We start from the raw sequence: 57353 nt of genomic DNA on the forward strand, positions 1-57353 counted from the left end.
ACGAAACGAAGCTCGCTGGAGCAATCCAGTCGTCAGGAAACGCCGGATACGTGATCCGTACGTCCGGTGTTGTGGGAGGACGGCGGGGGCAACCCCGCCTCCTACCCGATCCCGTCGTCCCGAAAAGAAAAAACACGCGTGGACCCGTGAGGACCCATGCGTGTGAAGTCGTCGTCGCGGCGCTGAACTACGCGCCGCCGCGCGGGAGGTGCGCTTAGTGTGTGATGCGCGTGACGCCGCCGCTCGACAGCAGCCTCACGCGATCGCCGGCGCGGAAGATTTCGCCGGTAGCAGTTTGGGTGACGGCGCGCATGTCGCCGTTGTCGAGGCGTACGGTGATTTCGATACCGTCGCGCATGGCGACGCGGTTTTCGATTGCATTGCCGGCGACCGCACCGCCGATGCCGCCGACGATACCCGTCGCGACCGAGCCACGTCCGCCGCCGATCGTGCTGCCGGCTAGCGCGCCGAGCGCCCCGCCACCGAGTGCGCCGATGCCGATCGGCTGACCGTCGTTCGTGCTGATCCGCACCGCGCGCACGCTCTCCACCGTGGCCATGCGAACCGTCTGTTCACGCTGCGCCTGCGAGGCGGTGAAAACGTCGGGAGAGCTGCTGTTGACCGCACACCCCGACATGGCCAGCGAACCGGCGAACAAGGTGACGACGATCAGGCGACTCGATGTTCTCATTCCCAAACTCCCATAGCACGCGATATCAGTGCAGGTCGTATCCGAAGGCCTGCTTGAACCGCTCGTTGATTTCCGCCCGGCTGGGCGCGTAGTTTTGCGGGCCTTGATGCTCGATCTTCAGTGCGCCCATCAGGCTGGCGAGACGGCCGGTCGTGGCCCACCCGAGACCCTTCTCGATACCGTAGAGCAAGCCGCCGCGAAACGCGTCGCCGCAGCCGGTGGGATCGAGCACCTGCCTGGCCGTGACCGCCGGAATCTCTTCGATACCGCCGCCGTGATGGATCTGCGCACCCTTCTCGCCGAGCGTGATGATCAGCGCGTCGACCTTGCCGGCGATCTGTTCGATCGACCAGCCGGTCTTGTTGCTCACCAGCGCGGCTTCGTAATCGTTGACCGCTACATAAGTAGCAAGTTCAATGATGCGCCGCAGCGTCTCGCCGTCGAACAGCGGCAAGCCCTGGCCCGGATCGAAGATGAACGGCACGCCTGCGGCGGCAAGCTGTTCGGAGTGCTGGACCATGCCGTCATAGCCGTCCGGCGCGACGATGCCGAGCGTCAGGCCCGCCACTTCGTCGGCGCGGTTCTGATGCGACTGCATCATCGCGCCCGGATGGAAAGCGGTGATCTGGTTGTTCTCGAGGTCGGTCGTGATCATCGCCTGCGCCGAGTAGGTGTCGGGCACGACGAGCACGTTTTCCGTCGACAGGCCGAGCTGCGCGAGCCGGTCCAGATAGAGCTGTGCGTCGACGGCGCCGATCGCGCCCATGATGCGAGCGTCGCCGCCGAGCAGATTCAGCGCATAGGCGATGTTGCCCGCGCAGCCGCCGAACTCGCGACGCATGGTCGGCACGAGAAAGCTCACGTTCAGGATGTGGACCTGCTCCGGCAGGATGTGCTCCCGAAAGCGGCCTTCGAAGGTCATGATGTTGTCGTACGCGAGCGAGCCGCAGATGAGCGTAGCCAAGGCGAGCGTTCCTGTATGAAAGCGGTGGGAAGAGACGCGCCGCGCTGACAGCGCCGCGCGCGAGGCGCGGCGCCGTGGATCGCGCGCGAGAGGGCTTACTTCAGCGCGGCGAGCGCTGCGTCGTAGTTCGGCTCGTTCTTGATCTCGCCGACCAGCTCGGCGTGCACGACCTTGTCGTTTTCGTCGAGCACGACGACCGCGCGCGCGGTCAGGCCGGTCAGCGGACCGCTCGTCACGTCGACGCCGTACGCTTGCGCGAACTCATGGCCGCGGAACGTCGACGCGGTCACCACGTTCTCGATGCCCTCGGTCGTACAGAAGCGCGACGCCGCGAACGGCAGGTCGCCCGACACGACGATGACGGCCGTGTTGCTGAGCTTCGCGGCGGCTTCGTTGAACTTGCGCGTCGACGTCGCGCAGGTCGGCGTGTCGAGACTCGGGACGATGTTGAGCACCTTGCGCTTGCCGGCGAAGTCGGCGAGCGTCAGCGGCTTCAGGTCTCGGCCGATCAGGGAGAATGCGGCGGCCTGCTGGCCGACCGACGGGAACGTGCCGCTTACTTCGATCGGGTTGCCGCCCAGCGTGACTTGACTCATGTGTTGTGCTCCGAAAAGGGCTTCAGTGATGACAATGATGCGCCCGCTCGGGAGCGGGCGCGCGAGGGTGCGTTACGGATAAAAAATCTGTACGCGAAAATTGGAGGCAATCGCGCTGCCGGTGTCGAGGTGCACGATCATCGTCTGCGTCGCGTGCGCGGGCAGGCCGGACGCGATCACGGTGCCGGGCGGCACGTAATCCTGCGGCCACAGCACGCGCCGCACGGCGACGTTGTTCTGATCGTCGAGCAGCGTGAGTTCGATCGCGGGGTAGGCGAGCGCGATGTTCAGGCGGTTGTGCAGCGGCATCTTCAACTCGAGCTTGTGCGGGCCGTCGATCTGCCGCAGATCGGACGGCTCGACCAGCAAGCCTTCGAGGTCGTGCGGCGGCGTCAGCTGACAGCCGAGATGCGCGCAGGCCTGCGCGTACAGGATCTGCGAGCGCGGCAGGTTGACCATCACGGTCTCGCGTTGCCACCACGCGAGTTGCGCGAGCAGCGCAATGACGAGCAGCGCGGCGAGCACCACACCGGCGACGATCCAGCCGACGCGTCCGGCGTCCACCGGGCGGGTTTCGCGCACGACCGGGAACGGATCGTCGCCATCGCCGACGGGAGGATTGACCGAAAATGGCTCGCCGCTCGATGGGGCGGCCGACGGACCGCCCGGCGGGCGCGGGGCGCCGGGACCGCCGGCGCCCGAGGCACCTGCGGCAGCCATGCCTGCGGCGGCGCCGAAGCCGCCCACGCCCCCACCGACCGGGCCGAAGTGCGGCTCGTTGTCGGGCATGCCATGCAGACTTGCTGGTTCGCGCAGCGCCGGTTCATCGAGCGTGGACGGCTCCGGGCGTTCGATCTTGTGCCAGACGCGCGGCGCTTCGTCTTCGACTCGCGGAGGGGGAGCAGGCGCGGTTGGCGGGACGACAGGCGGTTCATCGACCGCGTTGTCGGCGGGATAGGCGAAGGGTTCGAGCGGCGCGTCGGCCAGCGTCGGCTCATCGTCCGCGGGTAGCGGTGCCGTGAAAGCGCCGGCGCGCAATTCCGGTTCGGTCGCCTGGCGAGGAGTGTCCGATGCGACGGGTGCGTGCTCGTTGCCGCCAGGCGGCAGCGGCGCGAGCGGCACGCTGCTCACGTGGTCGCGCAAACGGGCATCGAGCGTGCTGCGGGAAATGCTGGTGGAGTCTTGTTCCGAAGCCGGCGCCCATGGGTCCCACGCGACCCCGCTGAAGTCCGGGTTGGGTTGCCGCACACCCGACAGCGCTTCGATTGCCGCCGCGGCGGCAACCGGTTTGGCCGTGGAAAAATCGCCGCCTTCGGAGACGTCGAACAGACTGCTCGACGCGTCGAAGACTTCCTGGCAATGCCCGCACCGCACGAGGCCGCGGCGCTGCGCAAGCTGCGCCGGTTGCAGAAGGAAGACAGTTTCGCAGAAGGGGCAACGCGTCGCCAGGTGCATATCGAGCCGTTGAGCCTGAGGCCGTTAGGTTGACAATACGCCTTATTCTAATTGCTTTCGCGGCGCGTTCCGGCGAGGCACACCCAACCTTCATGTTCGCGCCACACGCTGATATCGATCCAGCGCGCGTAGACCTGCGCGACCTCCTCGGCCTGGCGGGCGAGAATGCCCGACAGCGCGATGTGGCCGCCCGGCTTCACCTTCGACGACAGCATCGACGCCATCAGCTTGAGCGGATTGGAGAGAATGTTCGCGACCACGACGTCGAATTCGCCGGCCGGACAGGCGTCGGGCAGGCCATAGGTGACTTCGGCGTGATTGCGTTCGCTATTGTGACGCGCCGATTCGACCGCCTGCGGATCGATATCGATGCCGATCACCGGATCGGCGCCGCACTTCTTCGCGAGAATCGCGAGGATGCCCGAGCCGCAGCCGTAGTCGAGCACGGACTGGCCGGGCTTGATCGACTGCTCGATCCACTCCATGCACAGACGCGTAGTGGGGTGGCTGCCGGTGCCGAACGCGAGACCTGGATCGAGTTCGAGCACGAGCGCGTCGGGGTCCGGCGCATCGTGCCACGACGGCACGACCCAGATGCGCTCGCCGATCTGGATCGGATCGAACTGCGACTGCGTGAGCCGCACCCAGTCCTGCTCCTCGACCTCGCGCACGGTATATGCCGGCGCGGCATCGAGTCCGATCTCGTTGGCCGCGGCGGTCAGCAGCACGGCCGGATCGTGTTCCGGCGCGAGCAGCGCGATCACCCGCGAATGCTGCCATGCCGTGCGATCCGGCGTGAGGCCGGGCTCGCCGAACAGCGGCTGCTCGTCGGGCGTGTCGGCGTCGGCGTCTTCGACCGATACCGACAGCGCGCCCAGCTCGAGCAGCGCGTCGGACAACTCCTCCGCGTGCTCGCGCGCCAGTTCGGCAACCAGTTCCCGATAGCTCATGACTTACGCTTCTTCCGCGACCTGCTGACGCGCGGCCAGCCGGTTTTCGAGGTAGTGGATGCTGGTGCCGCCTTCGACGAACTTCGCGTCGAGCATCAGCTCGCGGTGCAGCGGGATGTTGGTCTGAATACCTTCGACCACCATTTCCGACAGCGCGATGCGCATCCGCATGATCGCCTGTTCGCGCGTGGCGCCGTAAGCGATCAGCTTGCCGATCATCGAATCGTAGTTCGGCGGCACGAAATAACCATTGTAGGCGTGCGAATCGACGCGGATGCCGGGACCGCCCGGCATATGCCACGAGGTCAGGCGTCCCGGTGACGGCGTGAACTTGAACGGATCTTCGGCGTTGATCCGGCATTCGATCGCATGGCCGCGGAACTGGATGTCGCGCTGACGGAACGTGAGCTTCTCGCCGGCCGCGATGCGGATCTGTTCCTGCACGATGTCGACACCGGTGATCAGTTCGGTCACCGGATGCTCGACCTGCACGCGCGTGTTCATCTCGATGAAGTAGAACTCGCCGTTCTCATACAGGAACTCGAAGGTGCCCGCGCCGAGATAGCCCATCTTCTTGCACGCGTCCGCGCAACGATCGCCGATGCGGTCGATCAGACGGCGCGCGATGCCCGGCGCCGGCGCTTCCTCGATCACCTTCTGGTGACGGCGTTGCATCGAGCAGTCGCGCTCGCCCAGCCACACGGCGTTCTTGAACGAGTCGGCCAGCACCTGGATTTCGATGTGCCGCGGGTTCTCGAGGAATTTCTCCATGTAGACCTGCGGGTTGCCGAACGCGCGGCCGGCTTCCTCGCGGGTCATGATGACCGCGTTGACGAGCGCCGCTTCCGTGTGGACCACGCGCATGCCGCGGCCGCCGCCGCCGCCCGCCGCCTTGATGATGACCGGATAGCCGACCTGGCGGGCGATCTTCACGATTTCTTTCGGATCGTCCGGCAGCGCGCCTTCCGAACCCGGCACGCAAGGCACGCCGGTCTTGATCATGGTCTGCTTGGCCGTGACCTTGTCGCCCATCATGCGGATCGTTTCCGGACGCGGGCCGATGAAAGTGAAGCCGGACTGCTCGACGCGCTCGGCGAAGTCGGCGTTCTCCGACAGGAAGCCGTAGCCGGGGTGGATCGCTTCGGCGTCGGTGACTTCGGCCGCGCTGATCAGCGCGGGCATGTTCAGATAGCTCAGATTCGACGGTGCCGGGCCGATGCAGACCGCCTCGTCGGCGAGCTTCACGTACTTGGCTTCCTTGTCGGCTTCCGAATAGACGACGACCGTCTTGACGCCGAGCTCGCGGCAGGCGCGCTGGATACGAAGCGCGATCTCGCCACGATTGGCAATGAGGATTTTTTCAAACATAGCGGGTTTTCGACTCATCAATGGGCGCCGGGTCGGTCACGACGCCGGCTGCCGCAGAGGATCGGTCGCGCGCCTCGGGACGAGCGGCGCGCGGGCGGCAAATAGTGCGTGCCGCGTTAGCCGACCACGAACAGCGGTTGGCCGTATTCGACCGCCTGGCCGTTTTCGACGAGGATTTCCTTGACCACGCCGGACTTGTCCGACTCGATCTCGTTGAGCAGCTTCATCGCTTCGATGATGCAGATGGTCTGGCCTTCCTTGACCGTGTCGCCGACCTGCACGAACGGATCGGCGCCCGGCGACGGCGCGCGGTAGAACGTGCCGACCATCGGCGAGGTGACGACGTGACCCTGCGGTGCGGCGGCGGCCGGCGTGGCCGGAGCGCCCGCGGGGGCTGCGGGTGCTTCGACAGCGCCGAACGGTGCCGGTTGTGCGAATTGCGGTACGGCGTATGAGGCGGACGGCTGGACGTAAACCGGCGGCGCATTCTTGACGATGCGGACCTTGCCTTCGCCCTCGGTCACTTCGAGTTCGGAAATACCGGACTCCGAGACGAGGTCGATCAGAGTTTTGAGTTTACGTAGATCCATCAGGTTGCCCCTTTTCAATGCGTAGTGTGCCGGCGTGTGCAAGTCGCAGTAGCCGGCTCAAATTGGACGTGTTTGGATTCAGCCGCGCGACGACCCGGCCGCGAGCCGGTCGAGCGCGAATTCGAGCGCGTACAGATACCCCTTCCAGCCGAGGCCGCAAATGACGCCCTCAGCCTGGTCGGAGAAATACGAGTGATGCCGGAACGGTTCGCGGCGATGCACGTTCGACAGATGAATCTCGACGAACGGGATGCCGACCCCCGCCAGTGCGTCGCGAATGGCCACGCTCGTGTGTGTGTACGCGGCGGGATTGATCAGGATGAAATCGGTTTGCTCGGTGCGGGCCGCCTGAATACGGTCGACCAGTGCGCCTTCGTGATTGCTCTGAAACGACGCGAGTTCGACGCCTGCGTCGGCTGCGCGGTCCGCCAGCGCCTGATCGATCTGCGGCAGGGTCACGCGACCGTAGACCTCGGGTTCCCGGCTGCCGAGAAGATTGAGGTTGGGTCCGTGCAGTACCAGCAGTCGCGTCATGGTCGCTTCTTTTTCCGTGGAATTGCGCGCACTTTAGCGCTGATTAGAGAAACTTGTCTAGTTTCGCGCGCGTACGCGGCGACGGCCGGCGCGGGCCGCCGCGCAGCCTTGGGTCCAACTTCACTCAAATTCGGGAATTATCCGCGCATTTTTGCTCGTTCTGCACGGAATCGCATGCCAAAAAGCATAGCGTGGGAAATCGGGAAATTTACAGCGCGTCGAGCGTCTGACGCAGCGCCGTCGGGTCGATCTGGCCCAATTTTGTCGAGCGGATGTTGCCTTTTGCGTCGATCACGACGGTAAACGGCAAACCGCCCGCATTGTTGCCGAACGCGCGCGCGAGGTCGGCGCCCCCGAAGCCGGTCACGTAGATGGGGTACGCGACCTTGACCTTCTGCAGGAAGGTCTGGATGTTCTTTTCCGAGTCGACGCCGAGGCCGACGAACTGGATGCCTTTCTTCGCGTACTCGCGCTGGATCTGCGACAGCGCCGGCATTTCCTCGACGCACGGAGCGCACCACGACGCCCAGAAGTTGACGACGATCGGGTGGCCCTTGAGCAGGTTCAGCGACTGCGGTTTGCCGTCGACGTTCGTGACCGGCGCGGTCCACAGTTGCTGCACGGGACTCGCAGAGGTGGCAGGCTGCGCTCCGGCCTGCGCTCCGGCCTGCGCCGCGTTCGCGACGTCGGAACCGCGATTGAGCCAGTGATTGGCCAGTACGCCGCCGCCCGCGGCAATCAGCGCGACGACCGCGCCCGCCAGCATACGTCTCGTATTCATCGTGCTCCGTTCTGTCTGATCAATTGGTGAAGGACGGCACTTCGTCGCCGTCGAGCAGCGCCTGCACCGCCGGCAAATTGGCCCGCGCCGTGCGGCCGCGCGCGTCGGCGCGTACCGCGCCACGCAGGTCGTCGGTTTCGTACAGCGCGACGTGGATGCCGACCGGCTCGGCGTTGCGCTCGCCCGCGGGGCGCCACAGAAAGCTCAGCGTCTCCACGTAGCCGCGGCCCGCGAAGTGGCGCGTTTCCGACACGTCGTACTGGATGTTTGCATTGAGCATGTAGATCGCGACTTCCTTCGGGTTGTCGCAAAACACCTGCAGATGCACATCCGAATGCTCGCCGGCCGTACCGCCGAGCACCGCGCCCGTCAGATACGGATTGAACGGCGCGAGCCGCTCCATCCAGTCGACCGCGATCATGCGCAGGCGCCGCAGCAGCGCCGGCTGGCTGTCGCTCTGGAACAGCGACTGATATTCGCGGATTTCTTCTTCGATCTGATCGTTGTCCGGCAGCCATTCGCCGGCAACACGAGTCTCGCCGACGACCTGCCGGGCCGCCTTGCGCTTCGCGCTGGCGTAATCCAGGCCGTCTTCGGCAATCAGGCGTGCCGCCGCGATTGCGATTTCCTCGCGCACGCGCTGCGGATCGAAATGTGATTTGCGGACCATCCTTGCATGATACTCGATCGAGCCTGCGACGCGGTTCGGCGGCCCGCACGGGGCGGCGCCTGGCGTGGCCGGCAGGGGGCAGCGCGCGTCGCGTCGGTTACAATAGGCGTCCTTTGCAGACGGACGTTCCGACCGTCCTGTGGCTCTCTCATCCCTCGCAAGAAACGCCCCCGCGGCACGACAGGCTTATGCATATCCACATCCTCGGCATCTGCGGCACCTTCATGGGCGGTCTCGCGGTGCTCGCGCGCAATGCGGGCCACACGGTGACCGGCTGCGACGCCGGCGTCTATCCGCCGATGAGCACGCAGCTCGAGGCGCAAGGCATCGGTCTGATCGAGGGTTATGACGCGGACCAACTGAACGGCCTGAACGCGGATCTATTCGTGATCGGCAACGTGGTCACGCGCGGCAACCCGCTGATTGAAGCCATTCTGGACCGCGGCCTGCCGTACGTGTCCGGTCCGCAGTGGCTCGGCGAGCACGTGCTGAACGGCAAATGGGTGCTGGCCGTGGCCGGCACGCACGGCAAGACCACCACGAGCTCGATGCTGACCTGGCTGCTCGAAGACGCGGGCCTGAACCCCGGCTTCCTGATCGGTGGTGTGCCGCTCAATTTCGGCGTGTCGGCGCGGCTCACCGATTCGAGCTTCTTCGTGATCGAAGCGGACGAATACGACACCGCATTCTTCGACAAACGCTCGAAGTTCGTCCATTACCGCCCGAAAACGGCGGTGCTGAACAATCTAGAATTCGATCACGCCGACATCTTCCCTGATCTCGCCGCGATCGAAACGCAGTTCCATCATCTGATCCGCACGGTGCCGCGCTTGGGCCGCGTCGTCACGAACGGCCGCGAGAACGCGCTCGAGCGCGTACTGACGCGCGGCTGCTGGAGCGAGGTCGAGCGCTTCGGCGTCCAGGGCGGCTGGGAGATCCAGGCGGCGCAGCAGGGCGTGCCCGTCGACGAACGCTTCGCCGTCTATCACAACGGCGAGCGCGTCGGCGTGGTCGACTGGCAGGTGCAGGGCGAGCATAACCGCCTGAACGCGCTCGCCGCGATCGCCGCCGCGCGCCATGTCGGCGTGCCGCCCGCGCAGGCCGCGAAGTCGCTGTCCGGCTTTCGCAACGTGAAGCGCCGCATGGAAGTGCGTGGCAGCGTCGAGGGTGTGACCGTGTACGACGACTTCGCGCATCACCCCACCGCGATCGAGACGACGGTGGCCGGCCTGCGCGCGCGGGTCGGCCGCGACAACACGCGAATCCTTGCGGTGCTGGAACCACGCTCGAACACGATGAAGCTCGGCGTGATGAAAGCGCAACTGCCGGCGAGCCTCGCCGACGCCGATCTCGTGTTCGGCTACGGCGCGCCGAGCGGGCGCGACGCGCTCGGCTGGAACCTCGGCGAAGCGCTCGCGCCGCTCGACGGCAAGGCGCAGGCGTTCGACAACCTCGACGCGCTCGTGAAGGCGGTGGTCCACGCGGCGCGCCCCGGCGACCAGATTCTGGTGATGAGCAACGGCGGCTTCGGCGGCGTGCATCAGAAACTGCTCGACGGTCTTTCGACGCGAGGCGCGTCGTGATTCTGTATCTGCACGGTTTCCGTTCGTCGCCGAATTCGTTCAAGGCGCGCCTGCTCGCGGCGCGTCTCGCCGAGCTGGGTCGCGCCGACGAGTGGTGCTGCCCTATGCTGCCGGTGTCGCCGTTCGAGACCGTGGCGCTCGCCGAATCGCTGGTCGCCGAGGCACGCGCGAAGGGCGATGCGCGGCAGGTGACCGTGATCGGCAGTTCGCTCGGCGGCTACTTCGCCACCCATCTGGCCGAGAAGCACGGCTGGCCGGCCGTGCTGCTGAACCCGGCGGTCGTGCCGCAGCGCGACCTGAGCGCGTATCTCGGCGAGCAGCCGTTGTGGCACGGTGGCGGCAGCATCGTCGTCGAGCCGCATCATCTTGATGAATTGCGCGCGCTCGGCGTGGCGTCGATCACGCAGCCCGAACGCTATTATTTGATGGCAGCCACCGGCGACGAAGTGCTCGACTACCGCGAAATGCTCGCGCACTATCCGGGCGCGCGCACCACGCTGATCGAGGGCAGCGACCATGCGATCAGCGAGTTCGCGCAGTATCTCGACGACGTGCTGGCCTTTTGCGACGCCGAATATGTCGAGCCGCCGGCTCCGCGCGCGGCGGCCTGACGGCACGCAAGGGCGGCGGCACCGAACCCTGCCAGGACGTCAGTCAGAGAGGCACACCGACCGCCACCGCCGGTCGCAAGATTCAACCCGCTGGCACGCGCAGTGCGCGCCGCGGATTCACTATCACGAACAGGTTGCCGTGCCGCGCATGCAGTGATCGATCGCCACAGGGCGTCGGGCGCGACGGCAGACGCAAGTCAGAACGAGAGTATTGAGTGAACGTCTTCTTCGAGGAATCGGGCAGTTTCAAGGCCGGCAGCGTGCTGTCGCGCCAGGGCGACGCGTTTCAGGTCGAGTTGCCGGGCGGGCGGCGCGCGAAGGTGCGCGCGAAGGATGTGCTGATCGAGTTCGAGAAGCCCACCGCGGCCGAACTGATGCAGCAGGCCGACGCGTTGGCGCAAGAGATTGATCTGGACTTCCTGTGGGAATGCGCGCCGGACGATGAATTCCCGTTCGCGACGCTGGGCGCCGAGTACTTCGGCGCGAGCTTCGGCGCGATCGAGCGCGCGGCGCTGGTGCTGCGCATGCACGGCTCGCCGGTGTACTTCCGCCGCAAGGGCCGCGGCATGTACCAGCGCGCGCCGCAAGAGCAACTGAAGATGGCGCTCGCGGGCCTCGAGCGCAAGCGTCAGCAGGCGCTCGTGCAGGCGCAGTACGAGGAAGAGCTGAAGGCAGGCCGTCTGCCTGAAGCGTTCGCGGGCGGCAAGGGGCTCGCGCTCCTGACGAAGCCCGACAAGAACACGATCGAGTACAAGGCGCTCGAGGGCGCCGCGGCCGCGCGCGGCATCTCGCAGGCGCGGCTGATGCTCGAATGCGGCGCGATCGCGTCGCCGCGCGCGCTGCACGAAGCGAAGTTCCTGTCCGAGTTCTTCCCGCACGGCACCGGCTTCCCGTCCGTCGCGGCCGCGAACGTGCCCGACGATCTGCCGCAGGCGGACGTCGAGGCGTTCTCGATCGACGACATCACCACGACCGAAATCGACGACGCGTTCTCGGTCGAGCATCTGGCCGACGGCCGTGTGCGCATCGGCGTGCACATCGCCGCGCCGGCGCTCGGCATCCAGCGTGGCGACGACGTCGATGCGATTGCGCGCGCGCGTCTGTCGACGGTCTACATGCCCGGCGACAAGATCACGATGCTGCCCGACAGCGTCGTCGACACCTTCACGCTTGCCGAGGGTGGGTATCGGCCGGCGCTGTCGCTGTACGTGATCGTCAATCGCGAGACGCAGGAGATCGTCGCGAGCGAAACGCGCGCCGAGCGCGTGTTCGTGAAAAACAATCTGCGCCACAACACGCTCGACGAAATCGTCACCGAGAAGGCGCTCGCCGAGGGCACCGGCGAGTATCCGCACAAGGACGATATCGCCGTGCTGTGGCCGTTCGCGCAAGCGCTGTTCGAAAAGCGCCAGACCGCGCGCGCCGGCTACGGCCTGCGCCGCGAAGTGCAGCGCAATACCGACTTCAATTTCTACGTCGACGGCGAGCACGTCACGATTACGCCGCGTCGGCGCGGCTCGCCGCTCGACACGATCGTCGCCGAGCTGGCGATTCTCGCGAACTCGTCGTGGGGCGGGTTCCTGCACGATCACGGCGTGCCGGGCATCTATCGCACGCAGCGCGCGTTCGGCGTGCCGAGCGGCCCGAAGCGCACGCGCATGCAGACCAACGCCGCGCCGCACGAAGGGCTCGGCGTCACGCAGTACGCGTGGAGCACGTCGCCGCTGCGCCGCTACGTCGACCTCGTGAATCAGTGGCAGCTGATCGCGTGCGTGCAGCATGGCGTGACCGCCAAGCTCGCCGCGCCGTTCAAGCCGAAGGACGCCGATCTGTTCGCGGTCGTGCAAGGCTTCGACGACACCTACACCGCGTACGCCGACTATCAGCGTCGCATGGAGTACTTCTGGTGTCTGCGCTGGCTCACGCAGGAAAACCGCAAGCAGGTGGTCGCGTCGGTCGTGAAGGGCGATCTCGTGCGTCTCGAGGAAATTCCGCTGCTGCTGCACGTGCCGGGCCTCGGCGTGCATGCGCGCGGCACGCGTTTGCAGATGGAAGTCATGTCGATCGATGAACTGACGATCGAAGCGTCGGTGCGTCTGTTGCACGTGCTCGATGCACCGACCGTGACGAGCGGCGCCGAAGCCGAAGAAGGCGAGGACGAGAGCGAGGAAGAGTTGCTCGACGCATCCGATGACAGCGCCGAAAGCGAAGCCGAAGCTGAAGCGGAAGCCGAAGCCGAAGCCGACGGCGGCAATCCCAACGACAACCCCAGCGCAGACGAAGCCGCGGCGACCGGCGACGGCAACGACGCCGCGAACAACGCCGACAACGACCAACACGTCACGGAGCCGGGACGATGAGCGGCAACCCAACGCGCGAGCGCTACGCGGTCATCGGCAACCCCGTCGGGCATAGCAAGTCGCCGTTCATCCACGGCCGCTTCGCCGCGCAAACCGGCGAGCCGGTCGAGTACGGTCATCTGCTCGCGCCGCTCGACGCGTTCGTGCCGCACGTGCGCGCGTTCATCGAAGCGGGCGGACGCGGCCTGAACGTGACGGTGCCGTTCAAGCTCGACGCGCATGCATTCGCGAACACGCTGTCGCCGCGCGCGGCGGCGGCCGGCGCGGTGAACACGCTGCGGGTCGACGCCGACGGCATCTACGGCGACAACACTGATGGCTTCGGCCTCGTGCGCGACATCGAGGTGAATCTCGGCGTGTCGCTGAAGGGCGCGCGCATCCTGCTGCTCGGCGCGGGCGGGGCCGCGCGCGGCGTCGTGCTGCCAATGCTCGAGCGCGCACCGCATACGCTGACGATCGTCAATCGCACGGCGCAGAAGGCCGAGGCGCTGGTCGACCAGTTCGCGCAGGCTGCCAGCGGCGCGCACTGCCGTCTGACCGGCGGCAGCGCCCGCGCGATCGAAGCGGGCCAGTACGACGTGATCGTCAACGCGACCGCGGGCAGCCTCGATGCGTCGCTGCCCGAGTGCGACGATTGCGCGTTCGGCAACGGCACGCTCGCCTATGACATGATGTACGGCGCGCATCCGACCATCTTCATGCAGCACGCGGCGAAACTCGGCGCGCGCGGCGCCGACGGACTCGGCATGCTGGTCGAGCAGGCCGCCGAATCGTTCCATGTGTGGCGCGGCGTGCGTCCGGACAGTGCGCCGGTGCTCGCCGAATTGCGCGCGCTGCTGACGGCGCCGTCGCCCGCGTGACGTCGGCGCGCGGATAGCACGCACCATGACAGCGACGCGGCGCACCAGCGGTTCACGCGGCCAGTCCGGCCCGCTGCGCTGGCTCGCCTGGTTGACCGCGGTCGTGGCCATCGCCTGGCTCGCGACGCAGGCGTACTACTTCGCGCAGATCGCAATCTGGAACGTCGTCAATCCGCGCTCGACCGCGTTCATGCGCTCGGACGCATGGCGTCTGTCGCAGGACCGGCCGGATCTGTCGGTGCAGCGAACGTGGGTGCCGTACGAGCAGATTTCGCGCAACCTGAAGCGCGCGATCATCGCGTCCGAAGACGCGAACTTCGTCAACAACAAAGGCTACGAAACCGACGCGATCCTGCAGGCGTGGGAGCGCAACAAGGCGCAAGGCCGGATCGTGCGCGGCGGCTCGACGATCTCGCAGCAGCTTGCGCGCAACCTGTTTCTGTCGCGCGAGAAAAGCTATATCCGCAAAGGCCAGGAGCTGATCATCACGTGGATGCTCGAAACGCTGATGGACAAGCAGCGCATCTTCGAGATCTATCTGAACTCGGTCGAATGGGGCAGCGGCGTGTACGGCGCCGAGGCGGCCGCGCAGTACTACTTCAAGACCTCGGCGAGCAAGCTCACGGCCGCGCAGTCGGCGCGGCTCGCGGTGATGCTGCCACGCCCCAGGTATTTCGATGAACACAGGAATTCGGCGTATCTCACGCAACGCGCGCGCGTGATTGCGCGGCGGATGGGCGCGGCCGAATTGCCGGATTGAAAGAGCCCTCGATCCCGTTGTCCTGCTTCGAAGCCCGCCTCGCGCGGGCTTTTTTGCGTCAGCAGACCGCGACCGCGACAGTTCGCTAAACACTCGATCGCCCACTAAAATCTCACTATATGGACTCAACATTCACATATTGGTGATTCTCAAAAGTCGCCCTACAATCCAAGCCGACATGCATCGCGAGTCGGCGCCCCAGCGCGCCGAAACAGCGAACAGCGACAGAAAAAAACCCGGAGACGAGACCGACCATGTCTGGCAGCCGACCACAGCAGCCGCGCGAGCGCGGCGCCGCACCCGTTTCCGCCCTGTTCTCCGGCCCCGCGCGCTAAGCGCAGAAACCATCCGAAGGCGAATCGCCATGAACAAAGCGATGCCCACTCCCGCCGCCAGCGCGACCGAGGCCGCGCAGGGCTCGAACGGCGGGCCGAACAGCGCCGCGAATCCGGCGCTGAATTCCGCGCCGCGCGAGGCTTCAGCCGTCACCGCCAATGTCGCCGCCAGTGCGTCCGCTACCGCGAGGGCGTCGCGCCCGGTGGCGCGCGCGGCGACCGTCGACGGTCTCGGGCTGCCGGTCACGCTGCTGGAAATCACGCCGCAGCAGGCCGGCACGCAGACACTGTTGCGCGGCCTTGCGATTCTCGAGGCGGCCGCGGCCGGTGTGCGCGATCTGCGCAGCTTCGGCGCCGCGCTCGGCACGACCCGCAGCACCACGCACCGGCTCGTCAGCAGCCTCGTGCAGGCGCGCTATCTGCGCCAGGTGCAGGGCGGCTATCTGCTCGGGCCGAAGCTGATCGAGCTCGGCACGATCGCGCTCGAACAGATGCCGCTGACGGCCGTCGCGCGTGCGCACCTCGAGTCGCTGGCCGGGCAGACGCTCGACACGATCCACCTCGGCGTGCGCGACGGCGACGACGTGCTGTACATCGACAAGATCCCCGGCACGCGCGGCCTCGAAATGCGCTCGCGCGTCGGCCATCGGATGCCGCTCGCGTCGACCGGCATCGGCAAGGCGATGATGCTCGACCTCGCGCCGGACGCATGGCAGTCGCTGTTCGACGCGTCGCGCCGCGCGCTCGCAGGCGTCAGCTTCAAGCCGGACAACCGCCCCGATGCGCCGACCTTCCTGCAGCGCATGACGAACTACGCGGCCGGCGGCTACACGTTCGATCTCGAAGAGAACGAAGCGGCGATCCGTTGCGTCGCGGCGCCGGTGCGCGATGCGTCGGGCGCGATCGTCGCGGCGTTGTCGGTGGCCAGCACGATTCCCTATATGCCGCTCGAACGGATGGACGAACTGATTCCGGTCGTGCAGCGCGAGGCGCGCGCGATATCGGAAGAACTCGGTTGGCGCGCACCGCGACCGGCCACGCGCAGGATCAAGCGATGAAACAAGCGGGCACCGCCACGCCGGCGAACCACCGGGCGTCCGCCGCGCCCGCCTCGGGCGTGAAGCCCGACGCGACCGCCGCCGCCGATACCGCCGCCGTCGATTTCACGCACGCCGCGCTGATCGCGCTCGACTGGGGCACGACGTCGCTGCGCGCCTATCTGTTCGACGCGCACGGTCGCGTGCTGGCGACGCGCGCATCGACGGCCGGCATCATGAATCTGCCGCGTAGCGCGGCCGAGGGCGGCTTCGACGCCGCGTTCGACGACGCCTGCGGCGCATGGCTCGACCATGCGCGCGGCGTGCCGGTGATCGCGGCGGGGATGGTCGGCAGCGCGCAGGGCTGGCTCGAAGCGCCGTATGTCGAGACACCCGCGAACGCCGATGCGTTGGTGGCCGGTATCGTCCGCGTGCAGACCGCGCGCGGCGCCACGCTGCATATCGTGCCGGGCGTGCTGCAACGCGGTGAACTGCCGAACGTGATGCGCGGCGAGGAGACGCAAATTTTCGGCGCGCTCAGCGCGGACGCGGACGGCGCGCACGACGCGAACTCGGTCGACAGCAACGCCCGCTCGCTGATCGGCCTGCCCGGCACGCACGCGAAATGGGCGGTCGTGCAGGCGGAGCGCATCGAGCGTTTTCATACGTTCATGACCGGCGAGGTGTTCGCCGCGCTGCGCGAGCACACGATTCTCGGCCGCACGATGGTCACGCCCGATCGCCCGGATACCGAAGCATTTCTGCGCGGCGTGAACATCGCGCGCGAGCAGGGCCAGGCAGGCGTGCTCGCGACCGTGTTCAGCACGCGCACACTCGGCTTGACCGGCGCGCTGTCGAGCGAGGCACAGCCGGACTATCTGTCGGGCCTGCTGATCGGGCACGAACTCGCCGGCCTCGAAGCGGTCCTCGCGCAGCAAGGCAGCTCGCTCGCGCAGCAGAGTCTGCGGCTGATCGGCAACGACGCGCTGTGCGAGCGCTACCGCCTCGCGCTCGCGCAATTCGGCTGTCTGCGCGCGGAGCCGGTCAGGCATGCAACCGAACGCGGCCTGTGGCGCGTCGCCGTCGAAGCGGGGCTGGTCCGGCCGTCCGCCCAGGCGGCGCGCGCAGGCTGACCGGCGGCAGAGCCCTTTACGACGCTCACGAAACAAGGAACCGACATGCAACCACACATCAATCTGCCCGCACCGTACATGCCGCACGCGGGTCTGATCGCCGCGTTCGAAGCCTGTCCGCTGATCGCGATCCTGCGCGGCGTCACGCCCGCCGACGCGGCCGATCACGGTCAGGCCCTGTACGAAGCCGGTTTTCGCATCGTCGAAGTACCGCTCAATTCGCCGCAGCCGTTCGACAGCATCTCGGCGATCCGCAAGGTGCTGCCCGCCGACGCGATCGTCGGCGCGGGCACGGTGCTGCATCCGCTGTTCGTGGACGATGTGAAGGCCGCGGGCGGCGAACTGATCGTGATGCCGCACAGCGATCCGGAAGTCGTGATCGCCGCGAAGGCGCGGGGCCTCGCCTGCGCGCCCGGCGTCGCGACGCCGACCGAGGCGTTCATTGCGCTGAAGAACGGCGCGGACGTGCTGAAGATGTTCCCCGCCGAGCAGCTCGGCTGCCAGGTCGTCAAGGCATGGCGTGCGGTGATCGCCGCGCAGGTGCCGCTCGTGCCGGTCGGCGGCGTCACGCCGGACAACATGGGGCCGTTCCTGAGCGCCGGCGCGAACGGTTTCGGCCTCGGCTCCGCGCTGTACAAGCCGGGCCAGAGCGCGGCGGTGACCGCGTCGCATGCGAAGGCGTTCATCAACGGTCTGCGGATCGCCCGCGCGGGCGTGAAGAAATGAACCGGCTCGCCGGCAAAGCCGCTCTCGTGACGGGCGCTGGACGAGGCATAGGCGCGGCGATCGCGCTGGCGTTCGCGCGCGAGGGCGCGGCGGTCGTGCTGGCGGAACTCGACTTCGACACGGCGCAGCGCACGGCCGCGCAGATCGAGGCAGACGTTGGCGCCGGCGCGCGCGTGCTCGCGGTGCAGACCGACGTGACGCAATCCGCGTCGGTGCGGCACGCGGTCAGCGAAGGCGAACGCGCGTTCGGCGCGCTCGACATCCTCGTCAACAACGCGGGCATCAACGTGTTCTGCGATCCGCTGACGATGACCGACGCCGACTGGCGGCGCTGCTTCGCGGTCGATCTCGACGGCGTGTGGAACGGCTGTCGCGCGGTGCTGCCGGGCATGGTCGAGCGTGGCGCGGGCAGCATCGTGAACATCGCGTCGACGCATGCGTTCAAGATCATTCCGGGCTGCTTTCCGTACCCGGTCGCGAAGCACGGCGTGATTGGCCTGACACGCGCGCTCGGCATCGAGTACGCGCCGCGCAACGTGCGCGTGAACGCGATCGCGCCGGGCTACATCGAGACGCAGCTGACGCACGACTGGTGGAACGAGCAGTCCGATCCGGCCGCCGCGCAGCAGGCGACACTCGATCTGCAGCCGATGAAGCGCATCGGCCGCCCGGAGGAGGTGGCGATGACCGCGGTGTTCCTCGCGTCGGACGAGGCGCCGTTCATCAACGCGAGCTGCATTACCGTCGATGGCGGACGCTCGGCGCTGTATCACGACTGAATTTGCGTCGCCAAAAGACGCACAAAACACCGGACGACGCGCTGGCCGCGTGTGTCAGACCGGTACAAGAAGACGCGGCCGATTACCTTCTCGTTATCAATTAGTCAGGAGACACGCATTATGAAACGCAGAATTTTCCTCACGCTGGCAGCGGCGGCGGCGGGTGTGCTCTTCAACGCACCGGTCGTACAGGCCGCCGATTCGGTCAAGATCGGCTTCCTCGTGAAGCAGCCGGAAGAGCCGTGGTTCCAGGACGAATGGAAGTTCGCCGAGATCGCCGCCAAGCAGAAGGGCTTCACGCTCGTGAAGATCGGCGCGCCGTCGGGCGAGAAGGTGATGAGCGCGATCGATAACCTCGCCGCGCAGAAGGCACAGGGCTTCGTGATCTGCACGCCCGACGTCAAGCTCGGGCCGGGCATCGTCGCGAAGGCGAAGGCCGACGGCCTGAAGATGATGACGGTCGACGACCGCCTCGTCGACGGCGCGGGCAAGCCGATCGAAGCGGTGCCGCACATGGGCATCTCGGCGTATAACATCGGCAAGCAGGTCGGCGACGGCATCGCGGCTGAAATCAAGAAGCGCGGCTGGGACATGAAGGACGTCGGCGCGATCGACGTGACCTACGAGCAGTTGCCGACCGCGCATGACCGCACCACCGGCGCAACCGACGCGCTAATCGCAGCGGGCTTCCCGAAAGCGAACATCGTCACCGCGCCGCAGGCGAAGACCGACACGGAAAACGCGTTCAACGCCGCCAACATCGCGCTGACGAAGAACCCGCAGTTCAAGCACTGGGTCGCTTACGCGCTGAACGACGAAGGCGTGCTCGGCGCGGTGCGCGCGGCGGAAGGCCGTGGCTTCAAGGCCGACAACATGATCGGCATCGGCATCGGCGGTTCGGAGTCCGCGATGAACGAGTTCAAGAAGCCGCAGCCGACGGGCTTCTACGGCACCGTGATCATCAGCCCGAAGCGCCACGGCGAGGAAACCTCGGAACTGATGTACGCGTGGATCACGCAGGGCAAGGAACCGCCGCTGCTGACGCTGACGACCGGCATGCTGGCGACGCGCGACAACGTCGGCGAAGTGCGCGAGAAGATGGGCCTCGCGTCGAAGTAATCGCAAGACTGGCGGTGGTATGAAGTACACCGCCGGCGCGTCGCTTTCCCTGCCTGGCGCAGGGGACGGCGCGCCGGCGGCGAGAGACGATCTGCGGTAGACAGACGGACCGTCCGCGATACGCGTACGGTCAACATGAGGCAGCAATATCTTGCATGGGACCGGAGTAAGCGCTAAAGCGCTAACTCCGGTCGACCGCGATGAAACTGCATGGGACCGGAGTAAGCGCTAAAGCGCTAACTCCGGTCGACAAGGAGGCGAAGTGTCAGCGACGCTACGTTTTGACAATATCGGCAAGGTTTTTCCAGGCGTGCGTGCGCTCGACGGCGTGTCCTTCGACGTCAACGTCGGCCAGGTGCACGGCCTGATGGGCGAAAACGGCGCCGGGAAATCGACGCTGCTGAAAATTCTCGGCGGCGAGTATCAGCCCGATTCGGGCCGCATGATGATCGACGGTAACGAGGTGCGCTTTCCGAGCGCGGCCGCGTCGATCGGTGCCGGCATCGCGGTGATTCACCAGGAACTGCAGTACGTGCCCGACCTCACGGTCGCGGAGAATCTGCTGCTCGGCCAGCTGCCCAATGCGCTCGGCTGGGTCAACAAGCGCGAGGCGAAGCGCTTCGTGCGCGAGCGGCTCGAAGCGATGGGCGTCGCGCTCGATCCGAACGCGAAGCTGCGCAAGCTGTCGATCGCGCAGCGGCAGATGGTCGAAATCTGCAAGGCGCTGATGCGCAACGCGCGCGTGATCGCGCTCGACGAGCCGACCAGCTCGCTGTCGCATCGCGAGACCGAGGTGCTGTTCAAGCTGGTGCGCGATTTGCGCGCCGACAACCGCGCGATGATCTACATCTCGCATCGGATGGACGAGATCTACGAGCTGTGCGACGCGTGCACGATCTTCCGCGACGGCCGCAAGGTCGCGTCGCATCCGACGCTAGAAGGCGTGTCGCGCGACACGATCGTCAGTGAGATGGTCGGGCGCGAAATTTCGGACATCTATAGCTATTCGGCGCGGCCGCTCGGCGAAGTGCGTTTCGCGGCGAAGGCGATCGAAGGTCATCCGCTCGCGCAGCCGGCGAGCTTCGAGGTGCGGCGCGGCGAGATCGTCGGCTTCTTCGGACTCGTCGGCGCGGGCCGCAGCGAGCTGATGCATCTGGTGTACGGCGCCGAGCATCGCAAGGGCGGCGAACTCATACTCGACGGCAAGCCGATCAAGGTGCGCAGCGCGGGCGAGGCCATCAAGCACGGCATCGTGCTGTGCCCCGAGGATCGCAAGGAAGAGGGCATCGTCGCGATGGCGAGCGTCGCGGAGAACATCAACATCAGCTGCCGCCGTCACTATCTGCGCGCGGGCGTGTTTCTCGATCGCAAGAAGGAGGCGCAGACGGCCGACCGTTTCATCAAGCTGCTGAAGATCAAGACGCCGCATCGGCGGCAGAAGATCCGCTTCCTGTCGGGCGGCAACCAGCAGAAGGCGATTCTGTCGCGCTGGCTCGCCGAGCCCGATCTGAAAGTCGTGATTCTCGACGAACCGACACGCGGCATCGACGTCGGCGCGAAACACGAGATCTATAACGTGATCTATCAGCTCGCGGAGCGCGGCTGCGCGATCGTGATGATTTCGTCGGAATTGCCGGAAGTGCTCGGCGTGTCCGACCGGATCATCGTGATGCGCCAGGGCCGCATTTCCGGCGAGCTCGCGCGCAAGGACGCGACCGAGCAGTCGGTGCTGAGCCTTGCGCTGCCGCAAAGCTCGACCGCTCTGCCTGAAAACGCGAATGCCAATGCCGCCAACCAGAGCGCGTCGCGCGCGGCCTGAACCTTATCCGGACGCGAGTCCGCAACCCGTGGGGAACGGGGAGGAGTATTGAACATGCAAGCCAGAGAAAACCTCGCGCAGCAGACCGCCAAGAGCGCGGCCGACGCGCTGATTCCGCAGACCGGCGACAAGGCCAAATGGTGGCAGCAGATCACCGAATACAGCCTGATCGTGATCTTCATCCTGATGTTCGTCACGATGTCGCTGACCGTCGATCATTTCTTCTCGATCGAGAACATGCTCGGCCTCGCGCTGTCGATCTCGCAGATCGGCATGGTCGCGTGCACGATGATGTTCTGCCTCGCGTCGCGCGACTTCGACCTGTCGGTCGGCTCGACCGTCGCGTTCGCCGGCGTGCTGTGCGCGATGGTGCTCAACGCGACCAACAGCACGGTCATCGCGATCATCGCGGCGGTCGCGGCGGGTGCGATGATCGGCTTCGTCAACGGCGCGGTGATCGCGTACCTGCGCATCAACGCGCTGATCACGACGCTCGCGACGATGGAAATCGTCCGCGGCCTCGGCTTCATCGTGTCGCATGGGCAGGCGGTCGGCGTGTCGTCGGATACGTTCATCGCGCTCGGCGGCCTGACGTTCTTCGGCGTGTCGCTGCCGATCTGGGTCACGCTGATCTGCTTCATCGTGTTCGGCGTGATGCTTAACCAGACCGTGTACGGCCGCAATACGCTGGCGATCGGCGGTAATCCGGAAGCGTCGCGGCTCGCCGGTATCAACGTGGAGCGCACGCGCGTCTACATCTTTCTGATCCAGGGCGCCGTCACCGCGCTTGCCGGCGTGATTCTCGCGTCGCGTATCACGTCGGGTCAGCCGAACGCCGCCGAAGGCTTCGAGCTGAACGTGATCTCCGCGTGCGTGCTCGGCGGCGTGTCGCTGTTGGGCGGCCGCGCGACGATTTCCGGCGTCGTGATCGGCGTGCTGATCATGGGTACGGTCGAGAACGTGATGAACCTGCTGAACATCGACGCGTTCTATCAGTACCTGGTGCGCGGCGCGATCCTGCTCGCGGCCGTGTTGCTCGACCAGTTGAAGAACCGCGGCTCGCGCGATTGAGTCGCTTTCACCCCATCCCAAGCACATCCAAGCTCATAAAGGAATCGAACGATGTCGTCTCCGGCCAATGCAAACGCCAGCCTCGCTGACACCGCGTACGCGCGCTATCCGAGCCTCGTCGACCGTACGGTGCTGATCACGGGCGGCGCGACCGGCATCGGCGCATCGTTCGTCGAGCACTTCGCGGCGCAGGGCGCGCGCGTCGCGTTCTTCGATATCGACGCGAGCGCGGGCGAAGCGCTCGCCGACCAGCTCGGCGATTCGAAGCACAAGCCGCTGTTTCTGGCCTGCGATCTGACCGACGTCGACGCGCTGCAAAAAGCGATCGCCGACGTGAAGGCCGCGCTGGGTCCGATCCAGGTGCTCATCAACAACGCTGCGAACGACAAGCGCCATCAGATCGGCGACGTGACGCGCGAGTCGTTCGACGCGGGCATCGCCGTGAACATCCGCCATCAGTTCTTCGCGGCGCAGGCCGTGATGGAGGACATGAAGGCCGCGCGTAGCGGCTCGATCATCAACCTCGGCTCGATCAGCTGGATGCTGAAGAACGGTGGCTATCCGGTGTACGTGATGTCGAAGTCGGCGGTGCAGGGGTTGACGCGCGGACTCGCGCGCGACCTCGGCCACTTCAATATCCGCGTCAACACGCTGGTGCCGGGCTGGGTGATGACCGACAAGCAGCTGCGCCTGTGGCTCGACGACAACGGCCGCCGCCAGATCAAGGAAGGCCAGTGCATCGACGCCGAGCTGATGCCGGCCGACCTCGCGCGCATGGCGCTGTTCCTCGCCGCCGACGACAGCCGCATGATCACCGCGCAGGACATCGTCGTCGACGGAGGCTGGGCGTGAGCGCCAGCCCGCGCGTGCAGCGGGCCACGCTGCTGCTCGACGCGCAATGCGAGCTCGGCGAAGGCGCGACCTGGTGCGCGAGGAGCGGCCGCTTCTACTGGACCGACATCGAAGGCGCGCGGCTGTGGCGCTACGATCCGGCCGACGGCCGCAGCGATTCGTTCGACATGCCCGAGCGGCTCGCCACCTTCGCACTGTGCGAAAACCCGCGCTACGTGCTGCTCGGGCTCGCATCGCACCTCGCGTTTTTCGATCTGCAGACAGGCAGCACACAGCGCATCGTCGACGTCGAGCCCGGTCTCAACACGCGCGTCAACGACGGCCGCTGCGATCGGCAAGGGCGTTTCGTGTTCGGCACCAAGGACGAAAGCGGGCAACGGCAGACGGTCGCCGGCTTTTATCGGTTGAATCACGATCTGTCGCTCGAACGTTTACCGTTGCCAGCGCCGGCGATTTCGAACAGCATCGCATTCAGTCCCGACGGCGCGACGATGTACTACTGCGATTCGCCGACGCGTGAAATCCGCGCGTGCGACTATCGCGCGGACGGCGGCATCGCGAACGATCGCCTGTTCACTCGCCTGACCGATGCGAACGGCATCCCCGACGGCTCGACCGTCGACAGCGACGGCGGCCTGTGGAACGCGCAATGGGGCGGCGCGCGCGTGGTGCGTTACGGCCCCGATGGCGTGGAAACCGAGCGCATCGACGTGCCCACCACGCAGCCGAGCTGCGTCGCGATCGGCGGTGCCGCGCTCGGCCAGGCCACGGGCAGCGCCCAGGGCGAGACGGCGCTCGACACGCTGTACATCACGAGCGCCTACGCCGAGCTCGATGCGACGGCGCGCGCGGCCGACACGCTCGCGGGCGACCTGTTCGTCGCGACGCTCGCGCGGCGCGGTGTTGCGGAGCCGCTGTTCCAGGGCGCGCCTATCTAGCGCAGAATGACGCAGCCCCGGCCGCACGCCGGGGCCGCGATCCTGAAGGTGAAGCAGAAGTCGATGTGGCAGTTTCGGTCCGCGAGCAATACGCCCGCGACCGGCCGGCAACGAATCGGCAGCATGCAGTTCGGACTCGAGGCGAATTGGTCATAAAAAATCGCCCGCCACTCCCGTCAACCCTGACGGCAACGTCCCACGCCTCTCGATGGAGCCAGATATGACTGTTGCGAATCTCGTTTCAACCTCATCCCCAACCTCTCAAACGCGACGCTCGCGACTCGCCGCGGCCGCCAATCCCGTGCTGGCGGGCCCGAGCACGTCGGCGGTGGCCCTCGGCGAAGGCAGCGCCGGCGATGTCGCGTGCATCACGCTCGCCAACTCGCAATTGCGTCTCGATGTCGCGCCGACGCTCGGCGGCGGTGTGACCCGCTTCGACTGGCGCGACGACGGCGCGTTGACGCCGATCTTCCGGCGCTGCAGTCACGTCGGTGGCGATACGCAACCGAACCAGCTGGCCTGCTATCCGCTCTTGCCGTACTCGAACCGCATCGGCGGCGGCCATTTCAGCGTGGCCGGGCGGCGCGTCGAGGTGCCGCGCAACCGCGCCGACGAGCCGCTGCCGATTCACGGCGACGGCTGGCTCGCGCAATGGCAGGTGCTCGACGCGGGCCGCGAGCACGTGCGTCTCGCGCTCGACCGCAGCGACGGCAAGCCGTACGCGTTCCGCGCGACACAAACCTATACGCTGGACGGCCCAACGCTGGTCGTCTCGCTCGACATCGAAAACGCTGGCCGCGAGACGCTGCCGTTCGGGCTCGGCGTGCATCCGTTCTTCGTGCGCGACGCGGACACCGAGCTGTCGGCGGCGGCCGGCGGCCTGTGGCTCTCGGGCGACGACTGGCTGCCGGTGCGCCACGTGCCGGCGCCCCCCGCGTGGCAGTTCGGCGTCGCGTATCCGCTGCCGGAGACGATCGTCAATCACGCGTTCACCGGCTGGAGCGGGCAGGCGGCAGTGGTGTGGCCGAAGCGCCGTCTGTCGCTGAACATCGCCGCCGACACCGACTATTACGTGCTGTACACGCCGCCCGGCGAAGACTTCTTCTGCTTCGAACCGGTCGATCATCCGATCAATGCAATGAACCTGGCGGGCGGCGCGAGCGAAAACGGCATGACGCTGCTCAAGCGCGGCGAGCGGTTGACGCGCACGTTCCGCTTCACGGTCGAGCGGACTGGACTGCGCTCGATGCCGGGCGGGCGTGGCGCGCGGCGCAGGTAGTAGTCGCAGCCGTAGCCGCAGTCGTAGCCGCCGGGCCGCCGGCCGGACGAACGTCCGAACGGGCGGCCTGGCGCTGCTATCGCCTATGAGGCGCGGGCCGCGCGGTGACCGCCATCGACGGACGGCGTTCGTGGGACAGGTAAAATACGCGCCTCCTCCGATTACCGGCTCGCCGCGAGACTCACCATGTCCAATTTCATCCAGACACTCAACGACGCCTGGCAGCGCACGAACTCGCTGCTGTGCGTTGGCCTCGATCCCGAGCCCAGCAAATTCCCGGGTGCGCTCGCGGACCGCGCCGACGCGATCTTCGAGTTCTGCCGCACGATCGTCGATGCAACCGCGCCGTACGCGTCGTCGTTCAAGCCGCAGATCGCCTACTTCGCCGCGCATCGCGCAGAAGAGCAGCTCGAGCAGCTGATCGCCCACATTCACGCGAACCATCCGGGCCTGCCGGTGATTCTCGACGCCAAGCGCGGCGATATCGGCAGCACGGCCGAGCAATACGCACGCGAGGCCTTCGAGCGCTACCAGGCCGACGCGGTGACGGTCAATCCGTACATGGGTTTCGATTCCATCGAGCCGTATCTCGAGCACGCAGGCAAGGGCGTGATCGTGCTGTGTCGCACGTCGAACGCGGGTGGCTCGGATCTGCAGTTTCTCGAGACAAGCGGTCGGCCGTTGTATCAGGTCGTCGCGCAACTGGCCGCGCAGAAGTGGAATGCGAGCGGCCAGCTTGGGCTCGTGGTCGGCGCGACGTTTCCGAAGGAAATCGAAGTGGTGCGGGGGATCGTCGGCGACATGCCGCTGCTGATTCCGGGTATCGGCGCGCAAGGCGGCGACGTGCAGGCCACCGTGAGCGCCGGACGCACCGCGAACGGCACCGGCATGCTGATCAACTCTTCGCGCGCGATCATCTACGCGGGCAGGGGCGACGATTTCGCGCAAGCGGCCGCGCAGGCCGCGAAGGACACCCGCGACCGGATCAACGCGTTTCGTTGAACCGGCGGGCGATCCCGCGGCGGGCGATCCCGCGGCGGGCGATCCCGCGGCGGGCGATCCCGCGACGGCCGGCGCGGCGCGTCAGCGCGAGCCGCCCGATCAACCCTGCATGCCGCGGATGCCGCGCCTTCAGCGCGTCCACCTCCGCGAGTTCGAACTCGCTGAATTCGAAACCCGGCGCGACCGTGCAGCCGACCAGCGCGAACGATGCCGGATCGGCGCACTCGGCCGCGAACCACAAGCCGGCCGGCACGACGGCCTGACAGACCGTATCGGGATGCGTGAGCGGATTGCCGAGCCGGTGCGTGACGAGCGCACCGCCGGCATCGCTTTCATCGAGCACGTGGACCAGCAGCGGCTCGCCGGCATAGAAATGCCAGACCTCATCGGAACGGATCCGATGCCACGCCGAATGCGCGCCGTCGCACAGCAAGTAATGGATCGCAGTCGACGCCGCACGGGCGTTCCCAACCTCGCTCGGCTCGCCGGCGCGCAGCACACGCGCGGCCGAGCGGTAGGTCTCCGCAAAAAAGCCGCCTTCAGGATGGGGCTTCAGATCGAAGCGGCGGATCAGTTCGTCTGCGATCGCGCGCGAATCCGGCATTGTCCGCCTCCTCAGTGATAGTTAGCCGCCGCTCAATGCTCGCGTTCGTCGAGTAGCGCCAGCAGGCCGCGCAGCGCGTGCGCCGCGGCCTGCACGCGGATCTGGTCGCGGTCGCCCTTGAAAATCTTCGTTTCCACCGACGTGTGCAGCCGGTTGCTCCAACCGAACGACACCATGCCGACCGGCTTGGTTTCCGTGCCGCCGCCGGGGCCGGCGACGCCGGTGATCGACAGCGACACCTGCGCTCGGCTGTTGCGCAGCGCGCCTTCGGCCATCGCTCGTGCGACCGGCTCGCTGACCGCGCCGTGCTTTTCGATCAGGTCGGCCGGCACGCCGATCATTTCGCTTTTCGCCTGGTTCGAATACGTGACGAAGCCGCGTTCGAACCAGCCGCTGCTGCCGGAGATGTCGGTGATCGCGGTCGCGACCATGCCGCCCGTGCAGGACTCGGCGGTCACGAGCATCAGGCGCTCGTCGCGCAGACGGTTGCTCACGCGGATCGCAAGCTGGTGAACGACGGAATCGGTAGGCATGGCGTCAGTCAATCCGGAAAACGAAGCCGGCCGGGCGGCGCGGCGAACGGCAGGGGCCGGGCGGCGACCAAAACAGTCGAACGGTACTCGAACGGTGAACAGGCAGCGCTCAAACCGACATCCGCCACAGCGCAATCACCAGCAACGTAAAAAATGCGGCGATCAGGTCATCGAACATGATGCCAAAGCCACCTTTCAGCCGGCGGTCGAAGTAGCCGATCGGCGGCGGCTTCACCATGTCGAAGAAGCGGAAGATCAGGAACGCCCACACCTGGCCGGCGAGCGTGGCAGGCGTGACCATCAGCAGCACGAGCCAGATCGCGACGATTTCGTCCCACACGACCGCCGACGGATCCTCGACGCCGAGCCGCTTCGCGGTAAAGCCGCACAACGCGATGCCGCCGAGAAAGCCGACGCCGATCAGTACGCCCCATTCGATAACTGTCAGATAACGACTCAGCACCGCGAACGAGGCCCACCCGAGCAGCGTGCCGATCGTGCCCGGTGCGACGGGCGACAGCCCGCTGCCGAAGCCGAGCGACAGAAGGTGGACTGGATGCGACAGCATGAAGCGCGCGGTCGCGCGGCGCGGCTGAGGAGGCTTCGGCTCGCGCGGTCCAGGCGCCTGGGGCGGCTCGCCGCCGAGGAAGTCGTCGGCGGGGCCGAGCGGGGGGTCATTCTGCATGAAAGTGATCGAAACCTTGCAAGGTCAGAGTGAGCGGCGCGCCGCTGGCGTTGCGCCACGCGATGGCCGGGCGGTCGGTGGCCGCCTCCAATGCGCTTATTGTACCGATGCGGGTGACCGGCACGGCGGCCTTCTGCGCGGCGGCCTCGACCGCGGCGCGCGCGGCGGCGGGCGCGGTGAAGCACAGCTCGTAGTCGTCGCCGCCGGCGAGCGTGCAGCGCTGCTGGACGTCGGGCGGCAGGCGGCGTAGCGCGGCCGAGCGCGGCACCGCATCGACGTCGACGCTCGCGCCCACCGACGAGCGTTCGAGGATGTGCCGCAGATCGCCGGCGAGTCCGTCCGACAGGTCGAGCGCCGCGTGTGCGATGCCGCGCAGCGCGAGGCCGAGCGCGATGCGCGGCTCGGGGCGTTCGAGCGCCCGGCGGAACGTCGCGGCGTCATTCGCGGTGGCGGACCATTCGCCGCGCTGCGCGCCGAGGCCGGCGCGCGCGTCGCCGAGAGTGCCGGAGATCCAGATGTCGTCGCCGGGTTGCGCGGCATCGCGGCGCAAGGCTGTTCGCGGCGGCACGCTGCCGAATACCGTAATGCACAGATTGAGCGGCCCGCCCGTCGTATCGCCGCCGATCAGCTCGCAACCGTAGCGCTCGGCGAGCACGAACAGGCCTTCGCTGAAACCGGAAAGCCAGGCTTCGTCGGCTTTCGGCAGCGACAACGCCAGCGTGAACGCCCGCGGCTGCGCGCCCATTGCGGCGAGGTCAGACAGATTGACGGCAAGCGCCTTGTGACCGAGCGCTTCGGGATCGATATCGGCGAAGAAATGACGGCCTTCGACCAGCATGTCCGTCGATATCGCCAGCATTTCGCCGGCAGGCGGCGCCAGCAACGCGCAATCGTCGCCGATGCCGAGCGTGCCGCCTTCGGCATTGGCGGGCCGCCCGGCGGCGGCGCGGCGGGCAAAGAAACGATCGATCAGCGAAAACTCGGAAAGCATGATGGCAGACGGTGAGCGGAGAATGATTGGAGAAATGGCGCGGATCAAGGCGATTGAGCATGATGCCCCGTCGCAAGCGCCGGACCATCCGGACAACGGGCAACGCGCGCTTTCACGCTGTTTCAGTCGCGGCTGTTGTACCCGTATTGAAGGAATTGCGTAGGCAATTGGGGCTACAATGCCGTCGAACGTCTATTCTAATCTGCCCTCCGAAGCCCGCCTTATGTCGAATCCCGTCAATACCAAACTCCGCGAAGCAGCTCTCGATTACCACGAGTTCCCGACTCCCGGCAAAATCGCGATCGCCCCGACCAAGCAGATGATCAACCAGCGCGACCTCGCGCTGGCGTATTCGCCTGGCGTCGCGTTCGCGTGCGAGGAAATCGTCGAGAGCCCGCTGAACGCCGCGCGCTTCACCGCGCGCAGCAACCTCGTCGGCGTCGTCACGAACGGGACCGCGGTGCTGGGCCTCGGCAACATCGGGCCGCTCGCGTCGAAGCCGGTCATGGAAGGCAAGGCCGTCCTGTTCAAGAAGTTCGCCGGCATCGACGTGTTCGATATCGAGATCAACGAGAACGATCCGCACAAGCTGGTCGAGGTGATCGCCGCGCTCGAACCGACCTTCGGCGGCATCAACCTCGAAGACATCAAGGCGCCGGACTGCTTCATCGTCGAACGCGAATGCCGCAAGCGCATGAAGATTCCGGTCTTCCACGACGACCAGCACGGCACCGCGATCGTCGTCGCGGCGGCGGTCACCAACGGCCTGAAGGTCGTCGGCAAGGACATCAAGGAAGTCAAGCTGGTCGCGTCGGGCGCGGGCGCGGCGGCGCTCGCGTGTCTGGACCTGCTGGTCGACATCGGCCTGCCGCTCGAAAACATCACCGTGACCGACCTCGCGGGCGTCGTGTACAAGGGCCGCACCGAACTGATGGACCCGGACAAGGAGCGTTTCGCGCGTGAAACCGACGCGCGCTCGCTTGCCGAGGTGATCGAAGGCGCGGACGTGTTCCTCGGGTTGTCGGCCGGCGGCGTGCTCAAGCAGGACATGGTCAAGCAGATGGCCGCCAGGCCGCTGATCCTCGCGCTTGCGAACCCGACGCCGGAAATCCTGCCGGAACTCGCGCTCGAAGTGCGTCCGGACGCGGTGCTGTGCACGGGCCGCACCGACTACCCGAACCAGGTCAACAACGTGCTCGTGTTCCCGTTTCTGTTCCGCGGCGCGCTCGACGCCGGCGCGACGACGGTCACGCGCGAAATGGAAATCGCCGCCGTCAACGCGATCGCCGAGCTGGCGCGCCAGGAGCAGAGCGACATCGTCGCGACCGCGTACGGCATCCAGGACCTATCGTTCGGACCGGAATACCTGATTCCGAAACCCTTCGATCCGCGTCTGATCGTGAAGGTCGCGCCCGCGGTGGCTAAGGCCGCGATGGAATGCGGCGTCGCCGAGCGTCCAATCGAGGACATGGACGCGTACGCGCAGCATCTGCAGCAGTTCGTTTATCACAGCGGCACGACGATGAAGCCGATCTTCCAGCTCGCGCGCAGCATCGAGCCGGAGAAGAAGCGCATCGTGTTCGCGGAAGGCGAAGAAGAGCGCGTGCTGCGCGCGATGCAGATCATCGTCGACGAAAAGCTCGCAAAGCCGATCCTGATCGGCCGGCCGGCCGTGATCGAGCAGCGCATCGCGCGTTATGGCCTGCGGCTCGTCGCGGGGCAGGACTACACGGTCGTCAACACCGATCATGACGAACGTTACCGCGAGTTCTGGCAGGAATACGCGAAGATGATGTCGCGCAAGGGCATCACCACGCAGATGGCCAAGCTCGAGATGCGCCGCCGCACCACGCTGATTGGCTCGATGATGGTCAACAAGGGCGAAGCGGACGGCATGATCTGCGGTACGGTCAGCACCACGCACCGCCACCTGCACTTCATCGATCAGGTGATCGGCAAGAAGCCCGGCGCGAAAGTCTATGCGGCGATGAACGCGCTGGTGCTGCCGAATCGGCAGATTTTCCTCGTCGATACACACGTGAACGTCGATCCGACACCGGCCGAGCTGGCTGAGATCACGATCATGGCAGCCGAGGAAGTGCGCCGTTTCGGCATCGAGCCGAAGGTTGCACTCGTGTCGCACTCGAACTTCGGTTCGAGCAATGCGCCGACGGCGCAGAAGATGCGCGATACGCTCGAGATCCTGCGCGAACGCGTGCCGGAGCTGCAAGTTGACGGCGAAATGCACGGCGACGTCGCGCTCGACGCCAACCTGCGCCGTGAGGTATTGCCCGATTCGACGCTCGAAGGCGACGCGAACCTGCTGGTGCTGCCGAACATCGACGCGGCCAATATCTCGTACAACCTGCTGAAGACGGCGGCCGGCAACAACATTGCGATTGGCCCAATTCTGCTCGGCGCGGCCAAGCCGGTGCACGTGCTGACGCCGTCGGCGACGGTGCGCCGGATCGTCAACATGACGGCGCTGCTGGTCGCGGACGTCAGCGCAACCCGCTAACTGCGCATCGTGATCGGGCCGCGACGGGCCCGGCGCCGGTTTTCCAACCGGTGTACCTGAAAAAAAAGGCGTGCCCGCAATGGGCACGCCCTCAGGGCAAGCAGGGGATCGCCACCCCGAAAAATGGCAATGACACGGCCTTTCGGCTCAGTGGTTACAGGCTCTAACAACCGCAATCGAGCGCTTCGGCCAGCGGCCGCTTGCACCGCCCGCACTGCATTCGATCACGGTTGAGCTCAGTTTAGCCTGATTGAGCTAAACATTTTGTCAAAAGTCGTCAAAGTCCGCGCCACCGGCTTTTCCGCGGGGTGAGGCGGGGTGCCATCGGCCGTCGAACGTTGATTCCAAAGGCTATTAGCGATACCCTTACGACTTTCATGGTCGTCAAACTCGTGATCTGACAGCGGGGAAACCTGATACATGGCACGCAACTGGTTGCGCATGAAAGGCGTGCTGATCGGTGCCGCCGCACTCTGCGCGTTGTCCAGTTCCGCGCCCGAAGCGCTGGCGCGAGATTACTCGGCGCCAACTGGGGTGGAAGCGCAGGTGGGCACCATCGCGCTGGCGCAATTGCCGCGCGAGGCGGTCGATACGTTGAACCTCATTGCCGCCGGCGGGCCTTACCCGTATCAGAAGGACGGCATCGTATTCGGCAACTACGAACGGGTGCTGCCCGCCCACCGGCGCGGCTATTACCACGAATACACCGTCCCCACGCCTCACGCGCGTAATCGCGGGGCGCGCCGCATCGTCTGCGGAGGTCCGCTACAGCGGACCGACAATTGTTATTACTCGGACGACCATTACACCAGTTTTAACCATATTGTTGAATGACATTGGGATGAACGGCATGAGCGACAACATCTACGCGCACGATTCCGGAGTCGCGACGGATCTTTTCGCGGCCGGCGACGGCAATTTGTTCCAACGCGTCATGAAGATGCGCGCCGACCAGCAGGGACGCGACAATCAAAGCGAGGCTGCCACGGTGGTTTCATCGAACGAGGAGCCCATGAGCCTTTTCAGGACGGTGCGGCCGAACATCGTGCAGTCGATCCGCGCGTTCCGCGTGCAGGATCTCGCCGACGAGGCCAACCTGCTCGGCCAGCACTTTCTGTATGCGTACTGCGCGAACGCCGCCTCGAAGCAGGAAGTGCTCGAGACGATCGCGACGTCGTTCCTGTTTCCCAAGCATTTCGGCAAGAACTACGACGCGCTCTACGACTGCCTGACCGACCTCGTGCACAAGGCCGGCGCGCAGCCCGGCTTCGTGATCGTGCTCGAACACCTGCCGATCGCGCAGAAATTCGACAAGGAAGGGCGCGAGACGCTGCTCGACGTGTTCCGTGAAGCGGCCGAATTCTGGGCCGAGCGCAAGGTCGCGTTCCGGGTGTTCTACTCGTTCGCTTGAAGTTCGCCGGATTTTCGCCTGTTCAGGCGTAGCTGCTTGAGTCTGACAGTCAACGTCGCGGTATAAACGGCAAAGGCCCGCTAATTGGCGGGCCTTTGCTTTTGTCGCGCTGCTTGGGCAAGCTCCCGCTCACCAGCCGCCCCAGCGCGCCGCGAGCCCCGCCAACACTGCGATTCCGGCGGTCTCTGTGCGCAGCACACGCGGTCCCAAGCCAATCGCGGTAAAGCCCTGTTCGCCGGCGGCGGCTTCCTCGTCGGCGCAAAGGCCGCCTTCGGGGCCGATCAGCAGCGTCACGCCGCCAGGCGGCGGCGCGTCAGGCAGCGCCGCAAAGCCGATGCTTGCGCGCGGCGATAACAGCAGGCGCAGCTCGTCAGGCGCCGGCTCGCGCGACAGCGTATCGAGCCACGCGCCAATCTCGCACACCGGCATCACGTCCGGAACCCGATTACGTCCGCACTGCTCGCACGACGCCCGCACCACGCCCTGCCAGTGCTGCTGCCGCCGCTGCGCGCGCTCGCCGGTAAGCCGCACGACGCTGCGCGCGGTCGCGAGCGGCACGAAGCCCGAGGCGCCGAGTTCGACCGCCTTCTCGATCAGCCAGTCCATCTTGTCGCCGCCGGCGATGCCTTGGGCGAGCGTCAGCCGATACGGCGGCTCGACCTCGATCGCGCGAAATTCGCCGATTTTCACGCGAGCCGCACGACGCTCGACCTCGACGAGTTCGGCGCCGTATTCGCCGCCCTGGCCGTTGAACAACGCCAGGGAATCGCCTGGCTGCAGACGCAGCACGGCCACGTGGCGCACGACGTCGTCGGGCAGTGCGATCACGTCGTCGGCGTAAAGCGGGATATCAACAAAAAAACGGGGCATCGACGGGAGACTCTTGAATTCAGGACAGGTGGCGGGCGAGTGCCCAGCGATAGCCGTCGATATCCTCGACCTGCGCGAAGCGGTCGCCCCAGAACTGGTCCTGTGGCTCGCTCAGCGACTTCGCGCCGGCCGCGAGCGCGCGAGCATACACGGCGTCGACGTCCTCGACATAGACATAGAACGATTGCGGCGCGATCGTGCCCGCGCTTTTCGGCGTCTTCGCGGTCGAGCCGAACGCGCCTTCAGGCGCGAACATCACGATCAGCTGGCCTTGATAGGTCATCTCGACGTGCATGACGACGCCGTCGTCCTGCACGCTGTCGCGCACGTCGAAACCGAACGCCGCCGAGAAGAATGCCGTCGACGCGCGCGCGTCGCGCACCGTCAGATAGGGGGTGAGCCAAGGCACACCGGCGGGGTGGGGGGCGGTCATGGAGTTCTCCGGATCTCGTGAGGCGGCGAGGCCACGGTTGCGGGTTTCGGTCGGGCGCGGCACGCCGGCATCACACGAACCGATTCGCGCAAGGTGTCCGCGCTTCAAAAGGACGACTTCGTCAACGGGCTCAGTTTATCGCGCGCCGATCGCGCCGCCGAGAATAGCCCCGCGTGCAGGGCTGGTTCGTAATGACGCAGCGAATCGATGCCGCGCGCGGCGAGACGCTCGGTGAGCGTGTCGGCGGTGAGCGCGGCGGGGTCGAGCGTGTCGCTGGCGATCGCCATCAGCCATAGCGAGCCGTAGAGCGGCACGAAGGTGCCCAGCGTGCGCACCTGTGCGAACGCGGCGTGCAGATCGCCGAGCAGCGCGGCGATGCGCGGCGCGTGGTGGTACGGCGAGCCGAGATGGAGCGACAGCAACGCATCAGCACGCAGCACGCGCTTCAACTGCGCGTAGAAGGTCGGCGTGTACAGACCGGCCGCGGGCGAATCGGGTGGCGTCAGGTCGAATACGACGAGGTCGAACCGCGCGGCCGCGACGTTCGTTGCACCCTGCGTCGCGCGGGCCGCCGCCGCGACGTAATCCGCCGCATCGCCGATCACCAGCTCGACGCGCGGATCGTCGAACGCACCGCCATGCACCTGCGGCAAATGTCCGCGCGTGAGCCGCACGACCTCGGGATCGAGCTCCGCGACGACGATCCGCTCGATGCCCGGATGCCTGAGCAATTGCCTCGCGGCCCCGCCATCGCCGCCGCCGAGCACCAGCGCCGCGCGCGGCGCCGGATGCGCGAGCGCGGCCGGATGCACCATGCATTCGTGGTAGATGAACTCGTCGCCTGCGGACGTCATCGGACGGCCGTCGAGCGTGAACAGCGCGCCGAGCTGCGGCGTGTCCCAGATCTCGATCGCTTGATAACGGGATTCGACACGCTCGACGAGGCGCGCGTGAGGAAAGCCGTAGACGGCGTCGGGACAAGGCTGGAACAATAGCGGGGCGTTCACGGCGGACGGGCTCGATCGGTAGTGCGGACACACAGCTGCTCGAATTGTAAATGCCGCCGCCTGGCGGTGCGCGTTGAACCACGCGGCCAGGCGGCTTTCCGGCCGGATAGAGGGTAGCCTTCTGCTAGAATGTGACGCTTTCAGCCTTGTCCGCTTGCTCTGCCCGTTTCGCGTCTCCTGGCGCCGCATCGTGCGCCGTAGCGAAGTGACCGCCGAGCTTCCGGGCCTCAAGCGCGCCCCCGCTTTCTGACTCTGTCTCCGGACTCGACATGACGACCCCGTCTCCCGCACCCACCTCCCTGATGGCCAACGCGATCCGCGCGTTGGCCATGGACGCCGTTCAAAAGGCGAACTCCGGTCACCCCGGCATGCCGATGGGCATGGCCGAAATCGGCGTCGCCCTGTGGTCGCGTCATCTGCGCCATAACCCGAAGAACCCGCAATGGGCCGATCGCGACCGCTTCGTGCTGTCGAACGGTCACGGCTCGATGCTGCTGTACTCGCTGCTGCATCTGACCGGCTACGACCTGCCGATGGACGAGCTGAAGAACTTCCGCCAGCTCCATTCGAAGACGCCGGGTCACCCGGAATACGGCATCACGCCGGGCGTCGAGACGACCACCGGCCCGCTCGGCCAGGGTCTCGCGAACGCGGTAGGCATGGCGCTCGCCGAATCGCTGCTCGCCACCGAATTCAACAAGCCCGACGCCAGGATCGTCGATCACCACACGTACGTGTTCGTCGGCGACGGCTGCCTGATGGAAGGCATCTCGCACGAAGCCTGCTCGCTCGCGGGCGTGCTGAAGCTGAACAAGCTGATCGCGTTCTACGACGACAACGGCATTTCGATCGACGGCGAAGTGGTGCACTGGTTCCACGACGACACGCCGAAGCGCTTCGAAGCGTACGGCTGGAACGTGATCCCGAACGTAGTCGGCCATGACGTCGACGCGGTCGACGCGGCGATCAGGCAGGCGAAGCTGTCGGACAAGCCGACGCTGATCTGCTGCAAGACAGTGATCGGTGAAGGCGCGCCGACCAAGGCGGGCTCGCACGATTCGCACGGCGCGCCGCTCGGCGACAAGGAAATCGCGGCGACGCGCGAAGCGATCGGCTGGAAGTGGGAGCCGTTCGTGATTCCGCAGGAAGTCTACACGGCATGGGACGCGAAGGAAGCGGGCGCGCGCTTCGAAGCGGAATGGGACGAGGCGTTCGCTGCCTACGCGGCGAAGTACCCGCAGGAAGCGGCCGAATTCAAGCGCCGCAGCGCGAAGCAACTGCCGGCCGACTGGAAAGATAAGGCGAAAGCGATTATCGCCGGCGCGAACGAGCGCGCTGAGACCGTGGCGACGCGTAAGGCATCGCAGCAGGCCATCGAAGGTCTGTCGGTCGTGTTGCCCGAACTGCTCGGCGGTTCCGCCGACCTGACCGGCTCGAACCTCACCAACTGGAAGGCCGCCAAGCCGGTGCGCGTGAATGCCGAAGGCCGTGCCGCCGGCAACTACGTGAACTACGGCGTGCGCGAATTCGGCATGAGCGCGGCGATCAACGGCGTCGCGCTGCATGGCGGCTACAAGGCGTTCGGCGGCACGTTCCTGACGTTCTCCGACTACAGCCGCAACGCGCTGCGCGTCGCCGCGCTGATGAAGTCGCCGTCGATCTTCGTGTTCACGCACGACTCGATCGGTCTCGGCGAAGACGGCCCGACCCACCAGTCGATCGAACACGTCGCGAGCCTGCGCCTGATCCCGAATCTGCAAACGTGGCGCCCGGCCGACACGGTCGAAACCGCGGTGGCCTGGACCCATGCGATCGAGCATGAAGGTCCGTCGTGCCTGATCTTCAGTCGCCAGAACCTGCAGTTCAACGAGCGCACCGACGCGCAGATCGCCAATATCGAGAAGGGCGGCTACGTGCTGCGCGACTGGGATGAAGAGATCGTCGCGCGTAAGATCATCCTGATCGCGACGGGCTCGGAAGTCGAACTCGCGATGAAAGCCGTCGAGCCCCTCGCGCGCGAAGGCATCGCCGCCCGCGTCGTGTCGATTCCGTCGACGACCGTGTTCGACAAGCAGGACGCCGAGTACCGCGAACGCGTGCTGCCGCATGGCGTGCGTCGCGTCGCGATCGAAGCGGGCGTGTCGGATTTCTGGCGCAAGTACGTGGGTCTGGAAGGCGGCGTGGTCGGCATCGACACGTTCGGCGAATCGGCCCCGGCAGGCGTGCTGTTCAAGCATTTCGGTTTCACCGTCGAGCACGTGGTGGCGACGGTCAAGGCCGCGCTCGGCTGATGGTTGCGTCGCGTTGCCGTCGTGCCCCTCGTGGCTGCGCGCGGCAACGCACCGAACCGGAAGTCCGACCAGGCGAACATAAACGGATTTTTTAGCCATCAGGAGATAAATCATGACGATTCGCGTCGCAATCAACGGCTACGGCCGGATCGGCCGCAATACCCTGCGCGCCTTCTATGAAAACGGCAAGAAGCACGATATCGAAATCGTTGCCATCAACGATCTGGGCGATGCGAAGACCAACGCCCACCTGACGCAGTACGACACCGCGCACGGCAAGTTCCCGGGCGACGTGTCGGTGGACGGCGACTACCTCGTCGTGAACGGCGACAAGATCCGCGTGCTGGCGAACCGCAACCCGGCCGAACTGCCGTGGGGCGAGCTGGGCGTCGACGTCGTGATGGAGTGCACGGGCTTTTTCACGACCAAGGAAAAGGCGAGCGCGCACATCAAGGGCGGCGCGAAGAAGGTCATCATCTCGGCGCCGGGCGGTAAGGACGTCGACGCGACGATTGTCTACGGCGTGAACCACAACGTGCTGAAGGCGTCGGACACGGTCATCTCGAACGCATCGTGCACGACCAACTGCCTCGCGCCGCTGGTCAAGCCGTTGAACGACAAGATCGGCCTCGTGAACGGCCTGATGACGACGATCCACGCGTACACGAACGACCAGGTTCTGACCGACGTGTACCACGAAGACCTGCGCCGCGCGCGTTCGGCCACGCATAGCCAGATCCCGACCAAGACCGGCGCGGCATCGGCGGTCGGCCTCGTGCTGCCGGAACTGAACGGCAAGCTGGACGGCTACGCAATCCGCGTCCCGACGATCAACGTATCGGTCGTCGACCTGTCGTTCATCGCCGCGCGCGACACGACGGTCGAGGAAGTCAACGCGATCATGAAGGAAGCATCGGAAGGCGCGCTGAAGGGCGTCCTCGGTTACAACGACGCACCGCTCGTGTCGATCGACTACAACCACAACCCGGCTTCGTCGACGTTCGACTCGACGCTGACCAAGGTGTCGGGCCGACTCGTGAAAGTGTCGAGCTGGTACGACAACGAGTGGGGCTTCTCGAACCGCATGCTGGACACGGCTGTGGCGCTCGCGAACGCGAAGTAAGTTTCGGGTTTCACGCTGCATGAAAAAGCCGCTCTTCGGAGCGGTTTTTTTTCGTCTGCGATTTTTGCCGTCTACGGCGTGGGGAAATAGACGCCGGCGCGCTGTGCGGCGTTCGCGATGTGCGTCTCGATCGCCTTGCCCGCGGCGAGCGAATCGCGGGCCTTCAACGCGTCGAGAATCGCGCGATGTTCGGTGTACGTGGACAGCACCCGCTCGCGCCGGTAGAACGGCATGCGCTGGCTTTCCTGCATGATCTCGGCGCTGCTGCGCAGGATCGACTCGATCGCCGCATTGCCCGCGATGCTGACGATGCGCATATGGAACGCGTAGTCGAGCCGAGCTGCTTCGTCGAGTTCCTCGCAGGCGAGCGCGCTTTGCATCGCGGTGATGTTTTCCTCGAGCCATGCGAGGTCGTCGTTGGTGACCGCGAGCACCGCCATACGCGCGACGAAGCCTTCGAGCGCGTAGCGCATCTGATACGTGTCGGGCAGCGACGACTGCTCGGCGAAGCGCCACGCCTGCGCGTTTTTCGCCTGCGCGCTTTCCACGTAGACGCCTTTGCCAGGGCGGATCACCAGCAGACCAAGCGCTTCCAGCGTGGAAAGCGCTTCGCGCAGTGACGCGCGGCTGATCGACAGTTCATCGGATAGCTGGCGCTGCGCCGGCAGCAGACTGCCCACCGGATAGACGCCCCCCTCGATACGCTCGCGGATGGTCGCGATGGCCGCGTCGGTGACGGTGTGCGGGACGTTTTTCATGAGGGATCGCTCGGTAGCGTGGTCTGACCGCAATTCTAATACTTGCGCGCGCGAAGGCGCGCCGCGCGTCGTCTGAAATCCCGAAATCCGAGCCGAAATCGCCGAAAACACAACGGGTAAACACTGCTCGATGAGTCCTTGACGCGAGTATATCGGCTTTCTACTATTCGCCATAACAGCACTGGTCGGACCAGTCTGAACAGAAGTGACCGAGATAACCATCCGCAGGAGGAAGCCGTGTTGAAATTCTTCAATTCGCTATTTGGCCGGGTCGTGATAGCGCTCGTGGCCGGCATCGTGCTCGGTGCCGTGTTTCCGCATTTCGCGCAGTCCTTGCGGCCGCTTGGCGACGGCTTTCTGAAGCTGATCAAGATGGTGATCGGGCCGATCGTGTTCTGCGTGGTGGTGAGCGGCATGGCGCACGCGGGCGATCTGCGCAAGGTCGGCCGCGTGGGCTTGAAGTCGGTGATCTACTTCGAGGCGATGACGACGATCGCGCTCGTGATCGGCGCGGTGCTCGCTTACGCGACGCGTCCTGGTGCAGGTATGAACGTGAACCTGAACTCGCTCGATGCGGCGTCGCTCGCGACCTATACCGAACACGCGAAGAGCCTGAAGGACACAGCGGGCTTCCTGCTGAAGATCATCCCCGACACGGCGATCAACGCGTTCGCGACCGGCGACATTCTGCAGATCCTCGTGTTCTCGGTGCTGTTCGGCTCGGCGCTGTCGCTGCTCGGCAAGCGCGCGCAGCGCGTGAGCGGGTTGATCGATGAGCTGTCGCAGGTGTTCTTCCGCGTGATGGGCTTCATCATCAAGCTCGCGCCGCTCGGTGTGCTCGGCGCGATCGCGTTCACGACCGGCACCTACGGCGTCGAGTCGCTGAAGCAGCTCGGCATGCTCGTGCTGGTGTTCTACGCGAGCTGCGTGGTGTTCGTCGTGCTCGTGCTCGGCGCGGTGATGCGGCTCGCCGGCTTCAGCATCTTCAAGCTGATCCGCTATCTGCGCGAAGAACTGTCCATCGTGCTCGGCACCGCGTCGTCCGACGCCGTGCTGCCGCAGATCATGCGCAAGCTCGAATGGATGGGCGTCAAGGATTCGACGGTCGGTCTCGTGATTCCGACCGGCTACTCGTTCAACCTCGACGGCTTCTCGATCTATCTGACGCTCGCCGTGCTGTTCATCGCCCAGGCGACCAACACGCCGCTGTCTATTCATGACCTGATCGTCGTCGTGCTGGTGTCGCTGGTGACGTCGAAGGGCGCGCACGGCATTCCGGGCTCTGCGATCGTGATTCTCGCGGCGACGCTGTCCGCGATTCCCGCGATTCCCGTGCTCGGTCTCGTGCTGATTCTGCCGGTCGACTGGTTCGTCGGCATCGCCCGGGCGCTCACCAACCTGATCGGCAACTGCGTCGCGACGGTGGTGGTCGCCGTGTGGGAAAACGATATCGACAAGGCGCGCGCGCATCGCGTGCTGAATCGCGACGCGGCGCTGCGCTACGTGCCCGTCGTCGACGACACGCTCGTCGAACCCGGTGCGGCCGAACCCGCGCCGGCGGTCTGACGGCCGCACGGGGATCTGGTCTGACCAGACGAACCAGCATCGCTTCCTAGATAGCTCCTCGACCTTTTTTCGCAAGCCGGCGGTTGCCGTGGCGCCGCCGGCTGTTTCCGACCTCTTCGACACCGACCGACATCATGGCCAACCCGATCCTCGACCCGAACGCTCCCGCCTTCACACGCCGCTACATGAACCTCGCCGATCCGCGCCTCGGCGCGAAGGCGCTGTTCGCCAGCGACGAATTCTTCGCGCCGAAAGAGCGCATGCTCGACCCGCAGCCGGCGGTGTTCATCCCCGGCAAATACGACGACCACGGCAAGTGGATGGACGGCTGGGAGACGCGTCGCAAGCGCACGACCGGCCACGACCATTGCGTGATCCGGCTCGCGCGGCCGGGCGTCGTGCATGGGGTCGATCTCGATACGAGCCACTTCACCGGCAATTTCCCGCCGGCGGCGTCGATCGATGCCTGTCATAGCGACGCTGACGTGCCGCCCGAGCACGCCGACTGGCAGCCGCTCGTGCCGGCGACAACGCTACAGGGCAACCAGCATCACTACGTCGAGGTGAAAGACGCGCGCCCGGTCACCCATCTGCGCGTGAATCTGTATCCGGACGGCGGGCTCGCGCGACTGCGCGTGTATGGCCAGCCGCAGCGCGACTGGAGCCGCGTCGAGCGCGGCACGCTGCTCGATCTCGCCGCGATCGAAAACGGCGCGTACCTCGTCGCCGCGAACAATCAGCATTTCGGGCCGGCCTCGCAGATGCTGATGCCGGGCCGTGGCGTGAACATGGGCGACGGCTGGGAAACGCGGCGGCGTCGCGAGCCGGGCAACGACTGGGCGATCGTCGCGCTCGCGCGGCCCGGCGTGATCCGCAAGATCGAAGTGGACACCGCGCACTTCAAGGGCAACTTCCCGGATCGCTGCTCGCTGCAGGCGGCATCGGTGACGGGCGGCACAGACGATTCCCTCGTCACGCAGGCGATGTTCTGGCCGGTGCTGCTCGGCGAACAGAAACTGCAGATGGATCACGTGCACGCGTTCGCGGACGACCTCGCCGCGCTCGGGCCGGTCACGCACGTGCGCTTCAACATCTTCCCGGACGGCGGCGTGTCGCGCCTGCGTCTGTGGGGCGAGATCGCTTAACGCAAGCAACGTCATGGAGCGGCACGCATGAGGATCCTGCAGATGGAACGCCTGACGCGCGCGGCCTTCGCGCCGTTCGGCGACGTGATCGAACTCGACGGCGCGCGTCGTTTTCCGATCAACGGCGGTACCACCGAGCGCTATCACGACCTCGCGCGCGTCGACGTGGTGGAGCAGGGCGGCCGGCCGCTCGTCAGTCTGTTTCGCGCGCAGCCGCGCGCGCTGCCCGTCGAGATCACGATGATGGAGCGGCATCCGCTCGGCAGCCAGGCTTTCATTCCCTTACGCGCGGGCCGATATCTGATGGTGGTCGCGCCGGCCGGCGAGTTCGACGGCGCGCGCATGCGCGCTTTCTGGACCGATGCGTGGCAGGGCGTCAATTACGCGAAAGGGGTCTGGCACCATCCGCTGCTCGCGCTCGATCAGGTCAGCGATTTCATCGTCGTCGATCGCGGCGGCGATGCGCCGAATTGCGACGAATTGCAGTTGGCCGAGCCGTGGCGGCTCGCCTTCGAGCCGAGCGCGGAGTTGATTGGATAGCGGTGCTTGCGGCCGCCTGAATAAAAAAACCCGGCCGATCCCCATCGGCCGGGTTTTTTTCGACTTGCTAGGCCGCATGCTCCCACGCGACTGCGACGCATCAGTGCTTGCGATGCGGGCAATTCTCCTTCGTGCACGCCCCATACAGTGCCAGCGCGTGTTCCTGCAGCTTGAAGCCGCGTGCCTTGGCGATGGACTGCTGACGGCTTTCGATTTCGGGGTCGAAAAATTCTTCGACCAGCCCGCAATCGAGGCACACGAGATGGTCGTGGTGCGACCCCTCGTTCAGTTCGAACACCGCCTTGCCCGATTCGAAATTGCTGCGCGAGAGCAGGCCGGCCTGCTCGAATTGCGTCAGCACGCGATACACGGTGGCAAGACCGATATCGAGTTCCTCGTGCAGGAGGTTGCGGTACACGTCTTCGGCGGTCAGGTGACGTACCGGACTATGCTGAAAAATCTCAAGGATTTTGAGGCGCGGAAGGGTCGCCTTGAGCCCGATATTCTTGAGATCGGTTGGATTGGTCATGACAAGGGATCCCTAGAGTACAATGCTGGGCTCTCATAGTAATGTGTTTTTGCCGTTCTGGTCATCTTCGATGGAATGAGCGCGGCCCGCAAGCGGGCCCGCACGGTGAGTGAAATGATTTCTAAATCTCAATTGATCTACCGGGGGAGCCGCATGCGGGGTACCTTGATCGCTGTTGCGACTGTCGCGGTTCTTGCCGGATGTTCCACATACGACAGCCTGACCCAGCGCATTGCCCAACGCATTACGCCGTATCGGATTACGGTTGTGCAAGGTAATTTTGTGTCGCAGGAAATGGCCGACCAGATGAAGGTCGGCATGACGCGCGCGCAGGTGCGTCAGTTGCTCGGCACGCCGCTGCTGACCGACATGTTCCACGCGAATCGCTGGGATTACGTGTTCTATTTCAAGCGCGGCTCGACGTCGATCGTGCAGCAGCGTGACTTCGTCGTGTACTTCTCCGGCGACCTCGTGACCCACTGGACGGGCGGCGAGGATCTGCCGACCAATCTCGAATTGCTGGCCGAAATCGACGGTGATCGCCGTGGCCGCCGCCCGAACGCGACGCCGCCGCGCGCGACGAGCGCGGCCGAGGCCGCCAACGCCGTGGCAGCCAGCGACGCAGCGGCCGCCGCCGCGGCACCGGCTACCGTGGATACGACGCGCTCGCCGTCGGTCGAAGGCGCCCAGCAGGCCGCCACGCCGTCCATGGACGCCAACGCGGAAGCCGCTCAGGCGGCCAATCGCGCAACGAGCGCGGTGCCCACGCCGAGCCGCGCGCCGTCCGTGCGGTCGGCCGTGCCGCGAGCGAACGCTGGCGGGATCCCGACGCAAGGCCCGACGTCCGGCGGTCAGCCGCAGTTCCAGTTCAAGCGTCCGCCGCCGCCCGCTCAGGAGAACGAAAGCAACCCGGTCGGCCCGACGGGCTCGCAAAGCAGCGGCAGCCCGACCCTGAACACTTCGCCGGCGACGCCGGGAACGAGCAACTGATTTGCTCGTCGGTGTTGTGAGGCGGGCTGCGCGCCACATGTGCGGCGCCCGCCAGATGTGTGTTTGTCCGGCACCAGGCGAGGTCGGAAATGCGCCGCTTTGGCCGCATGAATGTGTTGCCGCGGTTGCCGCGGCAGTGGGTCGCCGCAGCGGGCCGTATCGGTCAGTCACCTGAGCGAGCCGTCCCGGTTGGCCGCCCGCATTGGCTCCAGCAGCGAGCCGGGTGACTTTGCTCCCTGCCGCCGTGTGTCCCTATATCGACCGGGCGCATTCGCCGGGCCGCGTTTGCCGGGCTCCATACCGGTTGACTCTTTTCGAATCCTCATCGTCATGAAAATTGCCATTGCAGGCGCATCGGGCCGGATGGGCCGCATGCTCATCGAAACCGTCCTCAACGATGCCGACGCGACGCTGTCCGGCGCGCTCTGCCGCACGGGCGCTGCGCAGCTTGGCCAGGACGCCGGGGCGTTCCTCGGCAAAGAGACCGGCGTGCTGCTGTCCGACGACATCGAGCGTGTGTTCGCCGAATCCGACTACCTGATCGACTTCACGCGTCCCGACGCGACGCTCGCGCATCTCGAAGCCGCGCAGCGCCACGACGTGAAAATGGTGATCGGCACGACCGGCTTCGACAACGGGCAAAAAGCGCAGTTGCGCGCGGCGGCGCAGAGGATCGGCGTCGTGTTCGCGTCGAACATGAGCGTCGGCGTGAACGTCACGCTGAAGCTGCTCGAATACGCGGCGCGGCACTTCTCGACCGGCTACGACATCGAGATCATCGAGGCGCATCATCGTCACAAGGTCGACGCGCCGTCCGGCACCGCGCTGACGATGGGCGAAGTGATCGCCAACGCGCTCGGCCGCAACCTCGACGACTGCGCGATCTACGGCCGCGAAGGCGTGACCGGCGAGCGCGATCCGTCGACGATCGGCTTCTCGGCGATTCGCGGCGGCGATATCGTCGGCGATCATACGGTGCTGTTCGCGGGCATCGGCGAGCGCATCGAGATCACGCACAAATCGGCAAGCCGCCTGTCATATGCACAAGGCGCGCTTCGTGCTGTACGCTTCCTCGAAGGCCACGACAACGGCTTCTTCGACATGCAGGACGTGCTCGGCCTGCGTTGAGCGAAGCCCGTTGCGCAGAGGCGGAGTAGCGCATCCCGAGTGCGCCCTCCCGAAGTCACTTTCCCAAGGCGAGGTCAGATGGCAGGCAGCAGCGGCATCATCCATTACCTGCAAACGAGCGACGCAATCACGCATGGCGTCGCCTATGTGCTGCTGGCCATGTCGATTGCGAGCTGGTGTTTTCTGATCGTCAAGAGCTGGATTCTGACGCGCGCGAAACACCAGGCCGACCGGGCGATCGCGCGCTTCTGGCAGGCGCCGACGCTCGCCGAAGGCGTCGCCATCCTGCGCCGCACTGATCGTGAGCGCGTGTTCGCGCCGCTCGCCGAAGCGGCGCTGAATGCGGCCGAGGTCGACATTCCGGGCGCGCTGCTCGCGCGCGTCGAGCGCAGCGAACGGGTGCTGCGCGCGCTGCGCCAGGCGCTCAATGCGTCGCAGCGGCGGCTCGAGTTCGGTCAGGTACTGCTTGCGTCGGTTGGCAGCACCGCGCCGTTCGTCGGTCTGCTCGGCACCGTATGGGGTATCTATCACGCGCTCGGCAGCATCGCGGCGAGCGGGCAGGCGCAGATCGAGAACGTCGCGGGACCGGTGGGCGAGGCGCTGATCATGACCGCGTTCGGTCTGGTGGTGGCGATTCCGGCGGTGCTCGCGTACAACGTGCTGGGCCGCCTCGTGCGGCAGTTGTCCGAGGAGTTGGACGGCTTCGCGCACGATCTGCATGCGTACGTGTGCTCCCCAACCGAGCACGCGCCGACGCCTCCGCGCGCGCAGCAGGCGGCGCGCGAGGCGCACCGCTGACTCGTTACGCGCGGCGGGCTCGGCACATCGCGACCTTCCTCGCACGACACACCGCCCATCGCACGGGCAAGCTCAGACGCAAGGAGGCGACATGGCATTCGGCGGACTCGAGAAGAAGCAGACGGCCGCGCCGATGGCCGAGATCAACATGACGCCGCTGATCGACGTGATGCTGGTGCTGCTGGTGATTTTCATCATCACCGCGCCGCTGTTCTCGCACGCGATCCGGCTCGATCTGCCGAAGGTCGCGGCGGCGCCCGCGCGCCAGACCCCGCAAACCATCTCCCTTTCGATCGACGGCGCCGGCAAGCTCTACTGGAACGGCAAGCCGATCACGCTCGCGCAGATGCGCGCGCAGTTCGCCGAGGCCGGCAAGCGGGCGGACCAGCCGGACCTCCAGTTGCGCGCGGAGCGCTCGACGCGCTACGAAGTGATTGCGCAGGTGATGGGCGCCGCGCAGCAGGCGGGGCTCGAGCGGATCGGCTTCGTGACGGACCCGCCGCCGCCCGCCGCGCAGCACTGAGCGCCACCGGGTGCGCACCGCGTTCACGAATCCGGCATACCCAGTCCCGCACCACGCCGCGCGGCGCACCCGTCCGCGAACGGTATAATCAGCCCTTTCCCCGCCGAAGGGGACACGACGCAACGACATTCTGCAGAGCACCGGGCCGGTGCGAAAGCACCGAACCTGGCGATCCCATCACACCATGCACGAAAAATACGTTCCCTCCGACGTCGAAGCCGCCGCGCAAGGGCAATGGCGCGCGATCGACGCCTACAAGACGACGGAAACCACCGACAAGCCCAAGTTCTACTGCGTCTCGATGCTGCCGTATCCGTCGGGCAAGCTGCACATGGGGCACGTGCGCAACTACACGATCAACGACGTGATGTACCGCTATCTGCGGATGAACGGCTACAACGTGCTGATGCCGATGGGTTGGGACGCCTTCGGCATGCCGGCGGAGAACGCCGCGATGGCCAACAACGTGCCGCCCGCGCAGTGGACCTACGACAACATCGCTTACATGAAGAAGCAGATGCAGTCGATGGGCCTCGCGATCGACTGGTCGCGCGAAGTCGCGACCTGCAGCCCTGACTACTACAAGTGGAACCAGTGGCTGTTCCTGAAGATGCTCGAAAAGGGCATCGCGTACAAGAAAACCGGCACCGTGAACTGGGACCCGGTCGACCAGACCGTGCTCGCGAACGAGCAGGTGATCGACGGGCGCGGCTGGCGCTCGGGCGCGCTCGTCGAAAAGCGCGAAATCCCGATGTACTACATGCGCATCACGCAGTACGCGGATGAACTGCTGAACGATCTCGAAGGCCTCGGCTGGCCCGAGCGCGTGAAGATCATGCAGCAGAACTGGATCGGCAAGAGCTTCGGCGTGAACTTCGGCTTCCCGTATGAAATCGACGGCGAACAGAAGCTGCTGCGCGTGTTCACTACGCGCGCCGACACGATCATGGGCGTCACGTTCTGCGCGATCGCCGCCGAGCATCCGCTCGCCACGCGTCTCGCGCAAGACAAGCCGGAACTGCAGCCGTTCATCGACGAATGCAAGCGCGGCGGCGTCGCCGAAGCCGACGTCGCGACGATGGAAAAGAAAGGCATGGCCACCGGCTTCTACGTCACGCATCCGCTGACGCAGGCGAAGGTCGAGGTGTGGATCGGCAACTACGTGCTGATGACTTACGGCGAAGGCGCGGTGATGGGCGTGCCGGCGCACGACGAGCGCGACTTCGCGTTCGTGAAGAAGTACGGTCTGCCGGTAAAGCAGGTCGTCGCGGTCGAGGGCAAGGAATTCTCGACCGAAGCGTGGGCGGAGTGGTACGGCGAGAAGACCGGCACGCTGGTGAACAGCGGCAAGTACGACGGCCTCGCCTACGACGAAGCCGTAGACCGCATCGCCGCCGATCTCAAGGAACTGGGCCTCGGCGACAAGCAGATCACGTGGCGTCTGCGTGACTGGGGCGTGTCGCGCCAGCGTTACTGGGGCACGCCGATCCCGATCATCCACTGCCCGAAGTGCGGCGACGTGCCGGTGCCGGAAAAAGACCTGCCGGTCGTGCTGCCGGAAGACCTGGTGCCGGACGGCACGGGCAATCCGCTCGCGAAGTCCGAAGCGTTCCTGAACTGCACGTGCCCGAGCTGCGGCGGCGCGGCAAAGCGCGAAACCGACACGATGGACACCTTCGTCGATTCGTCGTGGTACTTCTACCGCTACGCGTCGCCGGATGCGAAGACGATGGTCGACGAGCGCACCGACTACTGGGCGCCGATGGATCAATACATCGGCGGTATCGAACACGCGATCCTGCACCTGCTGTACTCGCGTTTCTGGGCGAAGGTGATGCGCGACCTCGGTCTCGTGAAGTTCGGCGAGCCGGCGAAGAACCTGCTCACGCAGGGCATGGTGCTCAACGAAACCTATTACCGCGAAAACGAAGCGGGCAAGAAGACCTGGTACAACCCGGCGGAAGTGACCGTGTCGTTCGACGACAAGGGCCGCCCGGTCGGCGCGGTGCTGAACGCTGACGGCCAGCCGGTCGTGCTCGGCGGCATCGAAAAGATGTCGAAGTCGAAGAACAACGGCGTCGACCCGCAGATGCTGATCGATCAGCACGGCGCGGACACCGCGCGTCTGTTCGTGATGTTCGCGGCGCCGCCCGAGCAGCAGCTCGAGTGGTCGGGTTCGGGCGTCGAAGGCGCGAGCCGCTTCCTGCGTCGCGTGTGGAACTTCGGCTATTCGAACGAAGCCGCGCTGCGCGCGGGCGGCCAGTTGGACGCCGCACGATTCAACGACGCCGACAAGGCGCTGCGTCGTGAGATCTATAGCGTGCTGAAGCAGGCCGATTTCGACTATCAGCGTCTTCAGTACAACACGGTGGTATCGGCCGCGATGAAGATGCTCAACGCGCTCGACGGCGCGAAGGGCGCGCAGACCGCCGTGCTGCGTGAAACCTACGGTGTGATGCTGCGCGTGCTGTACCCGGTCGTGCCGCACCTGACGTTCCAGCTGTGGCAGGAGCTCGGCTATGCCGACGAATTCGGCCCACTGCTCGACGCGCCGTGGCCGAAGGTCGACGAGAAGGCGCTCGAACAGGCCGAGATCGAACTCGTGCTGCAGGTGAACGGTAAGGTGCGCGGCGCGATCACGGTCGCGAAGGACGCGTCGCGCGAAGCGATCGAGCAGCTCTCGGCCGAGCACGCAATGGTCGTGAAGTTCAGCGAAGGCAAGGCGCCTAAGAAGATCATCGTGGTGCCGGGCCGCCTCGTGAACGTGGTCGTTTGACGTTCGAGGCCCTCATCCGGCAGACGGAGCGCCGCCCGCCCGGCGGCGTTCCTCGGCACCGCGAATCCACTGCGAACCGGGAGCGAATGTGACTCGCAGATCGTTTTTGACGCTCGCTTGCAGCGTAATGATGTTGTCGGCCTGCGGCTTCCAGTTGCGCGGCCAGCAGGACTTCGCGTTCAAGCGCCTCTATGTGGCGGGCGGCTCGCCCGCGGCCATGGCGCGCTTCACGCGCATCGTGCAGGGCGGCAGCGACACCGTGGTGGTCAGCTCGCCCGCCAATGCCGATGCGCTGCTGCAGATCACGCAGAACCGCAACGTCAGCACGCTGACGCTGAATTCGCTGGGCGTCGTCGCCGAGTATCAGCTGAATCTGCAGATGACCTACACGCTGACCGGCAAGGACGGCACCGTGTTGATTCCGGGCAGCGTGATCGCGCTGAACCGCGCGATGACCTATAGCGACCAGTTCTCGCAGGCGAAGGCGGCCGAGTCCGACATCCTGTTCGCCGACATGGAAAACGACGCGGTCGATCAGCTCGTCCGCCGTCTCGGCGTGGTGCGCTCGCTGCATCCGACGCCGGCCGAGGCCGTGCCGGCCATCGTGCCGCGCGCACCGCTGCCGCCGCCGCCGCTGTGAGCATCGCGCCGTTCGTGATTCGTCGAATCTCATTCATCCCGTCAACCGCCAGCCATGCAACTGCGACCTGACGCGCTCGAAGCGCATCTCGCCCGCGGCCTCGCCGGACTGTACGTCGTATACGGCGACGAGCATCTGCTCGCGCAGGAAGCATGCGATCGCATCCGCGCGGCGGCGCGCGCGGCCGGCTTCACCGACCGCTCGGTGTTCACGGTCGAGCGCGGTTTCGACTGGAGCTCGCTGCTCGGCGCGAGCCAGTCGATGTCGCTGTTCGGCGACCGTCAACTGGTCGAGTTGCGCATTCCGTCGGGCAAACCCGGTAAGGAAGGCGCCGATGCGCTGAAGGTGCTCGCATCCACCGTCAACGACGACGTGCTGACGATGATTACGCTGCCGCGCCTCGATGCGGCCACGCAAAAGTCGGCATGGTTCACCGCGCTCGCCGACGCCGGCGTCGCGCTGAAGATCGATCCGGTCGAGCGCGCGCAGCTGCCGAACTGGGTCGGGCAGCGGCTCGCGGCCCAGGGTCAGCGCGTCGCAGCCGGCGAGGAGGGGCGGCGTGCGCTCGCGTTCATCGCCGAGCGCGTCGAGGGCAATCTGCTGGCCGCGCATCAGGAAATCCAGAAGCTCGGGCTGCTGTATCCGAACGGCTCGCTGAGCTTCGATCAGGTTCAGGACGCGGTGCTCAACGTCGCGCGCTACGACGTGTTCAAGCTCAACGAGGCGATGCTCGCGGGCGACGTCGGCCGTCTCGCGCGCATGCTCGACGGGCTGCGCGGTGAAGGCGAGGCCGCGGTGCTCGTGCTGTGGGCGGTCGTCGAAGAAGTGCGCACGCTGCTGCGGATCAAGCGCGGCGTCGCGGCCGGCAAGCCGCTCGCGATGCTCACGCGCGAGAACCGCGTGTGGGGTCCGCGCGAACGGCTGATCGGACCTGCGCTGTCGCGCGTCAGCGAAGCGGCGCTCGAGAAGGCACTCGCGCTGGCGGCGCGGCTCGACCGGCAGGTGAAGGGGCTGTCGGGCGGCACGCCGGGTAATCATCGCAACGATCCGCCGCCCGATCCGTGGGACGGCCTGTTCGAACTCGCGATGACGGTGGCGGCGCCGAAACCGTCGGCAGCTTCGCCAGTGCCGCCGCCGCGACCTAGGGTGCCAACTGCGGCGCCGGTGCGGCGGCCAGTCTGAAGCGGCACAGCTGATTCGCGCGAGCGTCGAAGCAGTGGCTGACGCGAGCAATCGTGTACCAACTGCCAGTCGTTCCACACATACAGACCAGCGTGATTCGCGTGCCACGCGCCGAACGAAACGCATCGGCGAACCTGCGACAGCACAGTGCACCCGCCGCCCGCGTGCGAGCAAAGCCCCGGTACCCGACTTACAATCGTTTGATCTTTCGCTAATCCTGCCCGACCACCGCATGCCAACGTGCGGGGCATCACGAGAATGACCATGGATATCGACCAGTACATGACCGACCTCGGCCAACGCGCCCGTCAGGCTTCGCGCGCGATGGCGCGGGCGTCGACCGCCGCGAAGAATGCGGCGCTTGCGGCCGTTGCCGAGGCGCTCGAGCGCGATGCCGATCTGCTGAAGGCCGCCAACGCGCGCGACCTCGAACGCGCCCGCGGCAAGGGCCACGATGCCGCGTTCATCGATCGGTTGACGCTGTCCGACAAGGCGCTGAAAACGATGGTCGAAGGCCTGCGCCAGGTCGCGGCGCTGGCCGACCCGATCGGCGAGATCAGCAATCTGAAGTACCGGCCGAGCGGCATCCAGGTCGGCCAGATGCGTGTGCCGCTCGGGGTGATCGGCATCGTTTACGAATCGCGCCCGAACGTGACGATCGACGCGGCGGCGCTGTGCCTGAAGTCCGGCAACGCGACCATTTTGCGCGGCGGCTCGGAAGCGCTCGAATGCAATACCGCGCTCGCGAAGCTGATCGGCGAGGGCCTCGAAGCGGCCGGTCTGCCGCAGGACGCGGTGCAGGTGGTCGCGACGTCGGACCGCGCGGCGGTCGGCAAGCTCATCACGATGACCGAGTACGTCGATGTGATCGTGCCGCGCGGCGGCAAGAGCCTGATCGAGCGTTTGACGAACGAAGCGCGCGTGCCGATGATCAAGCACCTCGACGGCATCTGCCACGTTTATGTCGACGATCGCGCGGACTTGACGAAGGCGCTCAACGTTTGCGACAACGCGAAGACGCACCGCTACGGCACCTGCAACACGATGGAGACGCTGCTGGTCGCGCGCCGCATTGCGGCCGAAGTGCTGCCGCCGCTGGGCAAGCTGTATCGCGGCAAGGACGTCGAGCTGCGCGTCGATGCGGCGGCGCGCGCGGTGCTGGCCGATGCGGGCGTCGGTCCGCTCGTCGATGCGAGCGAGGAAGACTGGCGCACCGAATATCTCGCGCCGGTGCTCGCGATCAAGGTGGTCGACGGCATCGACGCGGCGATCGAGCACATCAACACGTATAGCTCCCAGCACACCGACGCGATCGTCACCGAAGACCACGACCGCGCGATGCGCTTCCTGCGCGAAGTCGATTCGGCGAGCGTGATGGTCAACGCGTCGACGCGTTTCGCGGACGGCTTCGAGTTCGGCCTCGGCGCCGAGATCGGCATTTCCAACGACAAGCTGCACGCGCGCGGCCCGGTCGGCCTCGAAGGGCTGACGTCGCTGAAATACGTCGTGCTGGGTCATGGCGAAGGCCGTCAATAAAGCACGAGTCGAAGCGCCACAACAACAAGGACCACAAGGACCCCCGCCGATGCTTTGGGTAAAGACGTTTCACATCGTATTGATTGCCTCCTGGTTTGCCGGCCTGTTCTATCTGCCGCGCATCTTCGTCAATCTGGCGATGGAAACGGAACCCGCCGCGACGGCGCGTCTTCTGCTGATGGCGCGCAAGCTGTTCCGCTTCATGAGCTTCATCGCCGTGCCCGCGATCGCGTGCGGCCTGTGGTTGTGGCTCGTGATCGGCATCGGCAGCGGGCAGGGCTGGATTCACGCGAAGGTCGGCGTGGTCGTGCTCCTCGTCATCTATCACGCGTATTGCGGCGTGCTGTTGCGCAGGTTCGAGCGCGGCGAGAATCGCCACTCGGACAAGTGGTATCGGATGTTCAACGAGCTGCCGGTGCTCGGTATGCTCGCGGCGGTCGCGCTGGTAGTGATCAAGCCGTTCTGAGCGGCTGACGGCGTTAAGCAGGGCGCTGGAAAAGATCAAAGGGCGGTATGCCGGTTGAATGGCACACCGCCCTTTTGCGTTACCCCGTCGTTCCGCGTTACATCGCAGCGGATCACCCCTGCGAATCCACCCGCCGCCGGTGGATCACTTCCTTCGTTTGCGCGAGCTTCTCCAGCAGTTCGGGCCCGCGGCTCAGCGCGACGCCGACCGCCAGAATGTCGCCGATCGCCAGATGTGACACGCGCGAGGTCATCGGGGAGAAGATGTCGGTGTCTTCGTCGACGTTCGCAAAGAGGCCCACGGTTGCGAGCCGCGCGAGCGGCGAGTTGCCGTGCGTGATCGCGATCACCTTCGCGCCCGCGTTCAGCGCGGCCTTCGCGGCATCGATGATGTCGCGCGTGCGGCCCGTATTGGAAATCGCGACGACCACGTCCCCAGGTCCGAGCAGCGCGGCCGACATCAGAAACGTATGCGGGTCCGAATACGCGACGCTCGGCATGCCGAGCCGAAAGAACTTGTGCTGCACGTCGAGCGCGGCGATGCCTGAGCCGCCCGCCCCGTAGAACTCGATGCGCTTCGCTTGCGCGAGCATGTCGATCGCCGCGGCGACGCTATCCGACGACAGATTGTTGCGCACCTGAATCAGCGCGCCGATCGTTCGGTCAAGCACCTTCGCGGCGACGCCCGGCGTCGGCTCGTCGGGCCGCACGTCGCGATAGACGGCGGGCACTTCGCTGGCGATGCCCTGCGCGAGACGGATCTTGAATTCGCGAAAGCCGGAGAAACCGAGCGCGTGACAGAAGCGCGCGATCGTCGGCTGACTCACGCCCGCGCGCGCGGCGACCTCGGTCATCGACAGATCGAGCACCTCGCGCGGCGCCTCGATCACGTAATCGGCCAGCTTGCGCTCGGACGGGCGCAACTGGTCGCGCATCTCTTCCACCTGGGACAGCATCATCGGAAAACTCGCACTATGCTGAAGAACGTGTGGACTATATCCGATTGGTCGTTGGCGCACAAAAGGTAGGTACAAAAACTACATATCGGCGAGTAAGTGTATTCCCTGGGTTTCTGCTGTAAAGCGCTAAGGCGCCGCCAGTAGGGCGACCTGGCGATCCGCGCCATGCGGCGCCGCAACAGAGTTCGTCATTGCGATCGTGTAGTTTTTCTACTAAGATGACGTCGTTCGATATCACAACCCCGCGATACCGCCAGGTGTCATGCGTGCGCCTGCCGCCAGCGACGAAGGAGCTCCGATGGTTTCCCCGCATTCGCAATTGTTGAAGGTCACGCAACGCGTGATCGAGCGCAGCAAGCCCACGCGCGAAGCGTATCTGGCCCGCATCGAGCATGCGCAGGGGCGCTTTCCGGCGCGCGGCGCGTTGTCGTGCGCGAACCTCGCTCACGGTTTCGCCGGCCTCGAGGGCAACGACAAGCTCGTGATCAAGCAGATTCGCGAGCCGAATATCGGCATCGTGTCGTCGTACAACGAGATGCTGTCGGCGCACGCGCCGTACAAAAACTACCCGGACATCATCAAGCAGGCCGCGCGCGAAAACGGCGGCGTCGCGCAATTCGCGGGCGGCGTGCCGGCGATGTGCGACGGCGTCACGCAGGGCAACGCGGGCATGGAGCTGTCGCTGTTCTCGCGCGAAGTGATCGCGATGAGCACGGCCGTCGCGCTCACCCACAACATGTTCGACGCGGCGCTGTGCCTCGGCATCTGCGACAAGATCGTGCCGGGCCTGCTGATCGGCGCGCTGCAGTTCGGCCATCTGCCGACCATCTTCGTGCCGGCCGGCCCGATGGCAAGCGGCCTGTCGAACGACGACAAAGCCAGGACGCGTCAGCAGTTCGCGACCGGCCAGTGCGGCCGCGACGCGCTGCTCGAAGCGGAAGCGGCCGCCTATCACAGCCACGGCACCTGCACCTTCTACGGCACCGCGAACAGTAATCAGATGCTGATGGAAGTGATGGGCCTGCATCTGCCGGGCTCGGCCTTCGTGCATCCGCACACGCCGCTGCGCGACGCGCTGACCGCGCAGGCCGCGCGCCGCGTGCTCGATCTGACGGTCGAGCGCGGCCACTACATGCCGATCGGCCATGTGGTCGACGAGAAGGCGATCGTCAACGGCATCGTCGCGCTGCTGGCGACGGGCGGCTCGACCAATCACACGCTGCACCTCGTCGCAATCGCGCGCGCGGCCGGCATCGTGATCGACTGGGACGACTTCGACACGCTGTCGCAGGCGGTACCGCTGCTTGCGAAGATCTATCCGAACGGCAAGGCCGACGTGAACCACTTCCACGCGGCGGGCGGCGTCGCGTTCCTCGTGCGCAATCTGCTCGAAGGCGGTCTGCTGCATGAAGACGTGAACACGGTCGCGGGCAAGGGTCTGAAGCGCTACACCGAGGAGCCGAAGCTGCTCGACGGCAAGCTGCAATGGGTGGCAGGTGTCGAGGCGAGCGCGGACACAGCGGTGCTGCGCGGCATCAAGGAGCCGTTCCAGCCGGACGGCGGCCTGCGTCTGATGCAGGGCAAGCTCGGCCGCGGCGTAATCAAGATTTCGGCGGTCGCGGCGCAGCATCGCAAGGTGAAGGCGCCGGCAATCGTGTTCGATTCGCAGGAAGCGGTGCAGGAAGCGTTCGACAAGGGCGAGCTCAAGCGCGACTTCATCGCGGTGGTGCGCTTCCAGGGCGCACGCGCCAACGGCATGCCCGAGTTGCATCGTTTGACGCCGCTGCTCGGTGTGCTGCAGGATCAGGGTTTCCATGTCGCGCTGGTGACCGATGGCCGTATGTCGGGCGCGTCGGGCAAGGTGCCGGCGGTCATCCATCTGTCGCCGGAAGCGTTGCTGCAAGGCCCGATCGGCAAAGTGCGCACGGGCGACATGCTGGTGATCGACGCCGAAGCGGGCGTGCTCGACATCGAGATCGACGCAGCCGAGTGGGCCGCGCGTCCGAACGCCGAGCCGCTGCATCAGGCGGACAACGAAGTCGGCTTCGGCCGCGAGCTGTTCGGCGTGTTCCGTGCGGCGGCGGCGCCGGCGGAGCAGGGCGCGTCGGTGTTCGGCAAGCTGGTCGGCGAGGGCGGCACGGTCGATGGCCAGCACGGCCACGGCAGCCATCACAGGCACGGCCACGACGGTGACCATCAACCCAGCGACCATCATCACACGAGCACCGCGCAAGCCGGCGCGGCGCTGCAGAAACAAGGAGTCTGACTATGACGTCGAAAACAGTAAGCGATATCGTGCGCCTCGGCCCGGTGATTCCGGTGCTCGCGTTCGACACGGTCGAACAGGGCGAACACGTGTCGCGCGCGTTGCACGCGGGCGGCGTGAAGGTGCTCGAAATCACGCTGCGCACGCCGGCGGGCCTCGGCGCGATCGAGCGTGCGTGCGAACTCGCGGACGACATCGTGGTCGGTGTCGGCACGATCACGAA

The 57353-nt window shown here is 66.0% G+C and carries 54 protein-coding genes and 1 pseudogene (1 of these 55 running past the window's edge); 35 read left to right on the forward strand and 20 right to left on the reverse strand.

Annotated elements, in window-relative coordinates; all coding sequences use genetic code 11:
- Nucleotides 1-214: 214 nt before the first annotated feature.
- From HWY30_RS28040 to HWY30_RS28085, 10 genes are all read right to left on the reverse strand, one after another.
- Nucleotides 215-691, reverse strand: coding sequence for an outer membrane lipoprotein (locus HWY30_RS28040; protein ID WP_090801912.1), 477 nt, complete (start codon nt 689-691; stop codon nt 215-217).
- A 25-nt stretch (nt 692-716) separates the two neighbouring features.
- A complete protein-coding gene (locus tag HWY30_RS28045; RefSeq protein WP_090801910.1) occupies nt 717-1655 on the reverse strand; it encodes a carbohydrate kinase family protein in 939 nt (312 codons plus the stop codon).
- Nucleotides 1656-1750: 95 nt separating this feature from the next.
- Nucleotides 1751-2251 (reverse strand): thiol peroxidase, encoded by a 501-nt coding sequence (gene tpx / locus HWY30_RS28050; RefSeq protein ID WP_090801909.1) that lies wholly within the window; start codon nt 2249-2251, stop codon nt 1751-1753.
- A gap of 72 nt (nt 2252-2323) precedes the next feature.
- Nucleotides 2324-3706, reverse strand: coding sequence for a zinc-ribbon and DUF3426 domain-containing protein (locus HWY30_RS28055; protein ID WP_090801907.1), 1383 nt, complete (start codon nt 3704-3706; stop codon nt 2324-2326).
- Between the two features lie 47 nt (nt 3707-3753).
- Complete coding sequence (prmA, locus tag HWY30_RS28060; RefSeq protein ID WP_090801906.1) at nt 3754-4656, reverse strand: 50S ribosomal protein L11 methyltransferase; 903 nt, start codon at nt 4654-4656, stop codon at nt 3754-3756.
- A 3-nt stretch (nt 4657-4659) separates the two neighbouring features.
- On the reverse strand, nt 4660-6024 hold the full coding sequence (accC, locus tag HWY30_RS28065; protein ID WP_090801904.1) for an acetyl-CoA carboxylase biotin carboxylase subunit: 1365 nt from the start codon (nt 6022-6024) through the stop codon (nt 4660-4662).
- A gap of 116 nt (nt 6025-6140) precedes the next feature.
- Complete coding sequence (accB, locus tag HWY30_RS28070) at nt 6141-6614, reverse strand: acetyl-CoA carboxylase biotin carboxyl carrier protein (protein ID WP_090801903.1); 474 nt, start codon at nt 6612-6614, stop codon at nt 6141-6143.
- 78 nt (nt 6615-6692) lie between these two features.
- Entirely contained in the window at nt 6693-7148 is a 456-nt protein-coding gene (aroQ, locus tag HWY30_RS28075; RefSeq protein WP_090801901.1) for a type II 3-dehydroquinate dehydratase, read from the reverse strand.
- A 208-nt stretch (nt 7149-7356) separates the two neighbouring features.
- On the reverse strand, nt 7357-7929 hold the full coding sequence (locus HWY30_RS28080; protein WP_090801900.1) for a TlpA family protein disulfide reductase: 573 nt from the start codon (nt 7927-7929) through the stop codon (nt 7357-7359).
- 19 nt (nt 7930-7948) lie between these two features.
- The gene (locus tag HWY30_RS28085; RefSeq protein WP_090801898.1) at nt 7949-8599 is read right to left on the reverse strand and encodes a UDP-N-acetylmuramate--alanine ligase; all 651 of its coding nucleotides are present in this window, start codon (nt 8597-8599) and stop codon (nt 7949-7951) included.
- 188 nt (nt 8600-8787) lie between these two features.
- Between HWY30_RS28085 and mpl the strand changes: the two genes are divergently transcribed.
- The 16 genes from mpl to pyrF all read left to right on the forward strand — a co-directional run bounded on the left by mpl (nt 8788) and on the right by pyrF (nt 26863).
- Nucleotides 8788-10182 carry a UDP-N-acetylmuramate:L-alanyl-gamma-D-glutamyl-meso-diaminopimelate ligase gene (gene mpl / locus HWY30_RS28090; RefSeq protein WP_090801897.1) on the forward strand — a complete coding sequence of 465 codons (1395 nt, stop codon included), beginning with the start codon at nt 8788-8790 and terminating at the stop codon, nt 10180-10182.
- Nucleotides 10179-10793 carry a YqiA/YcfP family alpha/beta fold hydrolase gene (locus HWY30_RS28095; protein WP_090801895.1) on the forward strand — a complete coding sequence of 205 codons (615 nt, stop codon included), beginning with the start codon at nt 10179-10181 and terminating at the stop codon, nt 10791-10793. The genes mpl and HWY30_RS28095 overlap by 4 nt, the downstream gene beginning before the upstream one ends.
- Nucleotides 10794-11008: 215 nt before the next feature.
- Complete coding sequence (locus HWY30_RS28100) at nt 11009-13153, forward strand: ribonuclease catalytic domain-containing protein (RefSeq protein WP_090801894.1); 2145 nt, start codon at nt 11009-11011, stop codon at nt 13151-13153.
- On the forward strand, nt 13150-14013 hold the full coding sequence (gene aroE, locus HWY30_RS28105) for a shikimate dehydrogenase (protein WP_090801892.1): 864 nt from the start codon (nt 13150-13152) through the stop codon (nt 14011-14013). Before HWY30_RS28100 ends, aroE begins: the two co-directional genes overlap by 4 nt.
- A 25-nt stretch (nt 14014-14038) precedes the next feature.
- Nucleotides 14039-14773, forward strand: a complete 735-nt coding sequence (gene mtgA, locus HWY30_RS28110) for a monofunctional biosynthetic peptidoglycan transglycosylase (protein WP_090801891.1) — start codon at nt 14039-14041, stop codon at nt 14771-14773.
- 364 nt (nt 14774-15137) lie between these two features.
- Entirely contained in the window at nt 15138-16166 is a 1029-nt protein-coding gene (locus HWY30_RS28115) for an IclR family transcriptional regulator (RefSeq protein WP_090801889.1), read from the forward strand.
- The gene (locus HWY30_RS28120) at nt 16163-17278 is read left to right on the forward strand and encodes a 2-dehydro-3-deoxygalactonokinase (protein WP_090805468.1); all 1116 of its coding nucleotides are present in this window, start codon (nt 16163-16165) and stop codon (nt 17276-17278) included. The genes HWY30_RS28115 and HWY30_RS28120 overlap by 4 nt, the downstream gene beginning before the upstream one ends.
- Before the next feature lie 45 nt (nt 17279-17323).
- A complete protein-coding gene (locus tag HWY30_RS28125; protein ID WP_090801888.1) occupies nt 17324-18004 on the forward strand; it encodes a 2-dehydro-3-deoxy-6-phosphogalactonate aldolase in 681 nt (226 codons plus the stop codon).
- A complete protein-coding gene (locus tag HWY30_RS28130) occupies nt 18001-18783 on the forward strand; it encodes an SDR family oxidoreductase (RefSeq protein WP_090801886.1) in 783 nt (260 codons plus the stop codon). The genes HWY30_RS28125 and HWY30_RS28130 overlap by 4 nt, the downstream gene beginning before the upstream one ends.
- A 120-nt stretch (nt 18784-18903) precedes the next feature.
- Entirely contained in the window at nt 18904-19902 is a 999-nt protein-coding gene (locus tag HWY30_RS28135; protein WP_090801885.1) for an arabinose ABC transporter substrate-binding protein, read from the forward strand.
- 262 nt (nt 19903-20164) lie between these two features.
- Nucleotides 20165-21721: an L-arabinose ABC transporter ATP-binding protein AraG gene (gene araG, locus HWY30_RS28140; RefSeq protein WP_090801883.1), complete on the forward strand. Its 1557-nt coding sequence runs from the start codon at nt 20165-20167 to the stop codon at nt 21719-21721.
- A 54-nt stretch (nt 21722-21775) separates the two neighbouring features.
- A complete protein-coding gene (araH, locus tag HWY30_RS28145) occupies nt 21776-22792 on the forward strand; it encodes an L-arabinose ABC transporter permease AraH (RefSeq protein ID WP_090801882.1) in 1017 nt (338 codons plus the stop codon).
- Between the two features lie 51 nt (nt 22793-22843).
- Nucleotides 22844-23644: an SDR family NAD(P)-dependent oxidoreductase gene (locus tag HWY30_RS28150; protein WP_090801880.1), complete on the forward strand. Its 801-nt coding sequence runs from the start codon at nt 22844-22846 to the stop codon at nt 23642-23644.
- On the forward strand, nt 23641-24582 hold the full coding sequence (locus HWY30_RS28155; protein ID WP_090801879.1) for an SMP-30/gluconolactonase/LRE family protein: 942 nt from the start codon (nt 23641-23643) through the stop codon (nt 24580-24582). Before HWY30_RS28150 ends, HWY30_RS28155 begins: the two co-directional genes overlap by 4 nt.
- 220 nt (nt 24583-24802) lie before the next feature.
- On the forward strand, nt 24803-25861 hold the full coding sequence (locus HWY30_RS28160) for an aldose 1-epimerase (RefSeq protein ID WP_090801877.1): 1059 nt from the start codon (nt 24803-24805) through the stop codon (nt 25859-25861).
- A 186-nt stretch (nt 25862-26047) separates the two neighbouring features.
- Nucleotides 26048-26863: an orotidine-5'-phosphate decarboxylase gene (pyrF, locus tag HWY30_RS28165; protein ID WP_090801876.1), complete on the forward strand. Its 816-nt coding sequence runs from the start codon at nt 26048-26050 to the stop codon at nt 26861-26863.
- 88 nt (nt 26864-26951) lie between these two features.
- Here pyrF and HWY30_RS28170 read toward each other — a convergent pair.
- The 4 genes and pseudogenes from HWY30_RS28170 to thiL all read right to left on the reverse strand — a co-directional run.
- Nucleotides 26952-27467 (reverse strand): annotated as a pseudogene (locus HWY30_RS28170) (cupin domain-containing protein); the annotation flags it as partial.
- Between the two features lie 32 nt (nt 27468-27499).
- Nucleotides 27500-28000, reverse strand: coding sequence for a CinA family protein (locus HWY30_RS28175; RefSeq protein WP_090801874.1), 501 nt, complete (start codon nt 27998-28000; stop codon nt 27500-27502).
- 109 nt (nt 28001-28109) lie between these two features.
- The gene (locus tag HWY30_RS28180) at nt 28110-28685 is read right to left on the reverse strand and encodes a phosphatidylglycerophosphatase A family protein (protein WP_090801872.1); all 576 of its coding nucleotides are present in this window, start codon (nt 28683-28685) and stop codon (nt 28110-28112) included.
- Nucleotides 28675-29676: a thiamine-phosphate kinase gene (gene thiL / locus HWY30_RS28185; protein ID WP_090801871.1), complete on the reverse strand. Its 1002-nt coding sequence runs from the start codon at nt 29674-29676 to the stop codon at nt 28675-28677. The genes HWY30_RS28180 and thiL overlap by 11 nt, the downstream gene beginning before the upstream one ends.
- 178 nt (nt 29677-29854) lie before the next feature.
- On the opposite strand from thiL, the gene HWY30_RS28190 reads away from it, so the two are divergent.
- The 3 genes from HWY30_RS28190 (at nt 29855) to HWY30_RS28200 (ending at nt 33605) form a co-directional block, all read left to right on the forward strand.
- Complete coding sequence (locus HWY30_RS28190) at nt 29855-32194, forward strand: NADP-dependent malic enzyme (protein ID WP_090801869.1); 2340 nt, start codon at nt 29855-29857, stop codon at nt 32192-32194.
- Nucleotides 32195-32614: 420 nt separating this feature from the next.
- Nucleotides 32615-33028 (forward strand): ribonuclease, encoded by a 414-nt coding sequence (locus tag HWY30_RS28195; protein ID WP_090801868.1) that lies wholly within the window; start codon nt 32615-32617, stop codon nt 33026-33028.
- Between the two features lie 16 nt (nt 33029-33044).
- Complete coding sequence (locus HWY30_RS28200; RefSeq protein WP_090805466.1) at nt 33045-33605, forward strand: barstar family protein; 561 nt, start codon at nt 33045-33047, stop codon at nt 33603-33605.
- A gap of 129 nt (nt 33606-33734) precedes the next feature.
- Here the strand turns inward: HWY30_RS28200 and HWY30_RS28205 are convergent, their stop codons facing one another.
- The 3 genes from HWY30_RS28205 to speE all read right to left on the reverse strand — a co-directional run bounded on the left by HWY30_RS28205 (nt 33735) and on the right by speE (nt 35915).
- Complete coding sequence (locus HWY30_RS28205) at nt 33735-34475, reverse strand: 16S rRNA (uracil(1498)-N(3))-methyltransferase (protein WP_090801866.1); 741 nt, start codon at nt 34473-34475, stop codon at nt 33735-33737.
- A 19-nt stretch (nt 34476-34494) separates the two neighbouring features.
- Nucleotides 34495-34908: a VOC family protein gene (locus HWY30_RS28210; RefSeq protein ID WP_090801864.1), complete on the reverse strand. Its 414-nt coding sequence runs from the start codon at nt 34906-34908 to the stop codon at nt 34495-34497.
- Between the two features lie 104 nt (nt 34909-35012).
- Nucleotides 35013-35915, reverse strand: coding sequence for a polyamine aminopropyltransferase (gene speE, locus HWY30_RS28215; RefSeq protein WP_090801863.1), 903 nt, complete (start codon nt 35913-35915; stop codon nt 35013-35015).
- A gap of 269 nt (nt 35916-36184) precedes the next feature.
- Between speE and tkt the strand changes: the two genes are divergently transcribed.
- Both tkt and gap read left to right on the forward strand, forming a co-directional pair.
- Entirely contained in the window at nt 36185-38206 is a 2022-nt protein-coding gene (gene tkt / locus HWY30_RS28220) for a transketolase (protein ID WP_090801861.1), read from the forward strand.
- Nucleotides 38207-38318: 112 nt separating this feature from the next.
- Nucleotides 38319-39329, forward strand: a complete 1011-nt coding sequence (gene gap, locus HWY30_RS28225; protein ID WP_008923882.1) for a type I glyceraldehyde-3-phosphate dehydrogenase — start codon at nt 38319-38321, stop codon at nt 39327-39329.
- 71 nt (nt 39330-39400) lie between these two features.
- On the opposite strand, the gene HWY30_RS28230 is transcribed toward gap, so the two are convergent.
- Nucleotides 39401-40087, reverse strand: coding sequence for a FadR/GntR family transcriptional regulator (locus tag HWY30_RS28230; protein WP_090801859.1), 687 nt, complete (start codon nt 40085-40087; stop codon nt 39401-39403).
- Nucleotides 40088-40324: 237 nt separating this feature from the next.
- Here HWY30_RS28230 and HWY30_RS28235 point away from each other — a divergent pair, with 237 nt between their 5' ends.
- The 3 genes from HWY30_RS28235 to HWY30_RS28245 all read left to right on the forward strand — a co-directional run bounded on the left by HWY30_RS28235 (nt 40325) and on the right by HWY30_RS28245 (nt 43338).
- Nucleotides 40325-41653, forward strand: a complete 1329-nt coding sequence (locus HWY30_RS28235; protein ID WP_090801858.1) for a C4-dicarboxylate transporter DctA — start codon at nt 40325-40327, stop codon at nt 41651-41653.
- A gap of 134 nt (nt 41654-41787) precedes the next feature.
- Nucleotides 41788-42798, forward strand: a complete 1011-nt coding sequence (gene alc / locus HWY30_RS28240) for an allantoicase (RefSeq protein WP_090801856.1) — start codon at nt 41788-41790, stop codon at nt 42796-42798.
- A gap of 27 nt (nt 42799-42825) precedes the next feature.
- A complete protein-coding gene (locus tag HWY30_RS28245; RefSeq protein WP_090801854.1) occupies nt 42826-43338 on the forward strand; it encodes an ureidoglycolate lyase in 513 nt (170 codons plus the stop codon).
- Between the two features lie 100 nt (nt 43339-43438).
- Here the strand turns inward: HWY30_RS28245 and fur are convergent, their stop codons facing one another.
- Nucleotides 43439-43867, reverse strand: a complete 429-nt coding sequence (gene fur / locus HWY30_RS28250; protein WP_013090534.1) for a ferric iron uptake transcriptional regulator — start codon at nt 43865-43867, stop codon at nt 43439-43441.
- Between the two features lie 153 nt (nt 43868-44020).
- Here fur and HWY30_RS28255 point away from each other — a divergent pair, with 153 nt between their 5' ends.
- The 9 genes from HWY30_RS28255 to HWY30_RS28295 all read left to right on the forward strand — a co-directional run bounded on the left by HWY30_RS28255 (nt 44021) and on the right by HWY30_RS28295 (nt 53906).
- A complete protein-coding gene (locus HWY30_RS28255) occupies nt 44021-44857 on the forward strand; it encodes an outer membrane protein assembly factor BamE (protein ID WP_090801852.1) in 837 nt (278 codons plus the stop codon).
- 330 nt (nt 44858-45187) lie between these two features.
- Entirely contained in the window at nt 45188-45985 is a 798-nt protein-coding gene (gene dapB, locus HWY30_RS28260; RefSeq protein ID WP_090801851.1) for a 4-hydroxy-tetrahydrodipicolinate reductase, read from the forward strand.
- Nucleotides 45986-46063: 78 nt separating this feature from the next.
- Complete coding sequence (locus HWY30_RS28265) at nt 46064-46783, forward strand: MotA/TolQ/ExbB proton channel family protein (RefSeq protein WP_090801849.1); 720 nt, start codon at nt 46064-46066, stop codon at nt 46781-46783.
- Nucleotides 46784-46874: 91 nt separating this feature from the next.
- Nucleotides 46875-47306 carry an ExbD/TolR family protein gene (locus HWY30_RS28270; protein ID WP_090801848.1) on the forward strand — a complete coding sequence of 144 codons (432 nt, stop codon included), beginning with the start codon at nt 46875-46877 and terminating at the stop codon, nt 47304-47306.
- Between the two features lie 184 nt (nt 47307-47490).
- Entirely contained in the window at nt 47491-50082 is a 2592-nt protein-coding gene (gene leuS, locus HWY30_RS28275; protein ID WP_090801846.1) for a leucine--tRNA ligase, read from the forward strand.
- An 88-nt stretch (nt 50083-50170) separates the two neighbouring features.
- Nucleotides 50171-50722 carry an LPS-assembly lipoprotein LptE gene (locus tag HWY30_RS28280; RefSeq protein WP_176078962.1) on the forward strand — a complete coding sequence of 184 codons (552 nt, stop codon included), beginning with the start codon at nt 50171-50173 and terminating at the stop codon, nt 50720-50722.
- Nucleotides 50723-50776: 54 nt separating this feature from the next.
- Nucleotides 50777-51904: a DNA polymerase III subunit delta gene (gene holA / locus HWY30_RS28285; protein ID WP_090801843.1), complete on the forward strand. Its 1128-nt coding sequence runs from the start codon at nt 50777-50779 to the stop codon at nt 51902-51904.
- Between the two features lie 264 nt (nt 51905-52168).
- Complete coding sequence (locus HWY30_RS28290; RefSeq protein ID WP_090801842.1) at nt 52169-53440, forward strand: glutamate-5-semialdehyde dehydrogenase; 1272 nt, start codon at nt 52169-52171, stop codon at nt 53438-53440.
- Nucleotides 53441-53489: 49 nt separating this feature from the next.
- Entirely contained in the window at nt 53490-53906 is a 417-nt protein-coding gene (locus HWY30_RS28295) for a CopD family protein (RefSeq protein WP_090801840.1), read from the forward strand.
- A 112-nt stretch (nt 53907-54018) separates the two neighbouring features.
- Here the strand turns inward: HWY30_RS28295 and HWY30_RS28300 are convergent, their stop codons facing one another.
- On the reverse strand, nt 54019-54864 hold the full coding sequence (locus HWY30_RS28300) for a MurR/RpiR family transcriptional regulator (RefSeq protein ID WP_090801838.1): 846 nt from the start codon (nt 54862-54864) through the stop codon (nt 54019-54021).
- 298 nt (nt 54865-55162) lie between these two features.
- Here HWY30_RS28300 and edd point away from each other — a divergent pair, with 298 nt between their 5' ends.
- Together edd and eda are read left to right on the forward strand one after the other, a co-directional pair.
- On the forward strand, nt 55163-57130 hold the full coding sequence (edd, locus tag HWY30_RS28305) for a phosphogluconate dehydratase (RefSeq protein ID WP_090805464.1): 1968 nt from the start codon (nt 55163-55165) through the stop codon (nt 57128-57130).
- Between the two features lie 2 nt (nt 57131-57132).
- On the forward strand, nt 57133-57353 hold the 5' end (the start) of the coding sequence (gene eda / locus HWY30_RS28310) for a bifunctional 4-hydroxy-2-oxoglutarate aldolase/2-dehydro-3-deoxy-phosphogluconate aldolase (RefSeq protein ID WP_090801837.1). Its footprint extends 421 nt past the window's final position; 221 of the gene's 642 nt are visible here — the first part of the coding sequence; its start codon is at nt 57133-57135; the stop codon falls past the right edge of the window.

The sequence above is a fragment of the Paraburkholderia tuberum STM678 genome (assembly GCF_902833905.1).
Taxonomy (GTDB): Bacteria; Pseudomonadota; Gammaproteobacteria; order Burkholderiales; family Burkholderiaceae; genus Paraburkholderia; species Paraburkholderia tuberum.

Coding starts and splice junctions, on each gene's coding strand:
- HWY30_RS28040 (WP_090801912.1), bottom strand. CDS start 691: ATGAGAACATCGAGTCGCCTGATCGTCGTCACCTTGTTCGCCGGTTCG.
- tpx (WP_090801909.1), bottom strand. CDS start 2,251: ATGAGTCAAGTCACGCTGGGCGGCAACCCGATCGAAGTAAGCGGCACG.
- HWY30_RS28055 (WP_090801907.1), bottom strand. CDS start 3,706: ATGCACCTGGCGACGCGTTGCCCCTTCTGCGAAACTGTCTTCCTTCTG.
- prmA (WP_090801906.1), bottom strand. CDS start 4,656: ATGAGCTATCGGGAACTGGTTGCCGAACTGGCGCGCGAGCACGCGGAG.
- accC (WP_090801904.1), bottom strand. CDS start 6,024: ATGTTTGAAAAAATCCTCATTGCCAATCGTGGCGAGATCGCGCTTCGT.
- accB (WP_090801903.1), bottom strand. CDS start 6,614: ATGGATCTACGTAAACTCAAAACTCTGATCGACCTCGTCTCGGAGTCC.
- aroQ (WP_090801901.1), bottom strand. CDS start 7,148: ATGACGCGACTGCTGGTACTGCACGGACCCAACCTCAATCTTCTCGGC.
- HWY30_RS28080 (WP_090801900.1), bottom strand. CDS start 7,929: ATGAATACGAGACGTATGCTGGCGGGCGCGGTCGTCGCGCTGATTGCC.
- HWY30_RS28085 (WP_090801898.1), bottom strand. CDS start 8,599: ATGGTCCGCAAATCACATTTCGATCCGCAGCGCGTGCGCGAGGAAATC.
- mpl (WP_090801897.1), top strand. CDS start 8,788: ATGCATATCCACATCCTCGGCATCTGCGGCACCTTCATGGGCGGTCTC.
- aroE (WP_090801892.1), top strand. CDS start 13,150: ATGAGCGGCAACCCAACGCGCGAGCGCTACGCGGTCATCGGCAACCCC.
- mtgA (WP_090801891.1), top strand. CDS start 14,039: ATGACAGCGACGCGGCGCACCAGCGGTTCACGCGGCCAGTCCGGCCCG.
- HWY30_RS28115 (WP_090801889.1), top strand. CDS start 15,138: ATGAACAAAGCGATGCCCACTCCCGCCGCCAGCGCGACCGAGGCCGCG.
- HWY30_RS28120 (WP_090805468.1), top strand. CDS start 16,163: ATGAAACAAGCGGGCACCGCCACGCCGGCGAACCACCGGGCGTCCGCC.
- HWY30_RS28125 (WP_090801888.1), top strand. CDS start 17,324: ATGCAACCACACATCAATCTGCCCGCACCGTACATGCCGCACGCGGGT.
- HWY30_RS28130 (WP_090801886.1), top strand. CDS start 18,001: ATGAACCGGCTCGCCGGCAAAGCCGCTCTCGTGACGGGCGCTGGACGA.
- HWY30_RS28135 (WP_090801885.1), top strand. CDS start 18,904: ATGAAACGCAGAATTTTCCTCACGCTGGCAGCGGCGGCGGCGGGTGTG.
- araH (WP_090801882.1), top strand. CDS start 21,776: ATGCAAGCCAGAGAAAACCTCGCGCAGCAGACCGCCAAGAGCGCGGCC.
- HWY30_RS28150 (WP_090801880.1), top strand. CDS start 22,844: ATGTCGTCTCCGGCCAATGCAAACGCCAGCCTCGCTGACACCGCGTAC.
- HWY30_RS28160 (WP_090801877.1), top strand. CDS start 24,803: ATGACTGTTGCGAATCTCGTTTCAACCTCATCCCCAACCTCTCAAACG.
- pyrF (WP_090801876.1), top strand. CDS start 26,048: ATGTCCAATTTCATCCAGACACTCAACGACGCCTGGCAGCGCACGAAC.
- HWY30_RS28175 (WP_090801874.1), bottom strand. CDS start 28,000: ATGCCTACCGATTCCGTCGTTCACCAGCTTGCGATCCGCGTGAGCAAC.
- HWY30_RS28180 (WP_090801872.1), bottom strand. CDS start 28,685: ATGCAGAATGACCCCCCGCTCGGCCCCGCCGACGACTTCCTCGGCGGC.
- thiL (WP_090801871.1), bottom strand. CDS start 29,676: ATGCTTTCCGAGTTTTCGCTGATCGATCGTTTCTTTGCCCGCCGCGCC.
- HWY30_RS28190 (WP_090801869.1), top strand. CDS start 29,855: ATGCCGTCGAACGTCTATTCTAATCTGCCCTCCGAAGCCCGCCTTATG.
- HWY30_RS28195 (WP_090801868.1), top strand. CDS start 32,615: ATGGCACGCAACTGGTTGCGCATGAAAGGCGTGCTGATCGGTGCCGCC.
- HWY30_RS28200 (WP_090805466.1), top strand. CDS start 33,045: ATGAGCGACAACATCTACGCGCACGATTCCGGAGTCGCGACGGATCTT.
- HWY30_RS28205 (WP_090801866.1), bottom strand. CDS start 34,475: ATGCCCCGTTTTTTTGTTGATATCCCGCTTTACGCCGACGACGTGATC.
- HWY30_RS28210 (WP_090801864.1), bottom strand. CDS start 34,908: ATGACCGCCCCCCACCCCGCCGGTGTGCCTTGGCTCACCCCCTATCTG.
- tkt (WP_090801861.1), top strand. CDS start 36,185: ATGACGACCCCGTCTCCCGCACCCACCTCCCTGATGGCCAACGCGATC.
- gap (WP_008923882.1), top strand. CDS start 38,319: ATGACGATTCGCGTCGCAATCAACGGCTACGGCCGGATCGGCCGCAAT.
- HWY30_RS28230 (WP_090801859.1), bottom strand. CDS start 40,087: ATGAAAAACGTCCCGCACACCGTCACCGACGCGGCCATCGCGACCATC.
- alc (WP_090801856.1), top strand. CDS start 41,788: ATGGCCAACCCGATCCTCGACCCGAACGCTCCCGCCTTCACACGCCGC.
- HWY30_RS28245 (WP_090801854.1), top strand. CDS start 42,826: ATGAGGATCCTGCAGATGGAACGCCTGACGCGCGCGGCCTTCGCGCCG.
- fur (WP_013090534.1), bottom strand. CDS start 43,867: ATGACCAATCCAACCGATCTCAAGAATATCGGGCTCAAGGCGACCCTT.
- HWY30_RS28255 (WP_090801852.1), top strand. CDS start 44,021: ATGCGGGGTACCTTGATCGCTGTTGCGACTGTCGCGGTTCTTGCCGGA.
- dapB (WP_090801851.1), top strand. CDS start 45,188: ATGAAAATTGCCATTGCAGGCGCATCGGGCCGGATGGGCCGCATGCTC.
- HWY30_RS28265 (WP_090801849.1), top strand. CDS start 46,064: ATGGCAGGCAGCAGCGGCATCATCCATTACCTGCAAACGAGCGACGCA.
- HWY30_RS28270 (WP_090801848.1), top strand. CDS start 46,875: ATGGCATTCGGCGGACTCGAGAAGAAGCAGACGGCCGCGCCGATGGCC.
- leuS (WP_090801846.1), top strand. CDS start 47,491: ATGCACGAAAAATACGTTCCCTCCGACGTCGAAGCCGCCGCGCAAGGG.
- holA (WP_090801843.1), top strand. CDS start 50,777: ATGCAACTGCGACCTGACGCGCTCGAAGCGCATCTCGCCCGCGGCCTC.
- HWY30_RS28290 (WP_090801842.1), top strand. CDS start 52,169: ATGGATATCGACCAGTACATGACCGACCTCGGCCAACGCGCCCGTCAG.
- HWY30_RS28295 (WP_090801840.1), top strand. CDS start 53,490: ATGCTTTGGGTAAAGACGTTTCACATCGTATTGATTGCCTCCTGGTTT.
- HWY30_RS28300 (WP_090801838.1), bottom strand. CDS start 54,864: ATGATGCTGTCCCAGGTGGAAGAGATGCGCGACCAGTTGCGCCCGTCC.
- edd (WP_090805464.1), top strand. CDS start 55,163: ATGGTTTCCCCGCATTCGCAATTGTTGAAGGTCACGCAACGCGTGATC.